We start from the raw sequence: 55,834 nt of genomic DNA on the forward strand, positions 1-55,834 counted from the left end.
AAGGCAACAATCCGGCCGGTTCGGTCAAGGACCGCCCGGCGGTGTCGATGATCGCCCGGGCCGAGGCGCGCGGGCGCATCAAGCCGGGCGATACGCTGATCGAGGCGACCTCGGGCAATACCGGCATCGCGCTGGCCATGGCGGCCGCCATCCGCGGCTACAAGATGGTGCTGATCATGCCCGAGGACCTCAGCCTCGAGCGCCGCCAGAGCATGGCGGCCTACGGCGCCGAGATCGTCCTGACGCCGGTCAAGGGCGGCATGGAATATGCGCGCGACCTGGCCGATTCGATGGAGCGCGACGGCAAGGGCGTGATCCTCGACCAGTTTGCCAACCCGGACAACCCGCAGGCGCACTACGAGGGCACCGGCCCCGAAATCTGGCGCGATACCGACGGCCGCATCACCCATTTCGTTTCGGCGATGGGCACCACTGGCACCATCACTGGCGTGTCGCGCTACCTCAAGGAGCAGAATCCCGCGATCCAGATCGTCGGCGCGCAGCCGGCCGAAGGCTCGCGCATTCCGGGCATCCGCAAGTGGCCGGAAGCGTATCTGCCCAAGATCTACGATCCCAAGTTCATCGACCGCACCGAGCCGGTCAGCCAGGGCGATGCCGAGCACATGGCGCGCCGCATGGCATCGGAAGAGGGCATCTTCTGCGGCATTTCCGCGGCCGGTGCGCTGTGCGTGGCCTTGCGCGTCGCCGAGGAAGTCGAGAACGCCACCATCGTCTTCGTGGTGTGCGACCGCGGCGACCGCTACCTGTCTACCGGCGTGTTCCCGGCCTGAGCCGCAGCGCCGCCGCCAAAACAAGAAAGGCCTCGCTCGCGCGAGGCCTTTTTGACTTTGGTCGTGCCGCCTCAGCCCATCGCCGCCTTGACCGCCTCGCCCAGCTGGTACACCGCCAGCGCATAGAAGAAGCTGCGGTTGTACCGCGTCAGCACATAGAAGTTGCGCAGGCCCAGCAGGTACTCGGTGGGCTGGTCCGGCGTGGGCAGGTCCACCACCAGCACCCCGGTTTGGCCTTCGCGCGCCAGGTTGATGGGTTCGTCCACGCGCAGCCCGGCACGGGTCAGCTGGTCGAGGGTGCGGGTCGGCCACGGCTCGCCATCGGCCGCCGCGGTGGCGATGCCCAGGCTGCCGGCGTCGTTGGCGATGCGCCACACCACCGGGCGGCCCGGCTCCCAGCCGTGCAGCTGCAGGAAGCGCGCCACGCTGCCGATGGCATCGGTGGGGCTGTTGCGCAGGTCGATATGGCCGTTGTTGTCGTAGTCGATGGCGTATTCGCGCAGGCTGGTCGGCATGAACTGCGGAATGCCGATGGCGCCGGCATACGAGCCCAGCACCGAGTAGACGTCGGTGCGGGTGTCGCGGCACCACAGCAGGTAGTCGGCCAGCTGGTTGCGGAACAGCGTGGTGCGGGCTTCGCGGTTGGGCGTGGCGGGATAGTCGAACGCCAGCGTCGACAGCGAATCGAGCACGCGGAACGAGCCCATGTCGCGGCCGTAGATGGTTTCGACGCCGATGATGCCGACGATGACCGAGGCCGGCACGCCGAATTCGGCCTCGGCGCGGCGCAGCGTGTCGCGGTTGTCCTGCCAGAAGCGCACGCCGGCATCGATGCGGATCGGCTCGATAAAGCGCGAGCGGTAGGTGCGCCAGCTTTTGCGCCCGGTGGTGGCGGGCGGCATGATCAGCCGTACCACGGTGGCCGAGTAGACCGCCTGCCCGAACCATTCCTGCAGCATGCCGCGGTCAAAGCCGTGGCGCGCCACCATCTCGTCGATAAAGGCACGTGCTTGCGGGTTGTCGCGGTAGCGGCCGGGTTCGATTTCTTCCTCGCGCACGCTGACGCGGCGTTTGCCGGCGGCGAGCAGGCTGGAGGAGAGGCCGCAGAGTCCGAGTGCGGCAGCGGAAAGCGCGGCGCCCAGCAGGGGGCGTCGCAGTGAGCGCTGGGTGTCGGTCATGGTGTCCTTTGCAAGTCGCACCGAGTATAGCGGATGCCACCGCGGCAGCCGCGGCGGGGCGGGTGCGGCTTGGCGCGCCGGCGCTGCTGGGTGGCCAGGCGTGGCGTGTGCTAACGTAACGTTTGGAGACAACATGGCGACGCACTGCAACCCATTGCGACGATAAGAGATGCCGACAGGCTATTACACGCACCCCGAGTTCCAGCGGCACGAGATGGGGCACTTCCATCCCGAGTGTCCGGAGCGCCTGCAGGCGATCGAGGATCACCTGATTTCGCATGGCCTGGACGGGCTGCTGGAGCGCCGCGAGGCGCCCCCCGCCACGCGCGAGCAGCTCGAGCGCGTGCACCGGCCCGAGCACGTCGACGCGCTCGAAAGCGCCAGCCCGTCGAGCGGCTACCACGCGATCGACCCGGACACCTCGATGAACGCCCACACGCTCGCCGCCGCGACGCTGGCCGCGGGCGCGGCGGTGGCGGCCACCGATGCGGTGATCGCCGGCGAGTTCGAGAACGCGTTCTGCTGCGTGCGCCCGCCCGGCCACCACGCCGAACCCGGCCGCGCCATGGGCTTCTGCTTCTACAACAACGTAGCCATCGCCGCGCGCCACGCGCTGCAGGCGCACGGGCTGGAGCGCGTCGCGATCATCGACTTCGACGTCCATCATGGCAACGGCACCGAGGCGGCGTTCCGCGGCGACGAGCGCGTGATGATGTGCAGCATCTTCCAGCACCCGTTCTATCCCTACAGCGGCACCGAGCACCTGGCGCCGAATATGGTCAACATCCCGCTGCCGGCGTACAGCAACGGCATGGCGGTGCGCGAGGTGGTCGAGACCATCTGGCTGCCGCGCCTCAATGAATTCCGTCCGCAGATGCTGTTCATTTCGGCCGGCTTCGACGCGCACCGCGAGGACGACCTGGGCCAGATGGGCCTAGTGGAGCAGGACTACGCCTGGATCACGGGCCAGCTGGTCGACGTCGCGCGCACCCATGCGCAGGGCCGCATCGTCAGCTGCCTCGAGGGCGGCTACAACCTCAGCGCGCTGGGCCGCAGCGTGCTGGCCCACCTGAAGGTGCTGCTGGAGCATTAGGAGACCGCCGCCATGGCCGAGAACGATGCGCGCGTCGACGCGCCGCTGCTGACCGAATCGCGCGACGCCGCCGGCGTGGCGCGCCTGACCATGAACCGGCCGCAGGCCTTCAACGCCTTGTCCGAAGGGCTGCTCGATGCGCTCACCGATGCGCTGCGCCGGCTCGCCGCCGACCCCAGCGTGCGCGTGGTGGTGCTGGCGGGCGCCGGCAAGGCCTTCTGCGCCGGCCACGACCTGCGCGAGATGCGCGCGGCGCCGTCGCATGATTACTACCGGCGTTTGTTCGACCGCTGCACGCGCATGATGATGGCGATCCAGCAGATGCCGCAGCCGGTGATCGCCCGGGTCCAGGGCATTGCCACCGCGGCCGGCTGCCAGCTGGTGGCGATGTGCGACCTGGCGGTGGCCGCGGACGATGCGCGCTTTGCCGTGTCGGGCGTCAACCTGGGCCTGTTCTGCTCGACCCCGGGCGTGGCGCTGTCACGCAACCTGCACCGCAAGCAGGCCATGGAAATGCTGCTGACCGGCGACATGATTGACGCCGCCGGTGCGCGCGAACGCGGGCTGGTCAACCGGGTGGTGCCGGCCGGCGACCTGGACGCCGAAGTGGCGCGGCTGGCCGCCAGCATCTGCGCCAAGCCCGCCGCCGCCGTTGCCGCCGGCAAGGGGCTGTTCTACCGCCAGCTCGAGATGGGCATCGAGGCGGCCTACCAGCTTGCCGGCCAGACCATGGCGTGCAACATGATGGACGAGTCGGCGCTGGAGGGCGTGCAGGCCTTCATCGACAAGCGGCCGCCATCCTGGCGTGCCTCCTGATCGACTTGTCGGGTCTTTATATGCCGGGAACGCATAAAGACATCGGCAAAAAGTCGTTTAAGGTATGAAGCCAATCGCATAAAATACGCGCTTCAGAAAAATAACGAGCGGCAACAGCGCTGGAGATCCCTCGCCTGTTGCCGTTTTCTTTTGGTCACCTTTTCCATGATCGAACTGCAAGGACTGTCGCAGCGCTTCCCGGGCGCGTCTGGCGACGTGCATGCATTGCGGGACGTCAGCCTGTCGATTGCGGCGGGCGAAGTCTTCGGCATCATCGGCCGCAGCGGCGCCGGCAAGAGCACGCTGGTACGCGCCATCAACCTGCTGAACCGGCCCACCAGCGGCCGCGTCGTCGTCGACGGCCAGGACCTGACCGCGCTGGACAAGGGTGCGCTGCGCCTGGCGCGGCGCGAGATCGGCATGATCTTCCAGCACTTCAACCTGCTGTCGTCGCGCACCGTCTATGACAACGTCGCGCTGCCGCTGGAGCTGGCCGGCAAGCCCAAGGCTGAAATCGCCGCAACCGTGCTGCCGCTGCTGGAGCTGGTCGGGCTGTCGGCGCTGAAGGACCGCTACCCGGCGCAGATCAGCGGCGGGCAGAAGCAACGCGTGGGCATTGCGCGCGCGCTGGCGAGCAAGCCCAAGGTGCTGCTGTCCGACGAGGCCACGTCCGCGCTGGATCCGGAAACCACGCGTTCCATCCTGGACCTGCTCAAGCAGATCAACCGCGAGCTGGGCCTGACCATCGTGATGATCACGCACCAGATGGAAGTCATCAAGCAGGTCTGCGACCGCGTGGCTGTGCTCGAGGCCGGCCAGGTGGTGGAGACCGGCCGCGTGATCGACGTATTCCTGCGGCCGCAGCACGAGGTCACGCGCGCCATGATCGGCGACGTCATCTCGCAGGAGCTGCCGGCGAGCGTGCTCAAGCGCGTCGAAAGCCGGCTCGGCAACGGGCGCGACCACGTCTACCGACTGGCCTTCACCGGCGAGGGCGTCGACCAGCCGGTGCTGGCGCAGGCGATCCGCCGCTACGGGCTCGACTTCAATATCCTGCACGGCCATATCGACGAGATCCAGGGGCAGGCTTTCGGCTCGCTGGCGATCATGGCGACCGGCGACCTGGCCGATGTGAAGGCGGCAATGGAATACCTGCAGGCGCAAGGCGTCGTGGTGGAGGAGTTCGAGCATGTGGTCTGAAATGTTTGACCTGTTCCTGACCTCGTTCAACGAGACCCTGCTGATGGTGGCGATCTCGGGCGTGGTCGGCGCGCTGCTGGGCGTGCCGCTGGGCGTGCTGCTGCATCTGACCAACCGTGGCGGCGTGCTGTCGCACCCGCTGTTCAACCGCACCATCGGCGTGGTGGTCAACGCGGTGCGCTCGATCCCGTTCATCATCCTGCTGGTGGTGGTGATCCCGTTCACGCGCTTTATCGTCGGCTCGTCGATCGGCACCACCGCGGCGATCGTGCCGCTGACCATCGCGGCGATCCCGTTTATCGCGCGCCTGGTCGAAAGCGCGCTGCGCGAGGTCGACAAGGGCCTGGTCGAGGCGGCGCAGTCGATGGGCGCCACCACGCGCCAGATCGTGTGGAAGGTGCTGTTGCCCGAGGCCATGCCCGGCATCGTCGCCGGCCTGACCATCACCTTCGTCAGCCTGGTCGGTTATTCGGCCATGGCCGGCGCGATCGGCGGCGGCGGCCTGGGCGACCTCGGCATCCGCTATGGCTACCAGCGCTACATCACCGAGGTGATGGTGGCGGTGGTGGTGATCCTGATCGTGTTCGTGCAGGCGGTGCAGAGCTTCGGCGACTGGCTGGTCCGCCGCATCAGCCATCGCTGAACCCAAGACTTTATCGAGATAGGAACGCACATCATGCAACGTCGCAACCTGCTGCATTGGATTCTCGGCGCCGCCCTCGGCGCCTCGCTGGCTACCGGCGCGCTCGCCCAGGACAAGCCGATCAAGATCGGCGTCACCGGCGGCCCGCACGCCCAGATCATGGAACAGGTGAAGAAGGTCGCCGCCAAGGACGGCCTCAATATCCAGGTGGTCGAGTTCAGTGACTACATCCAGCCCAATGCCGCGCTGGCCGCCGGCGACCTGGATGCCAACAGCTACCAGCACCTGCCGTACCTGGAAGCCCAGATCAAGGACCGCGGCTACAAGTTCACGCATATCGCCTACACGGTGACGTTCCCGATGGGCGTGTACTCGAAGAAGATCAAGTCGCTCGACCAGCTCAAGCAGGGCGCGCGCGTGGGCGTGCCCAACGACCCCACCAACGGCGGCCGCGGCCTGTTGCTGCTGCAGAGCAAGGGTGTGATCAAGCTCAAGCCCAACGCGGGCCTGAAGGCGACGCCGCTGGACATCGCGGAGAACCCGAAGAAGATCCGCATCGTCGAACTCGACGCCGCGCAGCTGCCGCGCTCGCTGGATGACCTGGATGCCGCCGCCATCAACGGCAACTATGCCGAGTCCGCGGGCCTGTCGCCGACCAAGGACGCGATCGCCATGGAAGGCCCGAAGGGGCCGTACGCCAACCTGATCGCGATCCGCGACGCCGACAAGAGCAAGCCCTGGGTGGCCAAGCTGGTGAAGGCCTACCATTCGCCGGAAATCAAGCAATACGTCACATCGACCTTCAAGGAATCGGTCATCACGGCCTGGTAATTTCCTGGTAAGCCGGCGTCACTCGAGGCTTTCATCCAATCGGACGAGGCCTGCCGGCGCGGCTTTGCGGCACAATCGCCTGACCGGTAAAAAAGGTGCCGGGCCTATGCCCGGCATCATTTTGCCGATAAAATAGTACGATCGTTCGAAAAATAGGAGAGCCGCCAACCCGGTGGTTATAATGACGAGCGAACAAAATTTCTGACTATCAGCTATCAGTGGAGTGAGCGCATGAAAGTACTCGTCGCAGTCAAGCGGGTGGTGGATTACAACGTCAAGGTCCGCGTCAAGGCGGACGGTTCGGGCGTCGATCTGGCCAACGTCAAGATGAGCATGAACCCCTTCGACGAAATCGCCGTGGAAGAGGCCGTGCGCCTGAAGGAAGCCGGCGTTGCCACCGAAGTGGTCGCCGTGTCGTGCGGTGTCACGCAGTGCCAGGAAACCCTGCGCACCGCGATGGCCATCGGTGCCGACCGCGGCATCCTGGTGGAATCGAACGAAGACCTGCAACCGCTGGCCGTGGCCAAGCTGCTGAAGGCGCTGATCGACAAGGAACAGCCGCAACTGGTGATCCTGGGCAAGCAGGCCATCGACGACGACTCCAACCAGACCGGCCAGATGGTCGCCGCGCTGGCCAACCTGCCGCAAGCCACGTTCGCCTCGAAGGTGGTGGTGGCCGATGGCAAGGCCTCGGTCACGCGTGAAGTCGACGGCGGCCTGGAAACGCTGTCGCTGAGCCTGCCGGCGGTGGTGACCACCGACCTGCGCCTGAACGAGCCGCGCTACGTGACGCTGCCGAACATCATGAAGGCGAAGAAGAAGCCGCTCGACACCGTCAAGCCGGAAGACCTCGGCGTCGACGTCAAGCCGCGCCTGTCGACCCTGAAAGTGGTCGAGCCGCCCAAGCGCAGCGCGGGTGTGATGGTGCCGGACGTCGCGACGCTGGTGCAGAAGCTGAAGAACGAAGCCAAGGTTATCTGAGCGCGGGGGAGATAGAACATGACTGCACTCGTCATTGCTGAACACGACAATCAATCGATCAAGGGCGCCACGCTCAACACCGTGACCGCCGCAGCCCAGTGCGGCGGCGACGTGCACGTGCTGGTGGCCGGCGCCAACGCCAAGGCCGCGGCCGATGCCGCCGCCAAGATCGCTGGCGTGACCAAGGTCCTGCTGGCCGATGCCGCCTACTTCGGCGACGGCCTGGCCGAGAACGTGGCCGAGCAGGCGCTGGCCATCGCCAACGACTACTCGCACATCCTGGCCCCGGCCACCCCGTACGGCAAGAACATCCTGCCGCGCGTGGCCGCCAAGCTGGACGTGGCCCAGATCTCGGAAATCTCCAAGGTCGACGCCCCGGACACCTTCGAGCGCCCGATCTACGCCGGCAACGCCATTGCCACGGTCAAGTCGGAAGACAAGATCAAGGTCATCACCGTGCGCGGCACGGCCTTCGACGCCGCCGCTGGCGAAGGTGGCTCGGCCGCCGTCGAGACCCTGCCGGCCGTGGCCGATGCGGGCGTTTCGCAATTCGTTTCGCGCGAAGTGGCCAAGAGCGACCGTCCGGAACTGACCGCCGCCAAGATCATCGTCTCGGGTGGCCGTGGCGTGGGCTCGGGCGAGAACTACACCAAGGTGCTGACGCCGCTCGCCGACAAGCTCAACGCCGCGCTGGGCGCCTCGCGCGCCGCGGTCGACGCCGGCTTCGTGCCGAACGACTACCAGGTCGGCCAGACCGGCAAGATCGTCGCGCCGCAGCTGTATATCGCCGTCGGCATCTCGGGCGCGATCCAGCACCTGGCCGGCATGAAGGACTCCAAGGTGATCGTCGCGATCAACAAGGATGCCGAGGCCCCGATCTTCTCCGTGGCCGACTACGGCCTGGTGGGCGACCTGAACACGGTGGTGCCGGAGCTGGTGGCAGCACTGGGCTGATGCAGCGCCGGCCGCACTGCGGCCGGTACGGATAGCAGCAGGCAAGTAACGAGCCGTTCCGGGGGCGACCCGCGAACGGCTTTTTCATACATGTTGGGAGACATCGATGACCTACCGTGCGCCGATCAAGGACATGCTGTTCGTCATGAACGAGCTGGCCGGCCTTGAGGCCGTCAGCCAGCTGCCCGGCTTCGAGGAAGCCACCCGCGAGACCGCCGAGGCCGTGCTCGACGAGGCCGCCAAGTTCAACGAGCAGGTGGTGGCGCCGCTGAACCGCGCCGGCGACCTGGATCCGAGCAGCTGGAAGGACGGCGTGGTCACCACCACGCCCGGCTTCAGGGAAGCCTTCCGCCAGTTCGGCGAGGGCGGCTGGCAAGGCGTGCTGCATCCGCAGGAATTCGGCGGCCAGGGCCTGCCCAAGCTGATCGCCACGGCGTGCAACGAGATGCTGAACACCGCGAACCTGTCGTTCGCGCTGTGCCCGCTGCTGACCGACGGCGCCATCGAGGCGCTGCTGACGGCAGGTTCCGACGCGCAGAAGGCCACCTTCCTGCCCAAGCTGATCTCGGGCGAGTGGACCGGCACCATGAACCTGACCGAGCCGCAGGCGGGCTCGGACCTGGCTGCGGTGCGCACCCGCGCCGAGCCGCAGGGCGACGGCACCTACAAGGTGTTCGGCACCAAGATCTTCATCACCTACGGCGAGCACGACATGGCGCAGAACATCGTGCATCTCGTGCTGGCCCGCACGCCCGACGCGCCCGAAGGCGTCAAGGGCATCTCGCTGTTCATCGTGCCCAAGTTCCTGGTCAATGCCGATGGCAGCAACGGGGCGCGCAACGATGTGCATTGCGTCTCGATCGAACACAAGCTGGGCATCAAGGCCAGCCCCACCGCGGTGCTGCAGTTCGGCGACCATGGCGGCGCGATCGGCACGCTGGTCGGCGAAGAGAACCGCGGCCTCGAGTACATGTTCATCATGATGAACTCGGCGCGCTTCTCGGTCGGCATGCAGGGCATCGCGGTGTCCGAGCGCGCCTACCAGCAGGCGGTGGCGTATGCGCGCGAGCGCGTGCAGAGCCGCCCGGTCGATGGCTCGGCGCGCGAGGCGGTTACCATCATCCACCATCCCGACGTCAAGCGCATGCTGATGACCATGCGCGCGCTGACCGAAGGCGCGCGCGCGGTGGCGTATGTGGCCGCGGCCGCCAGCGACACGGCGCACCAGCATCCCGACGAAGCCGTGCGCAAGCAGAGCCAGGCGTTCTACGAGTTCATGGTGCCGGTGGTGAAGGGCTGGAGCACGGAGCTGTCGATCGATGTCACCAGCCTGGGCGTACAGGTGCACGGCGGCATGGGCTTTATCGAGGAAACCGGCGCGGCACAGCACTACCGCGACGCACGCATCCTGCCGATCTACGAGGGCACCACGGCAATCCAGGCCAACGACCTGGTCGGCCGCAAGACCGTGCGCGACGGCGGCGCCGTGGCCCGCGCGATCTGCGCGCAGATTGCCGAAACCGAGGCCGCGCTCGGCCGGCACGGCGGCTCCGCCTTCACCGCGGTGCAGGCGCAGCTGGCCAAGGGCCGCGCCGCACTGGAAGCCGTGGTCGAGTTCGTCGTCGCCAACGCCAAGTCGGACCCGAATGCGGTGTTCGCCGGCAGCGTGCCTTACCTGAAGCTGTGTGGCATCGTGTTCTCCGGCTGGCAGTTCGGCCGCGCCATGCTCGCTGCTGACGCGAAGCGCGCCGACGATCCGGCTTTCCACGAAGCCAAGATCGCGACCGCGCATTTCTTTGCCGAGCACATCCTGTCGCAGGCATCGGCGTTGCGCGATGCCGTGGTTGGAGGCGGGGCGCCGGTCAATGCGCTGAGCGCGGAGCAGTTCTGAGCGTTGCGCGCGGCGCGCGGATAAAAAAAGGGCGACCTGCAAGGTCGCCCTTTTTTGCTTTGGGGAAGCCCGCCTTGTATCAGGCGGCTGCCGGACGGGGCGCCAGGTGATGGCGCGCCGGCTTCAGGTAGCGGCCGACCGACAGGTCGTCGGCACGGATCGCCGGCGACTTGCCCGAGACCAGGTCCGACAACAGCTTGCCCGAGCCGCAGGCCATGGTCCAGCCGAGCGTGCCGTGGCCGGTGTTCAGCCACAGGCCGCGTACCTGGGTCGGGCCGACGATGGGGGTGCCGTCCGGCGTCATCGGGCGCAGGCCGGTCCAGAAGGTGGCCTGGCTGACATCGCCGGCGCCCGGGAACAGGTCCGTCACCACATGCTCGAGCGTGCGGCGCTTGGCCGGGTCGAGGCTGCGGTCATAGCCGACGATCTGCGCCATGCCGCCGACACGGATGCGGTCGTCGAAGCGGGTCAGGGCCACCTTGTAGGTCTCGTCGAGCACCGTCGAGACCGGCGCGCGCGAGGCATCGCTGAGCGGCACGGTGATCGAGAAGCCCTTGAGCGGATACACCGGCAGGTTGGACATGCCGCGCAGGAAGGGTTTGACCAGCTGCGTCGACCAGCTGCCCAGCGCCACCACCACCAGGTCCGCCGCCATCGGCTCGCCGTCGACCACGGCGCCGGTGACGGCGTCGCCCTGGCTCATCAGGCCGTCGATCGAGCGGTTGTACAGGAAGCGGACGCCCAGCGTGCCGGCCATGTTGGCCAGGCGCTGGGTGAACAGCGCGCAGTCGCCGGTTTCGTCATTGGGAAGGCGCAGGCCGCCGGCCAGCTTGTGGCGGACGGCGGCCAGCGCCGGTTCGCTCGCGGCGAGTTCTTCGCGCGAAAGCAACTGGTAAGGAACCCCGGCCTGTTCCAGCACCGCGATGTCCTTGGCCGCGCCGTGCAGCTGCTCGTCGGTGCGGAACACCTGCAGCGTGCCTTGCTGGCGGCCTTCGTAGGCAATGCCGGTTTCCGCGCGCAGCGCGCGGATGCAGTCGCGGCTGTACTCGGCCAGCCGCACCATGCGTTCCTTGTTGACGGCATAGCGTCCGGCGCTGCAGTTCAGCAGCATCTGCCACATCCATTGCAGCTGGAACAGCGTGCCGTCCGGGCGGATGCTGAGCGGCGCGTGTTCCTGGAACATCCACTTGATCGCCTTCAGCGGCACGCCGGGCGCGGCCCACGGCGACGCGTAGCCGGGCGAGATCTGGCCCGCATTGGCAAAGCTGGTGCCGAGCGCGGGGCCGGCCTCGCGGTCGACCACGGTCACTTCATGACCGGCCTTGGCCAGGTACCACGCACTGGTGACGCCAATCACGCCACTGCCAAGTACGAGAACGCGCATTTCGGAGGCTCCAACTGCGATGACTACGGTATAGAGGATTTGTCTCTATACTATTGAATGCATTCCAGTCATAGTTACCGAATTTCTCAGGAAAACAGGAAAAACTCATGAGAACGAGTCGCCAGCCCCAGCGTACGCTCGACCGGCTCGACCGCAAGATCCTGACCGCGCTGCAGAGCGACGGCAGGATGTCGATGAAAGACCTGGCCGAGGCGGTCGGGCTGACCATCACGCCGTGCATCGAGCGCGTCAAGCGCCTGGAGCGCGATGGTGTCATCATGGGCTACTACGCACGGCTCAATCCGGCACTGCTGGGCAGCGCGCTGCTGGTATTCGTCGAGATCTCGCTGGGCAACAAGTCGGGCAATATGTTCGAGCAGTTCCGCCGCGAGGTGCTGCGGATTCCGGAAGTGCTGGAATGCCACCTGGTGTCGGGCGATTTCGACTACCTGATCAAGGCGCGCATCCGCGAGATCGGCGAATACCGCCGGCTGCTGGGCGACATCCTGCTGCAGCTTCCGGGCGCGGCACAGTCGAAGAGCTATGTGGTGATGGAAGAGATCAAGGAGACACTGGCCATCTCGGTAGAGGAGAAGAGCCAGGCCGCGTAACGAAGGCCAGCATGGAGCGCCCCCCGCCTAAACCCAAATCGCCCGCCCGGCCGCCCGCCAGATCCCTCGCCGGCGCGACGCGGCGCGAGGCCGATGCCGACGCGCAGGCGCCGCAGGCCGGCGCGCGTTCGCCCGTGGCGCGCAAGGGCCGCGGCGCCGTCAGCAACCTGCAGGGGCGTTTCGAGCGCGACCAGCGCGAGGCGTTCGACGATGGCTGGGGCCCGGTGCCGGAAGACACCGCTGCGGGGCCGGCCGTCATTGCGGGCACCGACGACGCGCCGCTGCCGCCATTGCGCACCGAAGTCCATTTCGAGCGCGCCCGCTCCGTGCTGACGCGCAATGCCTCGCCGGATGTCCCGTTCGACGTTTCACTCAATCCCTACCGCGGTTGCGAGCACGGCTGCATCTATTGCTTTGCCCGGCCGACGCACGCCTACCTGGACCTGTCGCCGGGGCTGGACTTCGAAACCCAGCTCTATGCCAAGACCAATGCCGCCGAGCGCCTGCGCGAAACGCTGGCGCGGCCGTCGTACCGCTGCGAGACCATCGCGCTGGGCGTCAACACCGACGCGTACCAGCCGATCGAGCGTGAACAGCGCATCACGCGCAGCCTGCTGGAAGTGCTGCACGAATGCGACCACCCGGTGGCGCTGATCACCAAGTCATCGCTGATCGAGCGCGATATCGACCTGCTCGCGCCGATGGCGGCCAAGCGGCTGGCGGTGGCGGCACTGACCATCACCACGCTCGACGCCGGCATCGCACGCACGCTCGAGCCGCGCGCAGCGACGCCGTCGCGGCGGCTGCGCACCATCCGCACGCTGACCGACGCCGGCATCCCGGTCGGGGTCAGCATCGCCCCGGTGATCCCCTTCATCACCGAGCCTGACCTGGAGCGCGTGCTGGAAGCGGCGCGCGAGGCGGGCGCCGTCTATGCAAACTACATCGTGCTGCGATTGCCGTGGGAAGTTCGGCCGCTGTTCGAGGAATGGCTGCAGGCACACTTCCCCGACCGGGCCGAACGGGTCATGAACCGCGTGCGAGACATGCGCGAAGGCAAAGCCTACGATGCGAACTTTGCCACGCGCATGCGCGGGACCGGCGTGTGGGCGGACTTGCTGCGCCAGCGCTTCTACAAGGCCGCCGAACGGCTCGGCTTCCGCTACAACCGGTTTGAACTGGATACTTCGCGTTTTCGCCCGCCGGCGGCGGGACCTAGCGGCAAGGACGACCCGCAGGGTTCGCTGTTCTGAGCTTTCAGAGCGGCTGCCGTGGCCAGCTGGTCGCCGATCATGCTGCTGGCGAGCTCCAGCGCGGCCTTGGCGCTCGATGGCGGCAGTCCCGAGGACAGCGCCAGCCGGACGGCGATCGCCGCCAGGCGTCCTTCCTCATAGCTTGGCATGTCGATTCTTGCTCCTTTGCGCTGCCGGGGCATGGCCTCGCCGCGCGTCGTCGCGCCGCCAGGATCGGACGGCTCTACCAGTATGGGCGAATTGGCAGAAAGGGAAACCGGCGATTGCGGCCGCATTGACCACGCACAAGAGGTGAGCGGGGGAGACGATGCGCAGGGAGCCTACTGCGACAGTTCGCGCGCGGCCTCGACCTGCGACTCGAAGAAGGTCTGGAAGCTGATCGCCAGCCCCGCCATCAGCAGGCCGGTACCGATCAGCAGCGACAGGATCACCAGGATCACTACCGGCCAGCCCGAGCGCGTGGGTTTGCCGTGCGGGTTGAAGCGGGCGTCCCATTTGTCGTCCGGGCGCAGCCCGTAGACGATCGCCGCCAGGAAGGCGCTGATGACGGAAATGCCGCCGGCCACGGCAAAGGTCCAGTTCAGGGCCGGGCTGCCCGCGCCGGTGGCCATCGAGGCCACGCCGATGGCGCCGGCCAGCAGCGCCAGCAGGTGCGCCCAGCCATACAGGTCGCGCAGTCCGCCCAGGTAGAAGCGATGCGCGCCCAGGCTGCCGAACAGGAACGCCAGCGCCACGGTCAGCAGCTTCGATTTGCCGCGCGCGGACGGCGGGGCGAGCGGAGAGGTGTGGCGGGCTGGCGTGGCTGCGGGCATGGTCGGAACGAGAGTTTCAGGCCTGGGATGCAGGCCGGCGTTGCGCCGGCACGGAAGTGGCGGCACAAGGGTACCGGCCGGCCCACATTGTACGCCGGCAGTCAGCGCAAGGAAGGGAAGTGCGTCAAAAGGCGCCAGCGGCGCTAATGCCAGCCGCCGGCGATCAGGCCGCGGATAAAGGCCGAGGCGTGTTCGCTGATATGGGTTTCGCTGTAGAGAACCAGGGTCAGGATGCCCATGAACAGGATCGACAGCGATAGCTGGCCCGCGTGTTCGGCCAGGTCGCTAAGCAGGGGTGACATGACAAACCTCACAGAATTATTGTCATTCTGGAGGCTGCGCCCGGGCCGTCTTGGTCGGGTCCCGGCAGGAGGTGTCGGGCAGAGGCAGGTCAGTTCGATTGCCGTCCGCACATGACGGCACGCTGTGAGCCCCGGACAGCGCCGGGCGGCAGCCTGTGCGCGCGCCCGGAATCGGGGCACACACTTAAGTAGAGACAGGCCGGGCGGGGGCGGAGTTCCGCAGCGAGGGGCGGGGCGCGGCGTTCAGCCGCCAGGGAAGCGGCGTCGGCTGCTATCAGCGGCTGTTGTCGCGGCCGTTGTCACGGCCGCGCGCCTGCCAGCCGGGGCCGATCTGGCCCTGGCGCGGTTCGTTGCGGGCGTCATTGGGGGGATTGCGTTCCTGGCCGCGGCCACGGTTGTCGTCGCGGGCGCCGGCGAGCGCGGCGCGGCGGCCGCTGAGGCGGTCGTCGGCGCGGGCACGCGCCTCCATCCGGTCGATCTGCGCCTGCACGTGTTCACGGCTTTCGGCGCGCACGCTGGCCATCTGCCAGCCATCGCCGGACTGGATCCGGGCGGGCCGGCCATCGGAACGGATTTGTTGCCAGAACGCGACCTGGGCATGGCTGGCGCCTACCGCGCCGACCAGGCCCGAGGCCACCAGGATGCCAGCCACCAGGTCGCGCAGGAGAGAGCGGGTGAGCATGCGGATTCCCAGGGTCCTGTCGCGCTGTGTTGCTGTTGGAAGATGGGTTCATGGTACGCATGGGGCATCGGGGCGCCTATGCCAATCCCGTTACCGGTGTAACGGATTGTTTCGCCCGCACAAAGCCGCGCCGGGCGGGGCTTTCAGCCGGATTCACGGCTGGTAGCGGATGCGGTAAATCGTCCCTGCGTGGTCGTCGCTGACCAGCAGCGAACCGTCCGGCGCGACCAGGACATCGACGGGCCGGCCCCAGGCCCTGCCGCCGCGCAGCCAGCCCTGCGCGAACACCTCCTGGCGCACGGCCTTGCCGGCGCTATCCAGCACCACGCGCACCACGCGGTAGCCGGAAGGCTCGCTGCGGTCCCAGCTGCCATGCTCGGCGATCAGGACGTTGTTGCGGTAGTCCGGCGGAAACTGCGTGCCGGTGTAGAAGCGCATGCCCAGCGCGGCGACATGCGCGCCCAGGCGCGCCACCGGCGGCACGAATTCGGAGCACGGGCGCTTGCCGCCGTATTCCGGGTCGGCGACGTTGCCGGCGTGGCAGTAGGGGTAGCCGAAATGCTGGCCGGGCGCGGTGACGCGGTTCAGTTCGTCGTCGGGCACGTCGTCGCCCATGCGGTCGCGGCCGTTGTCGGTGAACCACAGTTCGCGCGTGGCGGGGTGCCAGTCGAAGCCGACGGTGTTGCGCACGCCGCGCGCGACCACCTGCAGGCCGCTGCCGTCGGGCTTCATCCGGACGATGTTGGCATAGCGGGTTTCGTCTGGCTCGCACACATTGCACGGGGCGCCGGTGGCGACGTACAGGTAGCCGTCGGGGCCGAAGCCGATGAATTTGCCGCCGTGGTGGCCGTCAGACGGGAAGCGGTCGCTCACCACCCGGGGCGCGGGCGGCTGGTCCAGGCGGGACTCGATCTGGTCGAGCCGCACGATCCGGGAGACCGAGGACGCATACAGGCTGCCGTCATGGAAGGCCACGCCCAGCGGATTGCGCAAGCCGGTGGCGACGGTGCGCACCCGCGGGCGCGTGCCGAGCGCATCGCTGACCGCATAGAGCTTGCCTTCGCTGCGCGATCCCACGAACAGCGTGCCGGACGGCGACATCGCCATGGCGCGCGCGCCTGGCACGTCGTCGGTCAGCACCTCGATGCGGAAGCCGGGCGGCAGGCGCAGCTGGTCGAGCGGCAGCGCGGCCAGCGCGGACTGGCTCGTTGCCAGTACCATCAGCGCCAGCAGCGTACGCGGTACCATGCCAACCATGAAGTGCAGAGCGGGGCGCATGTATGGCCTCCTGTCGCGGTTTTTGCCACGATGCCTGCGCCGCGTTCACGCGTCAACCACCTAAGTGTTTGTTTGGCCTCGGGAATTGGGCTATACTCTTGCGTTTCGTGTTCGAACGCCCTTGAACACCCCGTTTTCTGAGGAATCATTCCATGGTCGTTATCCGTCTGGCTCGCGGCGGCAGCAAGAAGCGCCCGTTCTTCAACATCGTCGCCACCGACTCGCGCAACCGTCGCGATGGTCGTTTCATTGAGCGCGTTGGTTTCTACAACCCGCTGGCAGCCGAAGGTGAAGAAGGCCTGCGCCTGTCGCAAGACCGCCTGGCCTACTGGCAAGGCGTCGGCGCGCAGCTGTCGCCGACCGTTGCCCGCCTGGTCAAGCAAGGCACCAAGGCGGCTGCCTGATTGTCTTCTTGCAACGCGCCCTGCCGTAACCGGCGGGGCGCGTTTGCATTGGAACACGCGCACACGTGACTGAGCGAAAGCAGGGCGCCCAGCGGCCGTCGAAACCGCCGCTGAACCGGCCGCAGGCCGAGCCCGCCAAGGCGCTCAGGCTGCCCGCCGCGCTGCAGTATGCCGATTCGCTGCCCGAAGACCTGGTGGAAGTCGGCTATGTCAGCGCTGCCTATGGCATCCGTGGCTGGATCAAGGTCCAGCCGCATGCCGACGATGCGTCGGCGCTGCTGCATGCCCGCCGCTGGTGGCTGCTGAGCCCGCCGCAGGCGGGGCTGGTGGCGGCCAAGGCGGCCGAGGCAGCGCGGGCGGAGCCCGTCTGCGTGAAGATCGCGCAGTCGCGCGAGCACAGCGGCACGGTGGTGGCGCAGGCTGCCGGCGTGGCCGACCGCAATCTTGCGGAAGCGCTGCGTGGCCGTCGCGTGTGGATCCGGCGCGCGGATTTTCCGGCGCCGGAAGAAGATGAATTCTACTGGGTCGACCTGATCGGCTGCAGCGTCAGCAACGAGCAAGGCGAGTTGCTGGGCGAGGTGTCCGGGCTGATCGACAACGGTGCCCACCAGATCCTGCAGGTTGCCTTCGTGCAGCCCGACGGCAAGGCCGGCGAACGGCTGATTCCATTTGTCGACGCGTTCCTGCGTACGGTGGATACCGCGGGCAAGCGCATCGTGGTGGACTGGGGGCTCGATTACTGAGCAGTGGCTGCGCGGGTGCGAATCCATGAAGGGAGAGAGCGGATGCAGTTCGACGTGATCACGCTGTTTCCCGAAATGTTTCGCGCGCTGACCGACTGGGGCATTACCAGCCGGGCAGCCAAGCAGCAGCGGTATGCGTTGCGCAGCTGGAATCCGCGCGATTTCACTGTCGACAACTACCGCACCATCGATGACCGGCCCTATGGCGGCGGTCCCGGCATGGTGATGCTGGCCAAGCCGCTGGACGACGCGATCGATGCCGCGGTGGCGGCGCAGGCGCAAGCCGGCGTGGCGAAGCCGCATGTGGTGCTGATGTCGCCGCAGGGCCAGACGCTGACCCATGCCAAGGTCATGGAGCTGGCGCAGCGGCCGGGCCTGGTGTTGCTGTGCGGCAGGTACGAGGCGATCGACCAGCGGCTGATCGACCGCCGCGTGGACGAGGAAATCAGCCTCGGCGATTTCGTGCTGTCGGGCGGCGAACTGCCGGCGATGGCGCTGATCGACGCGGTGGTGCGCCACCTGCCCGGCGTGCTGGGCGATGCGCAGTCGGCGGTGCAGGACAGCTTTGTCAATGGCCTGCTGGATTGCCCGCACTACACCCGGCCGGAAGAATACGAAGGCGTGCGGGTCCCCGACATCCTGCTCGGGGGCCATCATGCCGAGATCGAAAAATGGCGGCGCCAGCAGGCGCTGGCCAATACCGCGCGCAAGCGCCCCGATCTGATCGAGGCGGCGCGCGAACAAGGTTTGCTGACCCGTGCCGACGAGAAGTTCCTGTCGGAATGGGCGGCGAAGGAAGGGCGGGGGGAAACTCCCGCCAGGTAAAACCCCATCCTCTGCCGGGGCCCGGGAAATCCTGGGGCATACAACGCCGGCACGATGGTTACGGAGAAGAAACGATGAACCTCATCGAACAGATCGAGAAGGAAGAGATCGCGCGCCTGACCGCGAACAAGACCATCCCCGCATTCGCGCCCGGCGACACCGTCGTCGTCAGCGTCAACGTGGTCGAAGGTAACCGCAAGCGCGTGCAGGCCTACGAAGGCGTCGTGATTGCCAAGCGCAACCGCGGCCTGAACTCGTCCTTCATCGTGCGCAAGATCTCGTCGGGTGAAGGCGTGGAGCGTACGTTCCAGCTGTACTCGCCGCTGATCGCCGGCATCGAAGTGAAGCGCCGCGGCGACGTGCGTCGCGCCAAGCTGTACTACCTGCGCCAGCGTTCGGGCAAGTCCGCACGTATCAAGGAAAAGCTGGTGTCGAAGGCTGCCGCCGCTGCCAAGGCCGCGGAGTAAGCCGGACATGCCGGCCGGGGCGACCCGGCCAGCGTTTCCTCAGGAAGGGCACCCCAGGGTGCCCTTTTTGCATGGCCGCTCGGGTCCAGGGGCCACGCTTTGCTGCGGCGCCAGATGGCGCGCTTCTGTCATACTTGCGATGTTATGCGTCCCGCCTTCGATCCCGAATCCCTTCCCGTCATCGATACCGACCTGCGCAACGGTGCGCTGAGCGCGCCGCGCCTGCAGGTCGACTTTATCCGGCACCGCTTCCAGGCACCGCCGGCATGGGCGCCCGAGCTGACCGACGAATCGCGGGTCTACGATCGCAGCCGCGGGCTGCGCGATGCCGCGGTGCTGGTGCCGCTGGTCGAGCGCAGCGATGGCCTGACGGTGCTGCTGACGCAGCGCAATGCCAATCTCAGCGCGCATGCCGGGCAGATCAGCTTTCCGGGCGGGCGGCAGGAGTCGTGGGACATCAATCGCATCGACACCGCGCTGCGCGAGACCGAAGAAGAAGTGGGACTGGCGCGCGACTATGTCGAGGTGCTGGGAGCGCTGCCGGATTACATCACCGGCACCGGCTTCCACGTCAGCCCGGTGGTGGGGCTGGTGCGCGATGGCTTCACGCTGCGCCCCGATGCCTCGGAAGTGGCCGACGTGTTCGAAGTGCCGCTGGCCTTCCTGATGGACCCGTCGCACCACGAGCGGCGCCTGTTCCGCTGGGTCGACGGCGAACGCATGTTCTACGCCATGCCCTATCCGCGCGAGAACGGCGGCCAGCGCTTTATCTGGGGCGCCACCGCCGGCATGCTGCGCAACCTCTACCACCTGCTGGCGGCCTGAGCCGCGCGGGCTGAAAGCCCTCAGGCGGCGGCCCGGTCCTTGCCGCCGATGCAGTGCGGGCAGCTCTTGCCGACCACATAATGCGGGCTTTGCTGCTGCTCGGGCGTGACCACGGCGCGGCAGGCAAAGCACTGCTTGGGCCCGGCCGGTTCCAGGCTGGGGTTCAGCGCGGTGCGGTAGTCGAAGACGAAGCAGTCGCCGCGATAGTGGCTGCCGCCGACCTCCTCGAAGTACTTCAGGATGCCACCCTCAAGCTGGTAGACGCGCTCGATGCCGACTTCCTGCATATGGATCGCGGCCTTCTCGCAGCGGATGCCGCCGGTGCAGAACGAGACCACGGTCTTGCCTTCCAACTCGGCCTTGTGCGCGGCGACGGCGTCGGGAAATTCGCTGAACTTGGCGATGTCGTACTCGACCGCGTTGTCGAAGGTGCCGACCGCCACTTCGAAGTCATTGCGCGTATCGAGCATCACCACCGGACGGCCTTCGTCGTCGTGCCCCTGGTCCAGCCAGCGCTTCAGGTCCACCGGCCGCACCGACGGCGCGCGGCCCGCCTCGGGGCGGATCAGCGGCATCTTCATGGTGATGATTTCCTTCTTGGCGCGCACCAGCATGCGCTTGAAGGGCTGGTGGTCCGACAGGCTTTCCTTGGGTGCAATATCGGCAAAGCGCGCATCGGCATGCAGCCACGCCATGAAGCCGTCGATCGCTTCGCGCGGGCCGGCCAGGAACATGTTGATGCCTTCCGGCGCGAGCAGGATCGTGCCCTTCAGGCCCGCCGCCTCGCAGCGCTCGCGCATAGCCGGGCGCAGGGTCTCGATGTCGTCCAGCGAGACAAACTTGTAAGCGGAAATATTGACGATCTGCATGGGATCCTGCGCCGCCGCGGCGGCGTCCCGAAGGGCGCCGACAGCCTGCGATAACTGCCTGATTGGAAAGGCGAAATTATAGCGTGCGCGGACCCTGCGCGTGGCGCATTCCCAAGCACGCCACTCCGCTATGCGCCCGCGCGCGCCGGCTCCGGTGGCGCGCAACATTGGCGGCATGCGGGCGGGCCGAGCCGGTACAATGTCGCCCATGTCCGCACCCCGCTTCGTACACCTCCGCCTGCATTCCGAATACTCCATCGTCGACGGCATTGTCCGCCTCGATGATGCCGTCAAGGCCGCCGCCGCCGATGGCATGGGCGCGCTCGCCCTGACGGACCTTGCCAACGCCTTCGGCCTGATCCGCTACTACAAGGAAGCGCGCGGCAAGGGCGTGAAGCCGGTGGTCGGCGCCGACGTGTGGCTGACCAACGCCGAGGACCGCGACAAGCCCGCGCGCCTGCTGCTGCTGGTGCAGGACCGGCGCGGCTACCTGAACCTGTGCATGCTGCTGTCGCGCGCGTGGCTGGGCAACCAGCATCGCGGCCGCGCCGAGATCGATCCGTCGTGGTTCCTGGAGCCTGGCGAGGACGACATGCCGTTGGCCACGGGCCTGATCGCGCTGTCGGGCGCGATGGGCGGCGATATCGGCATGGCGCTCGCCAACGGCAATGCCGACGGCGCGCGCCGCGCCGCGCAGCACTGGGCCGCGGTGTTCCCGCAGCGCTTCTATATCGAGCTGCAGCGCGCCGGCCACGCCGGCACCGACGCCTACGTGCAGCAGGCGGTGCAGCTGGCGGCGGCGCTGCAGCTGCCGGTGGTGGCGACGCATCCGGTGCAGTTCATGACGCCGGACGACTACACCGCGCACGAGGCGCGAGTGTGCATCGCCGAGGGAGAGCTGCTGGCCAACCCGCGCCGCACGCGGCGCTTCACCACCGACCAGTACTTCAAGACCCAGGACGAGATGTGCGCGCTGTTCGCCGACATCCCGTCGGCGCTGGAGAACGCGGTCGAGATCGCGCGCCGCTGCAACCTGACGCTGGAACTGGGCAAGCCGCGCCTGCCGCTGTTCCCGACGCCGGACGGCATGTCGCTCGACGACTACCTCGTGTTCATGGCCAAGGAAGGCCTGGAGAAGCGCCTGGCGGTGCTGTTCCCCGACGAGGCGGTGCGCGAGGCCAAGCGCCCGGAATACTACGCGCGGCTGGAGTTCGAGACCGGCACCATCATCAAGATGGGCTTCCCCGGCTACTTCCTGATCGTGGCGGACTTTATCAACTGGGCCAAGAACAACGGCGTGCCGGTGGGCCCGGGCCGCGGCTCGGGTGCCGGTTCGCTGGTAGCGTATGCGCTCGGCATTACCGACCTCGACCCGCTCAAGTACGCGCTGCTGTTCGAGCGTTTCCTGAACCCGGAACGGGTCTCGATGCCCGACTTCGACATCGACTTCTGCCAGCACGGCCGCGATCGCGTGATCACCTACGTGAAGGAGAAGTACGGCAAGGACGCGGTGTCGCAGATCGCCACCTTCGGCACCATGGCGGCCAAGGCCGCGGTGCGCGACGTGGGCCGCGTGCTCGACCTCGGCTACGGCTTTGTCGACGGCATCGCCAAGCTGATCCCGTTCAAGCCGGGCAAGCTGGTCACCATCGAAGAGGCCAAGAAGGAAGAGCCGCTGCTGACCGAGCGCGAGCGCAACGAGGAAGAAGTGCGCCAGCTGCTGGAGCTGGCGCAGCGCGTCGAGGGCATGACCCGCAACGTCGGCATGCACGCCGGCGGCGTGCTGATCGCGCCCGGCAAGCTCACCGACTTCTGCCCGCTGTACACGCAGGGCGCGCAGAACGACGGCATGAGCGGCGTGGTCAGCCAGTACGACAAGGACGACGTCGAGGCCGCCGGCCTGGTCAAGTTCGACTTCCTGGGCCTGACCACGCTGACCATCCTGGACTGGGCCGAGCGCTATATCCGCCGCCTGGATCCGAGCAAGGCCGACTGGAACTGCAGCCATATCCCGCTCAACGACGGCCCCGCCTTCGACATCCTCAAGACCGCCAACACGGTCGCCGTGTTCCAGCTGGAAAGCCGCGGCATGCAGGGCATGCTGAAGGATGCCAAGCCTGACCGCTTCGAGGACATCATCGCGCTGGTGGCGCTGTACCGTCCCGGCCCGATGGACCTGATCCCCAGCTTCTGCGCGCGCAAGCACGGCCGCGAGAAGGTCGAGTATCCCGATCCGCGCGTCGAACCCGTCCTGAAAGAGACCTACGGCATCATGGTCTACCAGGAGCAGGTGATGCAGATGGCGCAGATCATCGGCGGCTATTCGCTCGGCGGCGCCGACCTGCTGCGCCGGGCCATGGGCAAGAAGAAGCCCGAGGAAATGGCGCAGCACCGCGTCATGTTCCGCGAGGGCGCCGACAAGAACGGGCTGTCGGCGCAGCAGGCCGACGACATCTTCGACCTGATGGAGAAGTTCGCGGGCTACGGCTTCAACAAGTCGCACGCGGCCGCGTATGCGCTGCTGGCGTACTACACCGCGTGGCTCAAGGCCCACCACCCGGCCGAATTCATGGCAGCCAACATGTCGCTGGCCATGGACGACACCGACAAGGTCAAGATCCTCTACGAGGACTGCAAGCTCAACAAGATCGCGGTGCTGCCGCCTGACGTCAACGCCAGCGAATACCGCTTCGCGCCGACCGACCCCAGGACCATCCGCTACGGCTTGGGCGGCATCAAGGGCAGCGGACAGGGCGCGATCGAAGACATCCTGCGCGCGCGCGAGGAGCGTCCCTTCACCGACCTGTTCGATTTCTGCGAGCGCGTCGACCGCCGCCAGGTCAACCGCCGCACCATCGAGGCGCTGATCCGCGCCGGCGCCTTCGACAGCCTCAACGACAACCGCGCGCAGCTGCTCGCGTCGGTGCCGATCGCGATGGAAGCCGCCGAGCAGAAGGCCGAATCGGCCAACCAGGTGTCGCTGTTCGACCTGATGGGCGACGCCGGCGAGGCGCACCGCCCGGAACTGCTCGACGAGCCGCGCTGGAGTCCCAAGCGCACGCTGCAGGAAGAAAAGCAGGCGCTCGGCTACTACTTCTCGGGCCACCTGTTCGACGCCTACCGCGACGAGGTGCGCCGCTTCAACAAGGGCACGCTGGCCGGGCTGGAAAAGGAAGTGCAGGGCAACGGCGGCGGCTTCGGCCGCGACGTGCGCGGCAAGACCATTGCCGGCGTGATCAGCGGCATGCGCACGCAGATGACCCAGCGCGGCAAGATGCTGATCGTGACGCTCGACGACGGCACCGGCCTGGTCGAGATGACCGTGTTCAACGAGGTCTTCGACGCCAACCGGCAGATGTTCCGCGAGGACGAACTGCTGATCGCCACCGGCAATGCGCGCCACGATACCTTCACCGGCGGCGTTCGCTTTACCGCGGAATCGGTGATGGACCTGGTTGCCGCGCGGGTGCGCTTTGCCAGCGCGGTGCGGCTGTCGATGAACGGCAATTCCTCGACCGGCATGCTGCGCGAGCTGCTGATGCCCCACCTCGCGCGCGCCAGCGGCGCGCAGGGCCTGCCGGTGCGGATCCGCTACGAGGCGAAGTCCGCCAGCTGCGAAGCGATGCTCGGGCCCGACTGGCAGGTGGTGCCTTCCGACGAGGCGCTGACCGCGCTGCGGCAGGTGCTGTCGGCCGATGCCGTCAGCACCGTGTACGAATAAGCGCGCCTGATCTCCCGGCCGACGCCGCTTCAGGCGGCGCGCCGGGCGGCGCGTGCGTCGGCGGCCAGCCGCAGCAGGGTGTCGACATGGACCTCGATGCCCGGGTCGTAGTCGAGCAGCGCCAGCGGGTTCGCCAGCCGTGCCTGGCCGCTGCGCACCGACGCCACCGCGGCGCGGATGGCATGGTCCAGGGTCTCGCTGCGCTCGCGCGAGAACGCATGCACCGCCTGCGGCCGGATCACTTCCAGGCAGGCGATATTGTCGGCAAACACCAGCGGCGTGCCGCACAGCACCGATTCCACCCCCACCAGCCCGAACGGCTCATAGCCCGACGCCAGGGTGGTGAAGTCGGCGGCGCGGTAGAGCGCGTCGATGCGGTTGCTGTAGCCCAGTTCGCGCACGCGCGGGATGGTGCGCCCGACCGGGCGGCCGGCTACCGCCAGCGTGATCGGCAGGTCCGAGCGCGAGAAATAACCGGCGAGCAGGTCGAAGCCCTTGCGCGCATGGCCCGATGACGGGAACAGGAACACGATCTCATCGTCGCCAAAGCCGAATTCGCGTCGCAGCGCGGCGCGCGCACCGTCATCGACCGGCGTGAAGCGCTGCGTGTCGACCGGCGGGTAGACCAGCTCGACGCGCTGGGGCGCGATCCCGTACAGCTCGATCACTTCGCGCCGCATCAGCGCGGAATGCGCCACCACGCGGTGCGCGCCGGCATATTGCGCGCTTTCGAGATCGATCTGCCACTGGTCCGAGCGCCGCGCCGGCGTGCCGCGCGCGGCGAGATAGCCACGATGGGTGCCGCCGCAGATGGCGATATCGGAACCGCGCACGCGGTTGCAGCCGATCAGCACTTCGCCGGCATCGCGCAGCCCCTGCAGCCGCCACGAGAAAAAGCGGTCGCGCAGCTTGCCCGGCAGCCACGACACCACGATCCGATGCGCCGCAACCCCAGCGGACGCCGCCACGCCGGCGTCGAAGCGGCGCGCGTAGACCGAGACCTCGGTATCGGCGCGCTTCGCCATGGCGCGGCTGATGTCGAGCGCGTAGCGCTCCAGGCCGCCGCCGGCGCCGAAGCGATTGCAGGAGATGCCAACTTTCATCGATCGAGAAGATAAGGGTGAAGCGGCGCGCGGCCGCGTCGGGCGCTTCAGCCGGCAGCCTTGTTGTCGGCCGCGGCGTGCAGCTGCGCCAGCTTGGCGTACTTGTAGTAGCTGGCCTGCGCATTCATCAGCGCGACGCCGAAGCCGGCGCTGCCGTCGAGGAAGCCGCGCTTGAGCAGGTAGGTGCGCACGAACGCCCACAGGCCGTGGCCCGCCGCCGACGCGACCGAGCTGCGCTTGCCACGCGCGTAGGCCTGCTGCGCGCCGGCGCTGGAATAGCTGTCGATCTTGCGCAGCACGTCGGACAGCGAGCGGTAGCTGTAGTGGATCAGCGGCTCGCGCAGCCGCGTGACCGGATCGTCCACCTTCAGGTGTTCGTGCACGAGATCGTCGGTGAAGCGGCCGCGGCCCTTGCGGAATACCCGGGTGACATAGTCCGGATACCAGCCGGCATGGCGCACGAAGGTGCCGCAGAACGCGGACAGGCGCGGCAGCGCCAGTGCCTGGGCGTCTGCCTGCTGCAAGTGCTTCAGGATTTCATCGCGCAGCGCCGGGGGCACGCGTTCATCGGCGTCCAGGCTGAGGATCCAGTCGCCGCTCGCAGCCTGGACCGCGCGGTTTTTCTGCGGGCCGAAGCCGGGCCAGTCGTCGGTCTGGATCACGGTGGCGCCGGCGGCACGCGCGATCGCCACCGTGTCGTCCGTGCTGGCCCAATCCACTATAATCGCCTCTTCGCACCAGGACACGCTTTCAAGGCATGGCCCGATATTGTGAGCTTCATTCCTGGTAATGATGACGGCGGAGACTTTCATGGAACGTAGGGGCGCGCCCCGTCCGGGCCAGGCCGGCCAGCCGCCGGCGTCGCCGCCAGCCGGGCGCTGATGGAAGAGCGCGTATTCTACCGCACCGGCGCAGTGGCCCCGCAGCCGCCTGCCTTCGATTTGCCGGTGCGCGCCGCGCGCGCCGAAGCCCAGATCTCAGTTGCCAACTTGATGACACGAGCACATTGGTCCCGATTCACAGGGATGGAAACGGTTTTATCCCTGGTGGCATGTGCCGCTTCGATCTCCGCCGCATCGAGTTATCTTCGACGCCGGACCGGCCAGCACGCACGGACGGTGGCGGCATGATCGGCGCCTATGTGATCAATCTCGAAAGCGCCGGGGAACGTCGCCAGCGCATTGCCGGTCAGCTGACGCGCCTGGGCGTGCCGTTCCAGGTGTTTGCCGCCGTGAACGGACGCGCGCTGGCCGAGGACGAGGTCGCGCGCCGCTACGACGCGCAGGGCGCCAGCACCAGCTACCGTCCCATGAGCCGCGGCGAGATCGGCTGCGCGCTGAGCCATCTGGGGGTCTACCGCAAGATGCTCGAGGACGGCGCCAGCCTGGCGCTGGTGCTGGAAGACGATGCACTGCTGGGCGATGACGTGCCGGCGGTGCTCGAGGCGCTGGCGTCCCAGATGGACCCGGCCCGCCCGGAGGTCGTGCTGCTGTCGCATGTCGACAAGTTCACCCGCTGGGGCACCAGGCCGCTGGGCCCGCAACGCAAGCTGGTGCGACGCTATGGCGAATGGTGGCGCGCGCATGGCTATGTCGTCACCCGTGCCGCCGCCGAGCGGCTGGTGGCGGGGCTGCAGCCGACCTGGTGCGCGGCCGACTACTGGTCCGCGTTCGAGCGGCGCGGGCTGGTCTCGGTCCGTGCCGTGGTTCCGTATTGCATCGGCCTGACCGAACTGGCCGAGGCCTCGTCGCTGGAAACGCATCGCGCCGACCTCGACGCCACCGACAAGGCGCGCCGCAGTGTCGGCTATTATCTGCGCCGCTATGTCTACCAGCGCTTCCTGTTCCAGGTCTTCGTCAGGCCCTTCCTGCGCGTCGCGCGCCAGAAGCGGCCGGGCTAGCGCCGCGCCCTGGTGCCGCAACGCTGCCATCACCCAGAAGAAAACCCAGTGACCACATCCAAACCGCCCATCTCGCCAGGTGCCGCCGTGCCGTCCAGCATGGCCAGCCGGCTCTGGTCTTACCTGCGCCCCGAGCTGCGCATCTTTATCGGCGCCATCCTCGCCATGGCGGTGGTGGCCGCCAGCGAAGGGGTGATCCCCAAGGTCGTCAACGACCTGCTCGACAAGGGCTTCGGCGGCGACTACGCCGGCACGCTGTGGCATGTGCCGGCGATCCTGACCGGCGTGGCGCTGATCCGCGGCGTGGCGCAGTTTGCCTCGGGCTACCTGCTCAACCTGATCTCGAACCGCGTGCTGCTGAAGATGCGGCTGCAGATGTTCGAGCGCCTGCTGCAGGCGCCGGCGTCGTTCTACCACCGCAATACCGCGGCGTCGCTGATCAACGCGGTGATCTTCGAGGTCAACCAGGTGCTGCAGATCCTGACCAGCGTGTTCATCACGCTGGTGCGCGATTCGCTGACCGTGGTCGCGCTGCTGATCTACCTGTTCTATACCAACTGGCGCCTGACGCTGATCGTCGCGGTGATCCTGCCGGTGATCGGCTACCTGATGTCGAAGATCAACCGCCGGCTGCGCAAGCTCAACCGCGATCACCAGACCTATACCAACAATGCCGCCTATGTGGTCGAAGAGGCGGTGGGCGGCTACAAGGTGGTCAAGCTGCACGGCGGCGAGGCCTATGAACTGCGGCGCTTCCGCACCGTGGCCGAGCGGCTCAAGAACTACTCGATGCGCATGGCGGTGGCGGGCGGGCTGAACCAGCCGGTCACGGCCTTCCTGGCGGCGCTGGCGCTGTCGGTGATCATCACCATCGCCATGGTGCAGGCGCAGGCCAACCAGACCACGGTGGGCGGCTTTACCGGCTTCGTGATGGCGATGCTGCTGCTGATCTCGCCGCTCAAGCACCTGACCGACATCAACCAGCCGCTGACGCGCGGCATCACCGCCGCCGAGATGATCTTCCGGCTGATCGACGAACCGGTCGAGCCGCAGGACGGCGGCAAGCCGCTCGCCCGCGCCCGCGGCGAACTGGCCTTCGAACAGGTCGGCTTCCGCTATGGCGAGGCGCCGCGCGCCGCGCTGGAGGGCATCGACCTGCGCGTCAGCCCGGGCGAGGTGGTGGCGCTGGTAGGACCTTCGGGCAGCGGCAAGACCACGCTGGTCAACCTGGTGCCGCGCTTCTTCGATCCGACTTCGGGCCGCATCCTGCTCGACGGCGTGCCGCTGACCGAGCTGGCGCTGAAGGACCTGCGCAACCAGATCGCCTTCGTCAGCCAGGACGTGGTGCTGTTCAACGACACGGTCGCCGCCAATGTGGCCTATGGCGCGCAGCCCGGCAGCGAGATCGACATGGACCGCGTCGAGCGCGCGCTGGCGGCGGCCTACCTGACCGAAACGGTCAAGGGCCTGCCCGAGGGCGTGCAGACCAATATCGGCGACAACGGCATGAAGCTGTCCGGCGGCCAGCGCCAGCGCCTGGCGATCGCGCGCGCGCTGTACAAGGATGCGCCGATCCTGATCCTGGACGAGGCCACCTCGGCGCTGGACTCGGAATCGGAGCGGCAGGTGCAGGCGGCGCTGGAGGAACTGATGAAGGGCCGCACCACGCTGGTGATCGCGCACCGGCTGTCGACCATCGAGAATGCCGACCGCATCGCCGTGCTCGACCACGGCCGCGTCGCCGAAACCGGCACCCACGCGCAGCTGCTGGCGGCCAATGGCCTGTACGCCGGGCTGCACCGGATCCAGTTCGCCAGCCAGTAAGCGGCGGGTCGCATCAAGCAAAAGGGCCGGCGCAGTTGCGCCGGCCCTTTTTTGTTTCCGTGCCGGGGTGATCAGTTGGTGGAAACGACCCGCGGCATCACTTCGTCGATGGCTGCCAGCACCTCGGCGCGTTGCGGCACCACGCCGCCGCCGCCCAGCGACACCGCGCGGCCCGGCGCGTCGACGCCGTACAGGTGGCGCGAGGTGGTGGTGAACAGGATCACCGTGGGCCGGCGCAGCGCGTCGGCAATATGCACGAAGCCGGTGTCCATGCCGACCACCAGCGACGCCTTGCCGACCATCTGCGCCACGCCGGTGATGCTCAGGCGCGGCATCACCTCGGCGCCGGGCACGCTGGCGGCGATGGTCTCGGCTTCCAGGCGCTCGGCGTCATTGCCCCACGGCACCAGCACGCGCAGGCCGCGCGCCGAGATGGCGCTGCCGACGCTGATCCAGTCGGCCACCGGCCACTTCTTTTCCTCGCTGGAAGTGGCGTGGAACAGCATTGCGTACGGGCCCCTGGCGGCGGCAGCGGGCGTGTCGGCCGGCATTTTCAGGCCGTACTCCATCTCGCGGGTCAGTTCGTAGCCGAGTGCGCGGCTGACGGCGCGGCGCATGCGGTTGCGCGCGCAATCCTCTTCCACGAAGGGCTGGAACACATGGTTGTAGGCGAAGCGCGCGCCGCTCTCGCCCAGTTCCTGGGCCGGCAGGCCATAACGATGGCGCGTGCGGGCGAGGAAGGTGACGATGGCGCTCTTGTAGACGCCGTGGACGTCCAGCACTGCATCGTATTTTTCGCGGCGCAAGGCGCGCAGGGCAGCGAAGATCTCGCGCAGGCCGGCCCAGCTGCGCGCCTTCTTGAAGCCGCGCAGCGGCGCGGCGATCACGCGATCGATATTCGGGTTCCAGCGCGGCACATCGGCGCAGTAGGAGTCGGCGATCCAGTCGATCTTGACGCCGGGAAAGGCGCGCTGCAGGTCAGCCACCAGCGGCTGGGTGAACACCATGTCGCCGAGCGAGGTCAGCTTGACGATGAGAATACGTTTCATCGGGAACAGTAGCGCGGTCAGGGGCCCGCCTGGTTCGGAAGGTGCGTAGTATGCCTGATCCGGCCGGCATCTGTCCGTGCGATGCATGGGCGACATGCGGTCCGCCGGCTTGCGCGCGATCCGGTAGTATTGGGAGCAGAAGCCTCACGACGATGACGCCAATCCCAACCGGAGACCACCATGTCTGACACGGCATTCCCGATCAGCCGCTACGCCATTCCGCCGCAGGCCGAGCTCCCCGACGATATCCGCGCGCGCATCCTGGAAGTCCAGGAAAAAGCCGGCTTCGTTCCCAACGTGTTCCTGGCGTTGGCGCACCGTCCCGACGAGTTCCGCGCCTTCTTTGCCTATCACGATGCACTGATGCTCAAGGACGGCGGCCTGACCAAGGGCGAGCGCGAAATGATCGTGGTGGCCACGTCCGCCGCCAACCAGTGCCTGTACTGCGTGGTGGCGCATGGCGCGATCCTGCGCATCTACGAGAAGAAGCCGTTGGTCGCGGACCAGGTCGCGGTGAACTACCTGAAGGCCGACATCCCGCCGCGCCAGCGCGCCATGCTGGACTTCGCCATGAAGGTCTGCACCGCTTCGCATGAAGTCGGCGAGGCCGATTTCGACGCGCTGCGCGCACATGGATTTTCCGACGAGGATGCCTGGGATATTGCCGCGATCACGGCGTTCTTCGGCCTGTCCAACCGCATGGCCAATACCATCGGCATGCGTCCGAACGACGAGTTCTACCTGATGGGCCGGGTGCCGAAGGAGAAGTAGCGGCGCCGACCGGCGCCGCGCCGCCGGAAGGCTCAGCGCACTTCGGCGCAGGCACCGCTCTTGGGATCGAACAGCACCGGCCACGCCTGCTCGTAGATGCCGGGCGTGCAGTACTTTTCGCAGCGGTTATGCGCCAGCGTGACGCGGCGAGGATCCTGCCAGACCAGCAGCTTGCACTGGCTGCCGTCGATCGCCTGCAGCTCGATATGCGGGGTCGCGCGGACCTGGCGGAACTGCACCAGGTTGAATTCGCAACTGCCGCGCCGCGATACCCACAGCTTCCATTTCAGCGCGCGCACCTCGTTGGCCTGGACGTCCATCAACGCGTCTTCGCGAAAGCCGTCTTCCTCGGTGCGCTTGCAAGCCGCGGCCAGGTTGATGACCTTGGGCGCGATCGGCGTGGCGCGCTCCTTGGGCGCCTCGGGGACTTCGACCCTGGCTTGGGGCGGCGGCGCCGGCGCGCGCCTGGCGATCGGCAATGGCGCGCACGCGACCGACAACAGGAGGGCCAGCACACAGGCCCCATGGTTCGTGGCGTTCATGCCGGACTCCTCGCTTGCCGACCGGCCGTGCCGCACCGGAACAGCTCGCGCGGACAGCCGGGCGCGGCCTCCGTGCGAAGGCCGCTGACTACCTTCGTTTAGTTATAGCGGATGGCAAACGGAAATGGGCTAGGGCCATTACCGAGTCCGGAATCCTGCGTGCGCCAGCCAGCGGACAAGCGTTGTCGATGCGTCGCGCTTACGTTCGCGCTTAGGTTCGCAGTTACGTTCGCGGTTACGTAATTAAACAGCTTGAAACACTGCAATGCGCGCGCGCGTGCTAGCCTCGCCCCAACCTGTTCTTGCCCGTTCCGACATGAAGCCCCGTCTCCTGGTATCCCTCGTGGTCCTGCCCGTGCTCCTCGGCACCTTCTGTGCCACCGCCCATGCCGATGACGACTGGGACGACGATGACCGTTACTATGGGCGGCACCATGGCCGCTATTACAAGGGCGACGACTACAAGGAAGAATTCTGGGTCGGCAACTGCAAGATCAAGCGCAAGTGGAAGGACAACGGCGAGTACAAGGAAGAGCGCAAGTGCAAGGACCGCCCGGTCGTGTACCAGGCGCCGCCGCCCCCGCCGGTGTATTACCAGCCCGAACCGGCGCTGGTGATCAGCCCGCACGTGGTGATCCGGCCGTAAAGCAAGACAGCCCGCCAGTTGGCGGGCTGTCTTGCCTTATGGTGGCGGAAAACGCGGCGAAAAAAAGCGCGCCGGACGCTTCACATCAGGATGATGTCGTACTGCTCCTGATGGAAGGTCGATTCCACCTGCAGCGAAATCGGCTTGCCGATGAAGTCGCCCAGCATCGCCAGGTGCTGGCTTTCCTCTTCCAGGAACAGGTCGATCACTTCCTGCGAGGCCAGGATGCGGAACTCGCGCGGGTTGAACTGGCGCGATTCGCGCATGATCTCGCGCAGGATGTCGTAGCAGACCGTACGCGGGGTCTTGACCTGTCCCTTGCCCTGGCACACCGGGCATTGTTCGCACAGCACATGCGCCAGCGACTCGCGCGTACGCTTGCGCGTCATCTCGACCAGGCCCAGCTGCGAGAAGCTGTTGACGGTGATGCGGGTGCGGTCGCGCGACAGTGCGCGCTTGAGCTCGGATAGCACCGCGTCGCGGTGCTCGGCGTTCTCCATGTCGATGAAGTCGATGATGATGATGCCGCCGAGGTTGCGCAGCCGCAGCTGGCGCGCGATGGTGTGGGCCGCCTCCAGGTTGGTCTTGAAGATGGTGTCGTCGAAGTTGCGCGCGCCCACGTAGCCGCCGGTGTTGACGTCGATGGTCGTCATCGCCTCGGTCTGGTCGATCATCAGGTAACCGCCCGACTTCAGGTCGACCCGCCGCGACAGCGCCTTCTCGATCTCGGCGTCGATATTGAACAGGTCGAAGATCGGCCGCTCGCCGGTGTAGTGCGACAGCCGCGGCAGCACCGCCGGCGTGTATTCCTTGGCGAACTCCAGCAGCATCTGGTAGTTCTCGCGCGAGTCGATCTGGATCACGCCGGTGGCGTCGTTGATGAAGTCGCGCAGCACGCGCTGGGCCAGGTTCAGGTCCTGGTAGAGCAGGCTGGGCGCGGGCAGGGTAGTGGCGTTCTGGCGGATCGCGCCCCAGATCTTGCGCAGGTAGGCGATATCGTTGCCGAGTTCCTCGTCGGTCGCTTCCTCGGCGATGGTGCGCACGATAAAGCCGCCGCGCTCGTCGGCGGGCACCAGCCCCTGCACGCGGCTGCGCAGCGCCTCGCGGTCGACCTCGCCTTCGATGCGCTGTGAGATGCCGATATGCGGGTCCTGCGGCAGGTACACCAGCGTGCGCCCGGCGATGCTGACCTGGGTCGACAGCCGCGCCCCCTTGGTGCCGATCGGGTCCTTGATCACCTGCACCATCAGCGCCTGGCCCTCGAACAGGGTCTTCTCGATGGCGAGCTGTGGGGTGGTGTTGTTGCGGTCCGGGTCGCGCGGGTGCCAGATATCGGCGACGTGCAGGAAGGCGGCGCGCTCCAGGCCGATGTCGATAAAGGCCGACTGCATGCCGGGCAGCACGCGCACCACCTTGCCCAGGTAGATGTTGCCGACCAGCCCGCGGGTGAGCGTGCGCTCGACATGCAGTTCCTGGACCGCGGCCTGCTGCACGATGGCGACGCGGGTCTCTTGGGGCGTGATGTTGACGAGTATGTCTTCAGTCATAGCGGGTGAAACGCGTCGCCGGCTGGCCCGGCGGTAGAGGGTGGCCCGGCGATGGGGCCGGGTCTTGTCTGAGCACGAAAGCCGCCGCTCAGAAGCGCAGGCGGGCCTCGCGAAGTAACGCGGCCGTCTCAAACAAGGGCAAGCCCATGATACCTGAATAGCTGCCTGCAATCCGCGCCACGAACTCGGCCGCGCGGCCCTGGATGCCGTAGGCGCCGGCCTTGCCGAGCGGCTCGCCGCTGGCGACGTAGCGCTCGATCTCGGCCGGCAGCAGCGGGCGGAAGGTGACTTCGGAAACCGACAGCGCATGGCGCATGCCGGTGGTCGACACCACCGTCACCGCGGTCAGCACGCGGTGGGTGGTGCCCGCCAGCGCGCCCAGCATGGCGGCGGCGTCGGCGCCGTCGGCGGGCTTGCCGAGGATGCGGCCGCCGAGGCAGACCGTGGTGTCCGAGGTCAGCACCGGCGCATCGGGCAGCGCGCGGCGCTCGCGCCGGCGCAGCGCGGCTTCTGCCTTGAGCGCGCACACGCGCTGGACATAGTCGTCGGGAGTCTCGGCGGGCAGCACCGCTTCGAGCGCTTCGGCGTCTTCGTCGTCGTCGGCCAGCAGCAGTTCGTAGCGCACGCCGAGCTGGGTCAGCAGCTCGCGCCGGCGCGGGCTTTGCGAGGCGAGGTAGAGGTAGTCGTGCAGGGTGTCGGGCATCGCGGCGGGGGCCTTCCGGCGACGGCCGGAGATCAGTCGTCGAATCAGGCCCGATGGTAGGGGTGGTTCTGCGTGACGGACCACGCGCGGTACAGCTGCTCGGCCAGCAGCACGCGCACCATGCCGTGCGGCAGGGTCAGGCTGGAGAGCCGGATCAGCGTGCTGGCGCGGGCCTTGAGCGCGGGATCGAGCCCGTCGGCGCCGCCGATCAGGAAAGCCACGTCGCCGCCCTCGCGCTGCCAGTCGGTCAGCTGCGCGGCCAGTTGCACCGTGGTGAAGTCGCGCCCGCGCTCGTCCAGCGCGACGATGCGGCACTGCTTCGACAGGCTGCCCAGCACCGACTCGATGCGCGCGGCTTCGCGCTGCATCACGGTGGCGGCGTTGTTGCTGGACGAGCGGGTCTCGGGCTTGACCTCGCGCAGCTCGATGCGCAGCTCGGGCGGCATGCGCTTGGCGTATTCGCTGAAGCCGGTTTCGATCCAGCCGGGCATCTTGTGGCCGACGGCCACGATCACCAGTTGCATGGGTCAGGCGATGGGGTGGGGCGGCACGGCCGCGGGACGGGTGCCCGACGGCCGCGCACCGGGCTCAGGCCGAGCGGGTGGCGCGCTTGCGCGCGGCCGGCTTGGCCGCGGCGGTCTTGGCGGGTGCCTTCCTGGCGGGCGCCTTCGTTGCCGCGGTCTTGGTGGCCGCGGTCTTGGTGGCCGTCTTGGTCGCGGTCTTGCGTGCGGTGGTGCCCGCGGCGGTCTTGCGCGGCGCGGCGGCGCGGGTGCCGGCGGTCTTGCTCGCCGTCGTCTTGGTGGCGGTCTTGCGGGCCGGCTTGCGGATGGTGGCGATGGCGTCCGCGTCGGTGTCCTCGTGGCCCATCGGCGGCGACGGCTCCTTCATGCCTTCGGGCAGGCGCGCCAGTGCCGGGCGCAGGTTGCTGGCGCGGCGCACGGTGCGCACCGGGGCCTCGTCCTCGTCCTGGTCCTCGTCGATCGGCTCGCTGGCCTTGGCCAGGCCGCGGGCGCCGCTGGCGAGCTTCATGCGCACCGGCTTGTCGCCCCAGATCTCTTCCAGGTTGTAGTACAGGCGCAGTTGCGGCTGCAGGATGTGGACCACGGCATCGCCGCAGTCGACCAGCACCCATTCGCCGGTTTCCAGGCCCTCGACCGCAACGATATGGCCGCCCGCTTCCTTCACCGTATCCCGCACCGACGCTGCCAGCGCCTTGGTTTGCCGGTTGGATGTCCCGCTGGCAATCACCACCCGGTCGAACAGTTCCGTCAGGTGGCTGGTGTCGTACACCTTGATGTCCTGCGCTTTGACATCCTCGAGGCCGTCGACGATGGCGCGTTGCAGTTTACGAATATCCATGGGTGTCTTCTTGTTCAGCTGAGATCGGTTTGGGGGTGGGCGCCGGGGTCGGTGCAACCCTGGTCATGCCCGGGCCGGGGCGTTGCGGTACAGCCCGTGGCTGGCAATGTAGTGTGCCACGCCAGGCGGCAATTGGTCATCTGCCGGCTCGCCGGCTGCCAGCCGCTGGCGCAGATGGGTGGAAGAGAGGTCGACGGCGAGCGTCTGGTCGATCCACATCCGGCCGGAGGGCGTGCATTGTATCAGGTGCGTGTCGGCCTGGCGCTCGGCCAGCGCGGCCAGCACCGGGCCCTCCAGCGCCTCCAGTGCAAAGCGCGGCCGTGTCGCGGTGCACAAGTGCACGTGCGCGAACAGTTCCTGCCAGCCATGCCAGGTGTGCAGGCGCAGCAGCTGGTCGGCGCCCATCAGCCAGCACAGCGAGGCCTCGGGACCGTATTCGTCGCGCAGCTGGCGCACCGTGTCGATGGTGTAGCTGGGGCCGGCGCGATCCACTTCCATGCGGCTGACGCGGACCCTGGCGCCGCTGTCGCCGAGCGCCGCCGCGGCCAGCTCGGTCATCGCCAAGCGATCGGCGGCCGGGGTCACGTCGGCGCCCTTCTGCCAGGACTGGCCGGTGGGAATCCACACCAGCTCGTCCAGGCCGAGGTGGTCGATGCACAGCCGCGCCAGTGCCAGGTGGCCGACGTGGGGCGGATCGAAGGTGCCGCCCAGGATACCGAGGCGGTAGGGGCGGGCGGCGCCGGGCTGTGGCGAGGCGCCCGCGTCGGCGGCGGGCTTGCGGGGATGCGCGGGATGGTCCATGGCTCAGCCGTCAGGCCCAGTCGCGCGCCGGCAGGAAATCGGTATACAGCGCCGCTTCGGGGCTGCCCGGCTCCGGTTGCCAGTCATAGCGCCAGGCCGCCAGCGGCGGCATCGACATCAGGATGGATTCGGCGCGGCCGCCCGATTGCAGGCCGAACAGCGTGCCGCGGTCGAACACCAGGTTGAACTCGACGTAGCGCCCGCGCCGGTAGGCCTGGAAGGCGCGCTCGCGCTCGCCGTAGGGCGTGTCCTTGCGCGACTGCAGGATCGGCAGGTAGGCCTCCAGGAAGGCGTCGCCGACCGCCTGCATCATGGCGAAGCTGCGCTCGAAGCCGAGCGCCGAGAAGTCGTCGAAGAAGATGCCGCCGATGCCGCGCGCCTCGTTGCGGTGCTTCAGGAAGAAATATTCGTCGCACCACTGCTTGAAGCGCGGATACAGTTCGTCGCCGAACGGCGCCAGCGCCTGCTGGCAGGTGCGGTGGAAGTGGGAGCAGTCGCCGGCGTTGCCGTAGTACGGCGTCAGGTCCATGCCGCCGCCGAACCACCAGACCGGTTCCGCCCCCGGCTTGAGCGCCAGGAAGCAGCGCACGTTCATATGCACCGTCGGCACATGGGGATTGCGCGGATGGAACACCAGCGACACGCCCATGGCTTCGAAGCTGCGCCCCGCCAGTTCCGGCCGGTTGGCCGTGGCCGACGGCGGCAGGGTGTCGCCGCTGACATGCGAGAAGCCCACGCCCGCGCGCTCCATCACTGCGCCGCCTTCGAGGATGCGGGTGCGGCCGCTGCCGCGCAGGCGTTCGGTGGGCGGTTTCTCCCAGGCGTCGGTCAGGAACGGCTGGCCGTCGATGGCACCGATGGCATCGGTGATGCGGTCTTGCAGACCGAGCAGATAGGCACGGACTGCCTGGGAATCGATCATGGTGGGCTGAATCGGATAAACCGACGAATGGACCGGCCGGATGGCACGCCGGCAGCCAGTCGGCTGCCGGTTGCGTCACAGCATTGTCACGATTGTACCGGCTGGGCGGCCTTCTGGTCGCCACGGCCGCCGCGGGCGGCGCGTCAGCGCTTGATGGCGCGGTAGCCGATGTCGGTGCGGTACTGCATGCCGTCGAAGCGGATCTGCTCGACCGCGGCATAGGCGGCGCGCTGCGCGGCCTTGACGGTGTCGGCCAGGCCGACCACGCACAGCACGCGCCCGCCCGAGGTCAGCAGGGTGCCGTCCTTGAGCGTGGTGCCGGCGTGGAAGGTCACGCTGTCGTCGGTTTCGGCGGGGATGCCGGTGATGGCATCGCCCTTGCGCGGGTCGTCCGGATAGCCGTGGGCGGCCATCACCACGCCCAGCGCGGTGCGCCGGTCCCAGTCCAGCTCGATGCTGTCGAGCTTGCCCGAGACGGCGGCTTCCATCACGTCGACCAGGTCGGTCTTCAGGCGCGCCAGGATCGGCTGGGTTTCCGGATCGCCCATGCGGCAGTTGAATTCCAGCGTCTTGGGGTTGCCGTCCTGGTCGATCATCAGGCCGGCGTAGAGGAAGCCGGTGTACGGGATGCCGTCCTTTTCCATGCCGCGCACCGTCGGCAGGATGATCTCGCGCAGCGCGCGCGCATGCAGCGCCGGCGTGACCACCGGCGCCGGCGAGTACGCGCCCATGCCGCCGGTGTTGGGACCGGCGTCGGCGTCGAGCAGGCGCTTGTGGTCCTGGCTGGTGGCCAGCGCCAGCACGTTCTTGCCGTCGACCAGCACGATGAAGCTGGCTTCCTCGCCCTCGAGGAACTCTTCGATCACCACGCGCGCGCCGGCGTCGCCCAGCTTGTTGCCGTCGAGCATCATGTCGACCGCCTGGTGCGCTTCCTCCAGCGTCATCGCCACCACCACGCCCTTGCCCGCGGCCAGGCCGTCGGCCTTGATCACGATCGGCGCGCCCTGCGCGTCGATGTAGGCATGCGCCTGGGCGGCGTCGGCGAAGGTCTGGTAGGCGGCGGTGGGGATGCCGTGGCGCTGCATGAAGGCCTTGGCGAAATCCTTGGACGATTCCAGCTGCGCGGCGGCCTGGGTCGGGCCGAAGATGCGCAGCCCCTTGGCGCGGAAGATGTCGACGATGCCGGCGGCCAGCGGGGCCTCGGGGCCGACCACGGTGAAGGCCACGCCCTCGCGCTCGGCAAACGCCGCGATGACCTCGGGATCGGTCAGCGGAACATTCTGCAGGCGCTTGTCGAGCGCGGTTCCGCCGTTGCCCGGCGCGACGTACACCACCTGCACCTTGGGCGACTGGGCCAATTTCCAGGCCAGCGCGTGTTCACGTCCACCCGAGCCGACAACCAATACTTTCATGATCCACTGCCAGAAAAGAAACGCATGCAAAAAGGCGGCAGCTGGGTCCTGAAAGCCGGGCTGCCGCCGTTGGGGAGCTTGTTACCGTTTTAGTCTTCGATCACCGCGTTGGTGAAGACTTCCTGCACGTCGTCCAGGTTTTCCAGGGCGTCGAGCAGTTTCTGCATCCTGGCCGCGTCGTCGCCGCTGAAGCTGACTTCGTTCTGCGGCTTCATCACCACGTCGGCAACTTCGGCCTTGAAGCCGGCGGCTTCCAGCGCGGCCTTGACCGCCGAAAAATCGTTGGGCGGGCAGGTGACTTCGATCGAGCCGTCGTCGTTGGTGACGATATCGTCGGCGCCGGCTTCCAGCGCGGCTTCCATCAGCTTGTCTTCCGGCGTGCCGGGGGCGAACAGGAACTGGCCGCAATGGGTGAACATGAACGCCACCGAACCCTCGGTGCCCATGTTGCCGCCGTGCTTGGAGAACGCATGGCGCACTTCGGCCACGGTGCGGGTGCGGTTGTCGGTGAGGCAGTCGACGATGATCGCGGCGCCGCTCAGGCCATAGCCTTCGTAGCGGATTTCCTCGTAGTTCACGCCTTCCAGGCCACCCACGCCGCGCTGGATCGCGCGCTGGATGTTGTCCTTGGGCATGTTGGCGTCCATCGCCTTGTCCATCGACAGGCGCAGGCGCGGGTTGGAGTCGGGATCACCGCCGCCGAGCTTGGCGGCCACGGTGATTTCCTTGATCAGGCGGGTCCAGATCTTGCCGCGCTTGGCGTCGGCGGCGGCTTTCTTGTGTTTGATATTGGCCCATTTCGAGTGACCGGCCATGATTCTCTCCGAAGCGGAATGCGGTGATCTGCGGTGATGTTGTGCGGGGTCGCCAGGCGCGCCGCGGCTGCATCGGCAAGGCGGGCGGGCGGCGCGCGCCAGGTGACGGATATGCCTGGCGGCTGGCTATAATCAGCCCAGGATTTTATCACGCGGACCTGCCCGCGCCGCCCGGACGCACTCGAGTCCCAATCGACCCTCACGGAACCCAGGAACATCATGGCTGACCCCATCCTCATCGCCAAGAATGCCGAACATGAACTGGTGCTGCTGCCGCAGATGGGCAACCGGCACGGGCTGATCACCGGCGCCACCGGCACCGGCAAGACCGTCACGCTGCAGACGCTGGCGCAGGGGTTCTCGCGCCTGGGGGTGCCGGTGTTCATGGCCGATGTCAAAGGTGACCTGACCGGCATTTCGCAGCCCGGCCAGCCGTCGGACAAGCTCAAGCAGCGGCTTGCCGACCTGAACCTGCCCGAGCCGGTCTGGGGCGGCTGCCCCACCGCGCTGTGGGACGTGTTCGGCGAGAAGGGCCACCCGGTGCGCGCCACGGTCTCGCACATGGGGCCGCTGCTGCTGTCGCGCATGCTGGAGCTGAACGATACGCAGCAGGGTGTGCTGAACCTGGTGTTCCGCATTGCCGACGCCAACGGCCTGCTGCTGCTCGACGCCAAGGACCTGCGCGCGATGCTGCAGTACGTCGGCGACAACGCCAGCCAGTTCACCACCGAATACGGCAATATCTCGGCCGCCTCGGTCGGCGCGATCCAGCGCGGGCTGATCGCGCTGGAGTCGCAGGGCGGCGACGTCTTCTTCGGCGAGCCCATGCTGAACCTGGAAGACTTCATCCAGACCGACAAGGGCCAGGGCGTGGTCAATATCCTGGCCGCCGACAAGCTGATGAACTCGCCGCGGCTGTACGCGACCTTCCTGCTGTGGATGCTGTCCGAACTGTTCGAGAAGCTGCCCGAGGCCGGCGACCTGGACAAGCCCAAGCTGGTGTTCTTCTTCGACGAGGCCCACCTGCTGTTCAACGACGCGCCCAAGGCGCTGCTCGACAAGATCGAGCAGGTGGTGCGCCTGGTGCGCTCCAAGGGCGTGGGCGTGTACTTCGTCACGCAGAACCCGGTCGATATCCCGGATACGGTGCTGGGGCAGCTGGGCAACCGCGTGCAGCACGCGCTGCGCGCCTTCACGCCGCGCGACCAGAAGGCGGTCAAGGTGGCGGCCACCACCATGCGCGCCAACCCGAAGCTGGACCTGGAAACCGCGATCGGCGAGCTGGGCGTGGGCGAGGCGCTGGTGTCCTTCCTCGACGACAAGGGCACGCCGTGCGTGACCGAGCGCGCCTGGGTGCTGGCGCCTGGCAGCCGCATCGGCCCGGCGACGGAGGAGGAGCGCAAGCAGCTGATCGCCAACTCGCTGGTGGCGGGCACCTATGAGAAGACCGTCGACCGCGAATCCGCCTATGAAAAGCTGCGCGGCAGCGTGCCGACGGTGGCGAATGGCGGCAAGGGCGGCGCGCCGGGCGGGCAGCCCGCGGGCGAACAAGACAGCGGCTGGCTCGGCACCGCCGGCGAAATCTTCGGCACGCTGACCAAGGGCACCGGCAAGAGCGGTCGCGGCGATTCGATCCTGGAATCGATGGCCAAGTCGGCGGCGCGCACGGTGGGCTCGCAGGTCGGGCGCGAGCTGATCCGGGGGGTGCTGGGGAGTTTGCTGGGGAAGAAGAAGTAAAGGCAGTTCAAGCTTGCCCGCGGTTTGCTCCTCTCTCCCGCAAGCGGGAGAGAGGGCAAGGGCGCCGGTCATTTGGCCGTCAACGCCGCTGCGCCGCGTCTCTGGCTTTCGCCGCTTCAGCGTCCTCGCGCATCTTGCGCGCGAACATGCGGGCGAAGAACCAGCCCATGCCGATGATGAAGACGATCACGCCCAGGCTCATCAGCCCGGTGCTGGTACTGAACAGGATCTTGAAGGCTTCCATGCGTGGCTCCCTTGGTGTGGATGGTGGCGCGCGGCGTGGTTGCGCCGGCGCTTGCCGCCAGTGTAGGGAGCCGCTCCAGGCGGGCTATTGAGGCCGGTCAAGCGCCGGCCAGCCCGCGTCCGTGCCGTCAGTTCTTGGTGCCGAACAGCCGGTCGCCCGCATCGCCCAGCCCGGGGACGATATAGGCATCGGCATCCAGGTGGCTGTCGAGCGAGGCGACGAACAGCTTCACCCCCGGGTGCGCCTTCTGGAACACTTCCACGCCCTCGGGGGCGGCCACCAGCGCGACGAAGGTGATGGCCTCGTCCTTGACGCCGCGGCGCTTGAGCACTTCCACCGCGTGCGCGGCCGAATAGCCGGTGGCGACCATCGGATCGCACAGGATGAAGCTGCGGTCTTCCAGCGCCGGCAGGCGCACCAGGTATTCCACCGGGCGATGCTGCTCGTCGCGGTAGACGCCGATATGGCCGATGCGCGCCGACGGGATCAGCTCGACCAGGCCATCGCTCATGCCCACGCCCGCGCGCAGCACCGGCACGATGGTCAGCTTCTTGCCGGCGATCACCGGCGCGTCCAGCTCGACCAGCGGGGTCTCGATGCGGCGCGTGGTCAGCGGCAGGTTGCGGGTGATCTCGTAGCCCATCAGCAGCGTGATCTCGCGCAGTAGCTCGCGGAACGTGCGCGTCGACGTTTCCTTGTCGCGCATGTGCGAGAGCTTGTGCTGGATCAGCGGGTGGTCGAGGATGAAGAGGTTGGGAAAGCGCGGGTCTTGTTTCATGGCTGGCGGCGAGGGCTCGGCGGGATGGCGAGTGAAGCGGGCGCGCGAGGCCGGTTGGGGCTCGCGCGCCGCGCCGTTGCAGCCGGATTGTAATGGAAGCGGGCCGCCCGGCCCGGCAGCGGTCCCGCTGTTGCCGCGTAGCGCCTTCGGCTAGTCGAGCGCGCGGTCCTTCGACTCGATATCGACCAGGAAGATGGCCAGCGCCGCCACGGCCAGGAACGAGGACAGCAGCGCCAGCGCCAGCGTGAACTGGCTGGTCATGATCGGCGCGACGATCGACGGTGCGAACAGGCCGCCGAAGCGCGCCATCGCGCCTGCGGTGCCCATGCCGCTGGCGCGCAGGTCGGTCGGGTACACCTCGGGCGTGAAGGCGTACAGCGCGCCCCAGGTGCCGAGCAGCGAGAAGCTCATCAGCAGGGTCGAGCCGATCACCAGCGCCGCGGACTGGCCCAGGCTGTACAGCATGCAGCCCGCGGCGCTCAGCAGCAGGAAGCCGATCAGGGTCGGCTTGCGGCCCCAGCGCTCGACGCCGTGCGCGGCCAGCGCGAAGCCCGGCAGCTGCACCAGCGCCAGCACGATCAGGAACACCTGGCCGCGCATGAAGCCGAAGCCCTGGCCCGCCAGCTTGACCGGCAGGTAGACGAAGACCCCGTAATAGGCGATCGAGATCAGCATCCACGCCGCCAGCAGGCAGATGGTGCGGCGCCGGCACCCGGCCGCGAACAGCGCGAACACCGATTTGCGCTCCATCTTCTGCGGCTGCAGCGCGCCGATCTCCACCGGCACGCGATTGGCCGCCGCCACCCGCTGCAGCACCGCGCGGGCTTCGTCCGAGCGTCCCGATTTGTTCAGGTAGAGCGGCGACTCGGGCACGAAGAAGCGGAACACCACGCCGACCAGCGCCGGGATACCGGTGACCAGGAAGATCAGCCGCCACGCATCATTGCCGCGCGACACCGCGATCAGCGCCAGGATCGCCAGCAGGATGGTGCCGACCGCCCAGAACGACTCCAGCAGCACCAGCCAGCGGCCGCGCCGGTCCGACGGCAGGAACTCGGCCATCATGGTGTAGTCGACCGGCAGGGTGCCGCCGACGCCGATGCCGGTCAGGAAGCGCAGCAGCAGCAGCCACTGGAAGTCCGGCGCGAAGGCCGAGGCGACGCCGCAGATCGCATCGATGACCACCGCCATCATCAGCACCGGGCGGCGGCCGATGCGGTCGGCCAGCCGGCCGAACACGAACGCGCCGATCAGCATGCCGACGAAGAACATGGTGCCGGTCTGCAGCGCGGTCGGCACCGGGATGCCGAAGGTCGCCGCGATCGACGGCGCGGTGAAGCCGATCGACAGCACCTGCATCGCGTCGGCAAGCCACACCAGGCCGAAGATGACGAACAGCCGGTACTGGAAGCGGCCAACACCGGCGGCGCGGATGCCTTGCTCGATCGTGATGGGTTGCGACGACGCTGCGCGCGCACTGGGCTGCGGGGCCGAGCCTAGCGTGGCGTCCGGGATGGTCGTGGTGGCCATGGATGAAATGGATGACGACATGTTTGTCTACCTGTCTCGTTATAGGCTGGTTCTGGAACTCGGAAGCGCGCGCGGGGCGAAGCAGGTTGGCACGTGATGCCAGCTGCTGCGGAATGCGCCGGGGGCGATGGCTTCCACCTGGCGAGGCTGGAACTAGCCCGGTAGCACGCCTGCAACAGCTTCCTGGGTCTGATACGACATAGTCACTCCTGGTTGTCTACCCTTGGTTTGGTCAGGCCCGCCCGGTGTCCCGGCGCGCCAGTGGTCTGGCGGAACCATGCAAGCCCCGCGCCAGCGCGTCCGGTGATGTATCGGGCCGGTTTTATGTTTTTGTATTCTTGTCCGCCGCTTGCGGCGCGCCGTCCTTGTGCGGGGAGGCACCGCTGCGTGCCCGCTGGCACTCATGTAGTGCGCACTACATGATCGTTCAGCGTAAGCTACATGAAACTGGCGGGCAAGGCCGAATTGCGTTTCTCTCCTCGGGGTTTTCCCGCGCGCCGGCCGGCTGGCGCAGGCTCGGTACGCCCACGCGCCCGGCGCCGATGCGCGAGGCCCGCCAGCGTGGTGCACGGTGCTCCGGCGGTTCAGTGGGCAGGCGCCGCGCGCAGCCGCGCGACGGTGTTCTCCAGGTCCTGCCATGCGGGTTTGTCGGGCGCAAAGCGCGCGCGCAGGTACTGCGCCAGTTGCGCGATCTGCTGGTCGTCGAGCGTGTCGGCATAGCCCGGCATCGCGCCCAGTTCGCTGTTGGGCGGTGCCGGCATGCCGCGCAGCAGCACCTGGATCACGTTGTCCGGCAGCTTGCTGTGCAGGTTGGTATTGAGCGCCAGCGACGGCTTCACGCCGAACTGCGCGATGCCCTGGTCGGACTGGTGGCAGACCGCGCAGGCGCTCTGGTACAGGCGTTCGGCGGGCCCGCCGAGCGTGCGCGCGGCTTGCTGGCTGCGTTGTTCGACCTGCGCCGCCTGTGCGGCAAGCACCGACGGTGCCGGCGCGGGCGCGCCAAACGAGGCCACGTAATGCGCGATCGCGCGCACGTCGTCCTCGGGCAGCTGCGCAAGCTCTTCCACCACCGGCGCCATTGGTCCCGCCGCGGCACCGTGGTGCGGCGCGTAGCCGCCGCGCAGGTAAGTGAACAGCGCGGCTTCGGTCCACGGCACCGGGGCTTGCGACAGCGCGGTCAGCGCCGGCGCTTCCCAGCCTTCGGCGCTGCCGCCGGTCAGGTAGCGGCGCCCGCCTTGCTCGGCGCCGAGCGCGTTGCGCGGCGAATGGCAGGCACTGCAGTGGCCCAGCCCCTCGGCCAGGTACGCGCCGCGATTCCACTGCGCCGAGCGCGACGGGTCCGGCGTAAAGCGTTCGTTGCGATGGAACAGTAGATTCCAGCCGGCCAGCAGCGGGCGCAGGTTGAACGGGAAGGCCAGCTGCGTCTGCGGCACCGCGGAGGTCACCGGCGCTGCCGACATCAGGTAGCCGTACAGCGCCTGCATGTCGCCATCGCTGATCTTGGCGAAGGCGGTGTACGGGAAGGCAGGATACAGGCGCCGCCCGTCGCGGTGGATGCCTTCGCGCATGGCGCGCTCGAAGGCGGCGAACGACCAGTTGCCGATGCCGGTCTGCACATCCGGCGTGATGTTGGTGCTGTAGACCGTGCCGAACGGTGTTTCCAGAGGCAGGCCGCCGGCGTTCTTCGCGCCGCCCGGCGCGGTGTGGCAGACCGCGCAGTCGCCGGCGGCGGCCACCAGCCGGCCGCGCTCGAGCGTGGCGGCGGAATAGAAGCCGGGCTCGGGCGGTGCCACCGGCGCGATCGGTGCGCGCCACGGCAACAGCGTGGCGCACACGCCGGCCGCGGCAGCGGCCGCCGCTGCGATCCAGCCGCGCTTCTTGCGTTGGTTGCCGGGACTGGCCTCGGCCAGTGCCAGGCGGATGCGTTCGGCGCTGAACGGGGGTTTGCGCAGGCGTACGCCGGTGGCGTCGAAGATGGCATTGGCCACCGCGGCGGCGGCCGGCAGCGAATCGGCGGGACCGGCCGCGAGCGCGTCGTGCGTGGCCAGCGTGCCGGCCAGCCGCACTTCCGGCAGGGCCTGTGCCGGCATGGCCGGCAAGTGTTCGCCGGCAACACGCGCCTCCGCCGGCCAGGTGTCGAACGCCGGCGCGGCGGCGGTCAGCTGCAGCGCGGCGGTTGCGACGTCCTGATCGATCGAGCGCGGCATCGAGCGCGTCGCCGCCGCGGCTTGCGGTGGCGGCAGCGATTCGCTGTCGTGGCCGACCGTGACGCGCGTGACCGCCAGCTCGCCGGTGGTGCCGTCGACCTCGACTTCCGCGACCCACGCCGACCAGCTCTGGCCGGCGTCGTGGTCGATGGTGTGGGCGTAGGCAAAGCCGCGGCCGCGCCGCACATTGCCCGCGGCGGAGTGGGCGCGTGGTGTTGCTGGGTTCCAGCCGGCGCGCTCGGCCACCTGTCGCACCAGCGCGGAGCCGCGCGAGTCGGCCAGGTGCGCGAGACGCAGCGCCACCGGGTCGGCGTCGCTGGCGGCGGCAAGCTCGTCAAGATGGGATTCGCGCGCGAACACCTGCGCGCGGGCTGCCGTCAGTGGCGCGGCGGCGAATGTCGCCGGGTCGCCGGACACGGCGAGTTCGACATGCGGGATGCGATACGGCGGCAGCTCAGCTTCGCCGCCATGGCCCGCATCGATGCTGTCCGTCACCGGCGCCGGCGTATGCGTCAGCCACAGCGCCAGCGGTGAAGCGGGGGGCGTGGCGCCGGACAGCGTGGCGGCGTAGGCGTCGACGGTGGCGCCGGTGCGTGCGCTATCGACGCGGATATCGAACTCGGCATCGGCCAGGCCGACGTCGGCGGCACGCAGCCGGCGCACCACCGGTTGCCCGCTGGCGTGCGCCAGCAGCGCCGCGTCGGCGGCAGCGTGCGGTGCCAGCAGCGCGGGATCGGCGCGGTCGTCCGGGTCTTGCCAGCAGACCATCTGCACTTGCGTTGGCGCGATGCCCAGCAGTGCCGCGAGCTCGGCGCGCAGTGCGCCGGGGCGCGTGGCGGGCAGCCATACGGTCAGCGTGCCGTCGCGCCAGTCGGCGACAACGGTGCAGCAGGCATCGTCGCGGGTGCCGGCCAGCGGCCACTGGTAATGCTGCGTGTGCCGTGCGCGGGCGTGTTCGAGCGCATTGGCGACATCGCCGCGTTGCGCCAGTGTGTGGCGCGCCGCAGGGATGGCGTCGGCGCGCGGCGGACCAGACCAACGCACCCGCAGGACCCGCGCCGCGTCGGCGGCCTGGGTGGCCGAGACCGCGGCCACGCCGGCAAAGTTGTTGCGGACCACCACCGCGCGGATGCCAGGCAGCGCCAGCGCGGCGTCGCGCTCGGCGTGCAGCAGGCGCGCCGCGAGCGGCTCGCTGCCGACCCAGCGCAGGCCCGGCGGTGTCAGTACATGGGCCACCAGGCAATCGGCGGCGCCCGGCGGCACGCCGGCGGCCAGTGCCGTGGCCGGCGTGGTCGCTTGCACGATGCCGGCGCTCACGACGCCACCCCTTGCGCGGCCTGCCGCTGCAGCACCGCGGCCCGCATGACCGCGCGCACGATTTCCACATGCGTGCCACAACGGCACAGGTTGAAACGCAAGGCTTCGCGGATCTGGGCTTCGTCGGGATCGGGATTCTGCGCCAGCAGCGCCTTCGCGGTCATGATCATGCCGTTCAGGCAGTAGCCGCATTGCGCGGCCTGTTCTTCGATAAAGGCCTGCTGCACCGGGTCGGGATGCTGTGCCGTGCCCAGGCCTTCGAGCGTGGTCACCGCGTGGCCCACCACGGCCTTGACCGGCAGCACGCACGAACGCGCCGGCAGGCCGTCCACCAGCACCGTGCAGGCGCCGCACTGGCCCAGGCCGCAACCGTACTTGGGCCCGTTGCAGCACAGGTCGTTGCGCAGGATGTAGAGCAGCGGCGTGTCAGGCGCCACCTCGAGCGTGTGCTCGGCGTGGTTGACCTGCAGGGTCAGGGGGCGGGGCGTGTTCATCGGGGGCTGGGGGCGGTTTGAACATCACGCATCGCGGCGCCGCGCCCCTTCCTTGGCGAGGGGCGGCGGCGGGCAGGGCGGTCAGGCGGTCAGGCGGCTTCGGACAGCGGCTTGCTCCCGGCCGACACCAGCGGCACGTTGAACACATCGTAGCCGAAACACCAGTCCGGATTCTCGTTGCTGCGCAGCCAGGTGTTGTTGTGCGAAACCAGCTGGACCTTGCCGGCGCGCTCGGCGCGGTTGGCCTCGTACAGCGCGAAGGCGGCGGCGTAGTCGTCGGTGCCGGCTTCGGTGAAGCAGCGCGTCAGCATGGCGGCATCCTCGATCGCCATCGCGGCGCCTTGGGCCATGTGCGGCTTCATCGGGTGGCAGGCATCGCCCAGCAGCACCAGGCGGCCCCGGCTCCACAGCGGCAGCGGGTCGCGCTCAAGCAGCGGCCACTTGGTCACTTCGACCGTGCCTTCGATCAGCGATTGCACGCCTTCGTGCCAGCCGTCGAAGGCCGCGCGCATTTCTTCGATGCTGCTCGGCACCCAGCTCTTGCTCATGTCCCACTCGGGCTCGGGCACGCCGGTGACGTAGTAGATCTCGTCGAGCTTGCTGGTGTCGAAGTAGACCATCATGTGGCGGTCATCGGTCCACCACTTGGTGCAGCGCTCGTGCGTGAAGCCCTTGACGCGCGAGATCGGGAACACCGCGCGGTGCGCGACGTAGCCGGTGTACTTGGGCGGCTCGGCGCCCAGCAGGGTCTCGCGGATGCGCGAGTTGACGCCGTCGGCGCCGATCACGATATCGGCCTCTTCGACCGTGCCGTCGGTGAAGCGCAGCTGCACCACATCGCCCTGGTCGGTGACGCTTTCCAGCTTCTTGTTGAAGAACAGCGTGCCCGGGGCGACGGCGTCGGTCAGCAGCTTGTGGAAGTCGCCGCGGTGCACGGTCAGGTAGCTGGCGCCGTAGTGGCGCACCGCATAGTCGCCCAGCGGGATCTGCGCGATCACTTCGCCGGTGAGGCCGTCGCGGCTGTACCAGTAGTCGGGGTGGCAGCCCATGTCGTTGAGCGCGTCCTCGATGCCGATGCGCCGCATGATCTTCATCACGTTGGGCCCGACATGGATGCCCGCGCCCAGGCGCGAGAACGCCGGTGCCTGCTCATACAGCCTGACTTGGAAGCCGGCTCGCTGCAGCAGGGCGGCCGCGGCCGTCCCTCCGAGTCCGGCGCCGACAACTGCGATTCGCGGTTTGCCTTGCACGTTATTTCTCCTGGCAATGACACAAGGTCGATGGGGGCAGGGGCGGCCATGCGGCCGACCGTTGAAAACGAGTGTACACACTCAAAATATCGAGGTAAAGGCGAAATAACCGGAACCTATGGAAAACCCTGATGATGATGTGATGGATTTGCAATGATGCGCTGCAATGGCGAAATAATGCGCAAAAACAGGGATTCATGGATTCAGTGTGCACTGAACGAGTGAATCGTGGTCGGTGCAGAATCTGTTTGCCTATATAAAGTGTGTACACTACAATCGTTCGCAGCATGCAGGCCCCTGGGCCTGCTGCAGGCAGACCGAACGAGAGCGCGACCAAAGCGCAACCAAGGGCAGACAAACAGATGACGGAGTCGACAGTGCAGAAAGTTTTCCGAATCGGCCAGATCGTGCCGAGCTCCAACACCACCATGGAAACCGAGATCCCGGCGATGCTGGCCGCGCGCCAGCTGGTGCGCCCGGAGCGCTTCACCTTCCATTCGAGCCGGATGCGGATGAAGAAGGTGGTCAAGGAAGAACTGGCCGCGATGGATGCAGAATCCGACCGCTGTGCGGTGGAACTGAGCGACGCCCGCGTCGACGTGCTGGGCTACGCCTGCCTGGTGGCGATCATGGCGATGGGCCACGGCTACCACCGCGTCTCCGAGCAGCGGCTGCAGGCGCATACCGCCGAGAACGGCGGCGACGCGCCGGTGATCACCAGCGCCGGCGCGCTGGTCGACGCGCTCAAGGTGATGGGCGCGAAGCGCATCGCGGTGGTGGCGCCGTACATGAAGCCGCTGACCGAGCTGGTGGTGGACTACATCCGCAACGAAGGCTACGAGGTGGTCGACTACCGCGCGCTGGAGATCCCCGACAACCTCGACGTCGGCCGCCATGACCCGGCCAGGCTGCCGGAGATCGTCGCGCAGATGAACACTGCCGATGCCGACGTGATCGTGCTGTCGGCCTGCGTGCAGATGCCGTCGCTGCCTGCGATTGCGAAGGTCGAGGCCATGACCGGCAAGCCGGTCGTCACCGCCGCCGTCGCCACCACCTATGCGCTGCTCAAGCGCCTGGGGCTGGAGCCGGTGGTGCCGGGCGCCGGCGCACTGCTGTCGGGCGCGTACTGAAGGAGCGGGCCATGGCAGACAGCACCTTTCTCTACGGCGCCCACGTCCACGCCAACGGCATCCGCCAGCACTACCTGCGCTATGGCGGGCAGGCTGGCGCGCGCGCGCAGCGCGATGCCGTCATCATCGTGCCGGGCATCACCAGCCCCGCGGTGACCTGGGGCTTTGTCGGCGAGCGCTTCGGCCGGCAGTTCGATACCTATGTGCTCGACGTGCGCGGCCGCGGCCTGTCGCAGTCCGGCCCCGAGCTCGACTACAGCCTCGATGCGCAGGCCGCCGACGTGGTCGCCTTTGCCGAGGCGCAGGGACTGCAGCGCTATGCCGTGGTCGGCCATTCGATGGGCGCGCGCATCGGCATCCGCGCCGCGCGCGCCAAGCCCGCGGGCCTGACGCGGCTGGTGCTGGTCGATCCGCCGGTGTCGGGTCCGGGGCGCCGCGCCTACCCGTCGCAACTGCCGTGGTACATCGATTCGATCCGGCTGGCGCAGCACGGCATCGACGCCGAAGGCATGCGCGCCTTCTGCCCGACCTGGACCGAGGACCAGCTGCGCCTGCGCGCGCAATGGCTGCATACCTGCGACGAGCGCGCGATCCTGGCCAGCTTCAACGGCTTCCACGAGGACGATATCCACGCCGACCTGCCGCAGCTCGCCGTGCCGGCGCTGCTGATGACCGCCGGCCGCGGCGACGTGATCCGCGCGGAAGACGTGCAGGAGATGCGCACGCTGCTGCCGGGCTTGCTGGTCGCGCACGTCCCCAACGCCGGCCACATGATCCCGTGGGACGACGAGGCCGGCTTCTACCGCGCCTTCGGCGATTTCCTCGGCGCGTCGCTGAATTGAACGCTGAATTGATGGATAGGGAGCGAACATGCCCGTAAGCGATTACGACCTGACGGCAGCGTGGAAGCAGGTGCTGACGCTGTCGAAGCTGCAGCGCGGACAGACCGTCACCGTGCTCACCGGCGCCGCGACGCATCCGCAGACGCTGCGCACGGCAATGGTGGCGGCGCAGTCGATGGGCGCCATCGTCAACCGGCTCGACCTGCCGCCCGTCAACGGCGAGAAGGCGCTGAGCCGCGATGCGCTGGCCTACCTGGGCACCACGCCGCTGACCGGCAATCCGGCGGCGATCGCCGCGCTGAAGGCGAGCGACCTGGTGCTGGACCTGATGACGCTGCTGTTCTCGCCCGAGCAGCACGAGATCCTGTCCGGCGGCACCAAGATCCTGCTGGCGGTGGAGCCGCCAGAGGTGCTGGCGCGGCTGGTGCCGACCGAGGCCGACCGCGCCCGCGTCAAGGCCGCCACGCAGCGGCTGGGCAAGGCGCGCGAGATGCATATCGTGTCCGACGCCGGCATGGACCTGCGCTGCCGCCTGGGCGAATTTCCCGCGATCAGCGAGTACGGCTTTGTCGACGAGCCCGGGCGCTGGGACCACTGGCCGAGCGGCTTCGTGCTGACCTGGCCCGACGAGGGCGGCACCGAGGGCACCATCGTGCTGGACCGCGGCGACATCCTGCTGCCGATGAAGTCGTATCTGCAGGCGCCGATCCGCATCACGGTCGAGTCCGGCTACGTGCGCCGCATCGAAGGCGGCGTCGATGCCGAGCTGCTGGCCGACTACATGGCCTCGTTCAACGATCCGGAAGCGTATGCCATGTCGCATATCGGCTGGGGCCTGCAGCCGCGCGCGAGCTGGTCGGCGCTGGCGATGTACGACCGCGAGGCCACCATCGGCATGGATGCACGCGCCTACGAGGGCAACTTCCTGTGCTCGTTCGGACCCAACAACGAAGCCGGCGGCAGCCGCACCACCGCCTGCCATATCGATATCCCCGTGCGTCACTGCACCGTCAGCCTCGACGGCGAGCCGGTGGTGGTGCGCGGCAAGGTGATGGACGGGCACCATGCCCCGGCCGCCTCGCTCTATCAGGCAGACAAGGACTCGCGCCATGGATGACGCAGTGCAGACTTACCAGCGCCAGGGCTTCGGCGCGGCGATGGAACTGAAGGCGCCGTACGGGCTGCTGATCATCGACTTCGTCAACGGCTTTGCCGATCCGGCGGTGTTCGGCGGCGGCAATATTCCCGAGGCCATCCGCAACACCCAGCCGCTGCTGCGCGCCGCGCGCGAGCACGGCTGGCCGGTGGCGCACAGCCGCATCGTGTTCGCCGACGACGACAGCGACCACAATATCTTCACGCTGAAGGTGCCGGGCATGCTGACGCTGAAGGAAGACGGCCACAACAGCCAGATCGTGCCCGAGCTGGCGCCCGCGGCGGGCGAGCTGGTGGTGCGCAAGACGGTGCCGTCGGCGTTCTTCGGCACCTCGCTGGCGGCATGGCTGACGCAGCGCGGCGTGCAGACGCTGCTGGTGGCAGGCTGTGTCACCAGCGGCTGCGTGCGCGCCAGCGTGGTCGATGCCATGTCGCTGGGGTTCCGCCCGCTAGTGGTGTCGGATTGCGTGGGCGACCGCGCGCTCGGGCCGCATGATGCGAACCTGTTCGACATGGCGCAGAAGTACGCCACGGTGCTGACGCGGGATGAGGCGCTGGCGCAGGTGGCAGGCGTGCGCGCCGCCGCCTGAATCTGGCCGATGGCGTCCGAGCCAGCCTTAGCCAGCCGCCGTGCGCTTGCCGCGTGCCGCCTTGCGCGGCGCGGCGGCGGGTGGCACATGCGCCTCCGGCATGGCGCCGGGCACGGCCACCGTGCGCAGCACGGTCTGCTGGATCACATCGCGCCAGTGCGCCAGCGCCGGCGGGCTCATCATGGGCTCGCCCAGGAAGGCGCTGAGCGTATGATGGTTGGAGTTATAGAAGTAGCCGAGCGAAGCGATCACCATGTAGACGTCGCGCGCGCCGGCGTCCGCGCGGAACAGCCCGGCGGCCTTGCCGCGCGCAAGGATGCCGTCGAGCACCGACAGCGCGTAGCTGGAGATTTCGCGCAGCCGCACCGACTTCTTTGCGTGCTTGCCCTGGCTCATGTTCTCGCTGGTCAGGATGGCGACGAACTCGGGATGGTCCAGGTAGTACTGCCAGACGAAATCGATCAGCTGCGACAGCGCGCGCACGGGGTCGGCGGCGTCGAGCTCATGCTCGAGCTGCTGCTCGGCCTGGTTGAGCTGCAGGTAGATGGTCTCCAGCACTTCGACGAACAGCTTCTCCTTGCTGCCGAAGTAGTAGTAGATCATCCGGTCGTAGGTCTTGGCCAGCGACGAGATGCGTTCGATGCGGCCGCCGTCGTAGCCGCGCTGGGCGAAGACCTTGATGGCAGCCCTCAGGATGCGCTCGCGGCTGTCCTGCGCCTGCCGGGCCCGGGTGCCGGCTGCCGCCCGACGGGTGGCGGGCGCGGCCGCAGTCTTGGTGGTCATGGTGGATGTGCTTGCCGTATGCCTGTTGGCTGGCAGTATAACGTTGACATGCACGGCGGCCCGGCGCGGCGGCCGATGATGAAGAGAGTAGAACGATGACGGCAACCCAGCTGCAACCCCCGGCCCAGGCCGATGCCGCCACGCCGCGCGCACTGCGGCTGGCGCTGCTGCAGGCCACCGGCGTGCTGCTGGTGACGCGCGCCCCGCAGGCGGCCGCGCGCCCGGCGCCGGGCCAGCCCGGCGCGGCGTCGGACTATGTGCCGGCGCTGCCGGACCTGTTTATCGCCGTGCGCGACAACGGCGAGGTGCTGGCCTTCAACGGGCACGTCGACCTCGGCACAGGCATCCGCACCGCGCTGGCGCAGATCGTCGCCGAGGAACTCGATGCACCCCTCGATAGCGTGCGCATGGTGCTGGGCCATACCGAGGCCACGCCCAACCAGGGCCCGACCATCGCCAGCGCCTCGATCCAAATCTCCGCATTGCCGCTGCGCCGCGCCGCCGCGCAGGCGCGCGCGTGGCTGCAGGCGCGGGCCGCGCTGCAGCTCGGCGTCGACGTCTCCGCGCTGGAAGCGGAGAACGGCGAGTTCCGCGTGCGCGGCACGCAGGCCAGCATCCGTTATGCCGCGCTGGTGGCCGGCGAGCACGTGGAGCTGCCGCTGGCCGAAGACGTGCCGGTCAAGCCGGTCGAGTCCTACCGCATCGTCGGCCGCGCGGCGCCGCGCGTCGATATCCCTGGCAAGGCGCGCGGCGCACTGACCTTCGTCCACGACGTGCGCGTGCCCGGCATGCTGCACGGCCGCGTGGTGCGCCCGCCGTATGCGGGGCGCGACAGCGGCGCCTTCGTCGGCAACAGCCTGCTGGCCATCGACCGCGATTCGGTGCGCGACGTGCCCGGCCTGGTCGAGGTGGTGGTGCAGGGCGATTTCGTCGGCGTGGTGGCCGAGCGCGAGGAATATGCGGTGCAGGCCGCGCGCCGGCTGCGCGTGCAGTGGAAGCCGGTGCCGCCGTTGCCCGCGCTGGATGATCCGGAGCCGGCGCTGCGCGCCAACCCGGCCACGCGGCGCGAACTGCTGACAGAGGGCGAGCTGCCCGCCGGCGGCGCCGGCACGGTACTGCAGCGACGCTACGTGTGGCCGTACCAGATGCACGGCTCCATCGGCCCGTCGTGCGCCGTCGCCGACTGGCACGAAGACGGCCTGACGGTGTGGTCTGGTACGCAGAACCCGCACATGCTGCGCATCGACCTGTCCCGGCTGTGCGGGCTGGGCGAGGACCGCATCGAGATCGTGCGCATGGAGGCCGCCGGCTGCTACGGCCGCAATTGCGCCGACGACGTCTGCGCCGACGCTGCGCTGCTGTCGCGCGCGGTGGGACGGCCGGTGCGGGTGCAGCTGTCGCGCGAGCAGGAGCACTTGTGGGAGCCCAAGGGCGCGGCCCAGCTGATGGATGTCTGCGCCACGCTCGGCGCCGACGGCGCGCTGCTCGGCTATGACTTCACCAGCCGCTATCCGTCCAACGACGCGCCCACGCTGGCGCTGGTGCTGACCGGTGCCGTGTCCAACGCGCCGCGCACGCTGGAGATGGGTGACCGTACCGCCGTGCCGCCCTATGCCTATGCGGCGCGCCGCATCGGCTGCGACGATACGCCGGCGATCGTGCGCGCGTCGTGGCTGCGCGGCGTGTCGGCGCTGCCCAATGCGTTCGCGCACGAGTGCGTGATCGACGAGCTGGCGCTGGCGGCGGGCGTCGACCCTGTCGATTTCCGCCTGCGGCACCTGCCGGACGAACGCGCCGCGGATTTGCTGCGGGCCGTCGCCGACGCGGCC

At 68.1% G+C, this 55,834-nt stretch carries 53 protein-coding genes (2 of these 53 only partly in view); 27 read left to right on the forward strand and 26 right to left on the reverse strand.

Features of this window, described 5'->3' with window-relative positions; all coding sequences use genetic code 11:
* Positions 1-791, forward strand: partial view of a cysteine synthase CysM gene (gene cysM, locus C7416_RS10725; protein ID WP_111518922.1) — the 3' portion only. It extends 112 nt beyond the left edge of the window; only the last 791 of its 903 coding nucleotides appear in the window; its start codon lies beyond the left edge, outside the window; its stop codon occupies positions 789-791.
* A 71-nt stretch (positions 792-862) separates the two neighbouring features.
* Here the strand turns inward: cysM and mltB are convergent, their stop codons facing one another.
* Positions 863-1,969 (reverse strand): lytic murein transglycosylase B, encoded by a 1,107-nt coding sequence (mltB, locus tag C7416_RS10730; protein WP_111518924.1) that lies wholly within the window; start codon positions 1,967-1,969, stop codon positions 863-865.
* A 169-nt stretch (positions 1,970-2,138) separates the two neighbouring features.
* Between mltB and C7416_RS10735 the strand changes: the two genes are divergently transcribed.
* From C7416_RS10735 to C7416_RS10770, 8 genes are all read left to right on the forward strand, one after another.
* Positions 2,139-3,062, forward strand: coding sequence for a histone deacetylase family protein (locus C7416_RS10735; RefSeq protein ID WP_111518926.1), 924 nt, complete (start codon positions 2,139-2,141; stop codon positions 3,060-3,062).
* Between the two features lie 12 nt (positions 3,063-3,074).
* Complete coding sequence (locus C7416_RS10740) at positions 3,075-3,878, forward strand: enoyl-CoA hydratase (protein WP_111518935.1); 804 nt, start codon at positions 3,075-3,077, stop codon at positions 3,876-3,878.
* 165 nt (positions 3,879-4,043) lie between these two features.
* Complete coding sequence (locus C7416_RS10745) at positions 4,044-5,078, forward strand: methionine ABC transporter ATP-binding protein (RefSeq protein WP_111519061.1); 1,035 nt, start codon at positions 4,044-4,046, stop codon at positions 5,076-5,078.
* Complete coding sequence (locus C7416_RS10750; protein WP_092308203.1) at positions 5,068-5,721, forward strand: methionine ABC transporter permease; 654 nt, start codon at positions 5,068-5,070, stop codon at positions 5,719-5,721. The genes C7416_RS10745 and C7416_RS10750 overlap by 11 nt, the downstream gene beginning before the upstream one ends.
* A gap of 33 nt (positions 5,722-5,754) precedes the next feature.
* A complete protein-coding gene (locus C7416_RS10755) occupies positions 5,755-6,552 on the forward strand; it encodes a MetQ/NlpA family ABC transporter substrate-binding protein (protein WP_111518937.1) in 798 nt (265 codons plus the stop codon).
* A 231-nt stretch (positions 6,553-6,783) separates the two neighbouring features.
* On the forward strand, positions 6,784-7,533 hold the full coding sequence (locus tag C7416_RS10760) for an electron transfer flavoprotein subunit beta/FixA family protein (RefSeq protein ID WP_062797375.1): 750 nt from the start codon (positions 6,784-6,786) through the stop codon (positions 7,531-7,533).
* An 18-nt stretch (positions 7,534-7,551) separates the two neighbouring features.
* On the forward strand, positions 7,552-8,487 hold the full coding sequence (locus C7416_RS10765) for an electron transfer flavoprotein subunit alpha/FixB family protein (protein WP_111518939.1): 936 nt from the start codon (positions 7,552-7,554) through the stop codon (positions 8,485-8,487).
* A gap of 106 nt (positions 8,488-8,593) precedes the next feature.
* Positions 8,594-10,378, forward strand: coding sequence for an acyl-CoA dehydrogenase (locus C7416_RS10770; protein ID WP_111518941.1), 1,785 nt, complete (start codon positions 8,594-8,596; stop codon positions 10,376-10,378).
* Positions 10,379-10,457: 79 nt separating this feature from the next.
* Here the strand turns inward: C7416_RS10770 and C7416_RS10775 are convergent, their stop codons facing one another.
* Positions 10,458-11,762 (reverse strand): D-amino acid dehydrogenase, encoded by a 1,305-nt coding sequence (locus tag C7416_RS10775; RefSeq protein WP_111518943.1) that lies wholly within the window; start codon positions 11,760-11,762, stop codon positions 10,458-10,460.
* Positions 11,763-11,869: 107 nt separating this feature from the next.
* On the opposite strand from C7416_RS10775, the gene C7416_RS10780 reads away from it, so the two are divergent.
* Both C7416_RS10780 and C7416_RS10785 read left to right on the forward strand, forming a co-directional pair.
* On the forward strand, positions 11,870-12,373 hold the full coding sequence (locus C7416_RS10780; protein WP_012352108.1) for an Lrp/AsnC ligand binding domain-containing protein: 504 nt from the start codon (positions 11,870-11,872) through the stop codon (positions 12,371-12,373).
* 11 nt (positions 12,374-12,384) lie between these two features.
* Positions 12,385-13,626, forward strand: coding sequence for a PA0069 family radical SAM protein (locus tag C7416_RS10785; RefSeq protein WP_258401091.1), 1,242 nt, complete (start codon positions 12,385-12,387; stop codon positions 13,624-13,626).
* A gap of 320 nt (positions 13,627-13,946) precedes the next feature.
* Here C7416_RS10785 and C7416_RS10795 read toward each other — a convergent pair whose 3' ends face one another.
* The 4 genes from C7416_RS10795 to C7416_RS10805 form a co-directional block, all read right to left on the reverse strand.
* On the reverse strand, positions 13,947-14,438 hold the full coding sequence (locus tag C7416_RS10795; protein ID WP_111518947.1) for an NINE protein: 492 nt from the start codon (positions 14,436-14,438) through the stop codon (positions 13,947-13,949).
* A gap of 143 nt (positions 14,439-14,581) precedes the next feature.
* On the reverse strand, positions 14,582-14,740 hold the full coding sequence (locus C7416_RS29115) for a hypothetical protein (RefSeq protein WP_165835196.1): 159 nt from the start codon (positions 14,738-14,740) through the stop codon (positions 14,582-14,584).
* Positions 14,741-15,014: 274 nt separating this feature from the next.
* Entirely contained in the window at positions 15,015-15,422 is a 408-nt protein-coding gene (locus C7416_RS10800; protein WP_111518949.1) for a hypothetical protein, read from the reverse strand.
* Positions 15,423-15,575: 153 nt separating this feature from the next.
* A complete protein-coding gene (locus C7416_RS10805; RefSeq protein ID WP_111518951.1) occupies positions 15,576-16,700 on the reverse strand; it encodes a PQQ-dependent sugar dehydrogenase in 1,125 nt (374 codons plus the stop codon).
* 152 nt (positions 16,701-16,852) lie between these two features.
* On the opposite strand from C7416_RS10805, the gene rpsP reads away from it, so the two are divergent.
* The 5 genes from rpsP (at position 16,853) to C7416_RS10830 (ending at position 19,964) form a co-directional block, all read left to right on the forward strand.
* A complete protein-coding gene (gene rpsP, locus C7416_RS10810; protein WP_111518953.1) occupies positions 16,853-17,104 on the forward strand; it encodes a 30S ribosomal protein S16 in 252 nt (83 codons plus the stop codon).
* 110 nt (positions 17,105-17,214) lie between these two features.
* A complete protein-coding gene (rimM, locus tag C7416_RS10815) occupies positions 17,215-17,847 on the forward strand; it encodes a ribosome maturation factor RimM (protein ID WP_240988202.1) in 633 nt (210 codons plus the stop codon).
* Between the two features lie 42 nt (positions 17,848-17,889).
* Entirely contained in the window at positions 17,890-18,672 is a 783-nt protein-coding gene (gene trmD, locus C7416_RS10820) for a tRNA (guanosine(37)-N1)-methyltransferase TrmD (protein ID WP_111518957.1), read from the forward strand.
* 74 nt (positions 18,673-18,746) lie between these two features.
* Positions 18,747-19,139, forward strand: coding sequence for a 50S ribosomal protein L19 (rplS, locus tag C7416_RS10825; RefSeq protein WP_012352117.1), 393 nt, complete (start codon positions 18,747-18,749; stop codon positions 19,137-19,139).
* Positions 19,140-19,283: 144 nt separating this feature from the next.
* Positions 19,284-19,964, forward strand: coding sequence for a CoA pyrophosphatase (locus tag C7416_RS10830; RefSeq protein ID WP_111518959.1), 681 nt, complete (start codon positions 19,284-19,286; stop codon positions 19,962-19,964).
* A 20-nt stretch (positions 19,965-19,984) separates the two neighbouring features.
* Here the strand turns inward: C7416_RS10830 and C7416_RS10835 are convergent, their stop codons facing one another.
* Positions 19,985-20,833, reverse strand: a complete 849-nt coding sequence (locus C7416_RS10835; RefSeq protein WP_111518961.1) for a sulfurtransferase — start codon at positions 20,831-20,833, stop codon at positions 19,985-19,987.
* A 208-nt stretch (positions 20,834-21,041) separates the two neighbouring features.
* Between C7416_RS10835 and dnaE the strand changes: the two genes are divergently transcribed.
* Positions 21,042-24,554, forward strand: a complete 3,513-nt coding sequence (gene dnaE / locus C7416_RS10840; protein WP_111519063.1) for a DNA polymerase III subunit alpha — start codon at positions 21,042-21,044, stop codon at positions 24,552-24,554.
* A 29-nt stretch (positions 24,555-24,583) separates the two neighbouring features.
* On the opposite strand, the gene C7416_RS10845 is transcribed toward dnaE, so the two are convergent.
* Together C7416_RS10845 and C7416_RS10850 are read right to left on the reverse strand one after the other, a co-directional pair.
* Positions 24,584-25,657: a glycosyltransferase family 4 protein gene (locus C7416_RS10845; RefSeq protein WP_111518963.1), complete on the reverse strand. Its 1,074-nt coding sequence runs from the start codon at positions 25,655-25,657 to the stop codon at positions 24,584-24,586.
* A gap of 47 nt (positions 25,658-25,704) precedes the next feature.
* Positions 25,705-26,469: a glycosyltransferase family 2 protein gene (locus C7416_RS10850; protein WP_111518965.1), complete on the reverse strand. Its 765-nt coding sequence runs from the start codon at positions 26,467-26,469 to the stop codon at positions 25,705-25,707.
* A gap of 314 nt (positions 26,470-26,783) precedes the next feature.
* Here C7416_RS10850 and C7416_RS10855 point away from each other — a divergent pair, with 314 nt between their 5' ends.
* Complete coding sequence (locus C7416_RS10855) at positions 26,784-27,557, forward strand: glycosyltransferase family 25 protein (RefSeq protein WP_111518967.1); 774 nt, start codon at positions 26,784-26,786, stop codon at positions 27,555-27,557.
* A gap of 99 nt (positions 27,558-27,656) precedes the next feature.
* Positions 27,657-29,381: a lipid A export permease/ATP-binding protein MsbA gene (gene msbA / locus C7416_RS10860; RefSeq protein ID WP_181461215.1), complete on the forward strand. Its 1,725-nt coding sequence runs from the start codon at positions 27,657-27,659 to the stop codon at positions 29,379-29,381.
* A gap of 71 nt (positions 29,382-29,452) precedes the next feature.
* Here the strand turns inward: msbA and waaC are convergent, their stop codons facing one another.
* Positions 29,453-30,430 (reverse strand): lipopolysaccharide heptosyltransferase I, encoded by a 978-nt coding sequence (gene waaC, locus C7416_RS10865; protein WP_111518969.1) that lies wholly within the window; start codon positions 30,428-30,430, stop codon positions 29,453-29,455.
* Between the two features lie 180 nt (positions 30,431-30,610).
* Here waaC and C7416_RS10870 point away from each other — a divergent pair, with 180 nt between their 5' ends.
* Entirely contained in the window at positions 30,611-31,201 is a 591-nt protein-coding gene (locus C7416_RS10870) for a peroxidase-related enzyme (protein WP_111518970.1), read from the forward strand.
* A 32-nt stretch (positions 31,202-31,233) separates the two neighbouring features.
* Here C7416_RS10870 and C7416_RS10875 read toward each other — a convergent pair whose 3' ends face one another.
* The gene (locus C7416_RS10875; RefSeq protein ID WP_111518971.1) at positions 31,234-31,743 is read right to left on the reverse strand and encodes a hypothetical protein; all 510 of its coding nucleotides are present in this window, start codon (positions 31,741-31,743) and stop codon (positions 31,234-31,236) included.
* Positions 31,744-32,059: 316 nt separating this feature from the next.
* Between C7416_RS10875 and C7416_RS10880 the strand changes: the two genes are divergently transcribed.
* Positions 32,060-32,389 (forward strand): hypothetical protein, encoded by a 330-nt coding sequence (locus C7416_RS10880; protein WP_111518972.1) that lies wholly within the window; start codon positions 32,060-32,062, stop codon positions 32,387-32,389.
* Between the two features lie 80 nt (positions 32,390-32,469).
* Here C7416_RS10880 and rng read toward each other — a convergent pair whose 3' ends face one another.
* From rng to C7416_RS10920, 8 genes are all read right to left on the reverse strand, one after another.
* Positions 32,470-33,936, reverse strand: coding sequence for a ribonuclease G (gene rng, locus C7416_RS10885; protein WP_111518973.1), 1,467 nt, complete (start codon positions 33,934-33,936; stop codon positions 32,470-32,472).
* A gap of 88 nt (positions 33,937-34,024) precedes the next feature.
* Complete coding sequence (locus C7416_RS10890) at positions 34,025-34,639, reverse strand: Maf family protein (protein ID WP_111518974.1); 615 nt, start codon at positions 34,637-34,639, stop codon at positions 34,025-34,027.
* Between the two features lie 44 nt (positions 34,640-34,683).
* Entirely contained in the window at positions 34,684-35,163 is a 480-nt protein-coding gene (gene rlmH, locus C7416_RS10895; RefSeq protein WP_092308244.1) for a 23S rRNA (pseudouridine(1915)-N(3))-methyltransferase RlmH, read from the reverse strand.
* A 64-nt stretch (positions 35,164-35,227) separates the two neighbouring features.
* A complete protein-coding gene (gene rsfS / locus C7416_RS10900; protein ID WP_111518975.1) occupies positions 35,228-35,998 on the reverse strand; it encodes a ribosome silencing factor in 771 nt (256 codons plus the stop codon).
* 63 nt (positions 35,999-36,061) lie between these two features.
* The gene (locus C7416_RS10905; protein WP_111518976.1) at positions 36,062-36,799 is read right to left on the reverse strand and encodes a nicotinate-nucleotide adenylyltransferase; all 738 of its coding nucleotides are present in this window, start codon (positions 36,797-36,799) and stop codon (positions 36,062-36,064) included.
* A 10-nt stretch (positions 36,800-36,809) separates the two neighbouring features.
* Complete coding sequence (gene hemF / locus C7416_RS10910; RefSeq protein WP_111518977.1) at positions 36,810-37,721, reverse strand: oxygen-dependent coproporphyrinogen oxidase; 912 nt, start codon at positions 37,719-37,721, stop codon at positions 36,810-36,812.
* Between the two features lie 143 nt (positions 37,722-37,864).
* Complete coding sequence (gene purD / locus C7416_RS10915) at positions 37,865-39,133, reverse strand: phosphoribosylamine--glycine ligase (RefSeq protein WP_092308252.1); 1,269 nt, start codon at positions 39,131-39,133, stop codon at positions 37,865-37,867.
* An 89-nt stretch (positions 39,134-39,222) separates the two neighbouring features.
* Positions 39,223-39,948, reverse strand: coding sequence for a YebC/PmpR family DNA-binding transcriptional regulator (locus tag C7416_RS10920; protein WP_111518978.1), 726 nt, complete (start codon positions 39,946-39,948; stop codon positions 39,223-39,225).
* A gap of 219 nt (positions 39,949-40,167) precedes the next feature.
* Between C7416_RS10920 and C7416_RS10925 the strand changes: the two genes are divergently transcribed.
* Positions 40,168-41,685, forward strand: coding sequence for a helicase HerA-like C-terminal domain-containing protein (locus tag C7416_RS10925; protein ID WP_111518979.1), 1,518 nt, complete (start codon positions 40,168-40,170; stop codon positions 41,683-41,685).
* Between the two features lie 79 nt (positions 41,686-41,764).
* Here the strand turns inward: C7416_RS10925 and C7416_RS10930 are convergent, their stop codons facing one another.
* From C7416_RS10930 to C7416_RS10955, 6 genes are all read right to left on the reverse strand, one after another.
* Complete coding sequence (locus C7416_RS10930; protein WP_082818852.1) at positions 41,765-41,929, reverse strand: DUF3149 domain-containing protein; 165 nt, start codon at positions 41,927-41,929, stop codon at positions 41,765-41,767.
* 127 nt (positions 41,930-42,056) lie between these two features.
* A complete protein-coding gene (upp, locus tag C7416_RS10935; protein WP_012352165.1) occupies positions 42,057-42,707 on the reverse strand; it encodes a uracil phosphoribosyltransferase in 651 nt (216 codons plus the stop codon).
* A 150-nt stretch (positions 42,708-42,857) separates the two neighbouring features.
* Positions 42,858-44,258 (reverse strand): MFS transporter, encoded by a 1,401-nt coding sequence (locus C7416_RS10940; RefSeq protein WP_240988148.1) that lies wholly within the window; start codon positions 44,256-44,258, stop codon positions 42,858-42,860.
* A gap of 563 nt (positions 44,259-44,821) precedes the next feature.
* Positions 44,822-47,761 (reverse strand): c-type cytochrome, encoded by a 2,940-nt coding sequence (locus C7416_RS10945; protein WP_111518980.1) that lies wholly within the window; start codon positions 47,759-47,761, stop codon positions 44,822-44,824.
* Complete coding sequence (locus tag C7416_RS10950; protein ID WP_111518981.1) at positions 47,758-48,255, reverse strand: (2Fe-2S)-binding protein; 498 nt, start codon at positions 48,253-48,255, stop codon at positions 47,758-47,760. The genes C7416_RS10945 and C7416_RS10950 overlap by 4 nt, the downstream gene beginning before the upstream one ends.
* An 89-nt stretch (positions 48,256-48,344) precedes the next feature.
* Positions 48,345-49,505 (reverse strand): FAD-dependent monooxygenase, encoded by a 1,161-nt coding sequence (locus C7416_RS10955; RefSeq protein ID WP_111518982.1) that lies wholly within the window; start codon positions 49,503-49,505, stop codon positions 48,345-48,347.
* 377 nt (positions 49,506-49,882) lie between these two features.
* Between C7416_RS10955 and C7416_RS10960 the strand changes: the two genes are divergently transcribed.
* Genes C7416_RS10960 through C7416_RS10975 form a run of 4 tightly spaced genes read left to right on the forward strand, consistent with a single transcriptional unit; the run spans position 49,883 to position 53,222 of the window.
* Positions 49,883-50,635 (forward strand): maleate cis-trans isomerase family protein, encoded by a 753-nt coding sequence (locus C7416_RS10960; protein WP_062797424.1) that lies wholly within the window; start codon positions 49,883-49,885, stop codon positions 50,633-50,635.
* An 11-nt stretch (positions 50,636-50,646) separates the two neighbouring features.
* Complete coding sequence (locus C7416_RS10965) at positions 50,647-51,477, forward strand: alpha/beta fold hydrolase (RefSeq protein WP_111518983.1); 831 nt, start codon at positions 50,647-50,649, stop codon at positions 51,475-51,477.
* Between the two features lie 28 nt (positions 51,478-51,505).
* Positions 51,506-52,594: a 2,5-dihydroxypyridine 5,6-dioxygenase NicX family protein gene (locus tag C7416_RS10970; RefSeq protein ID WP_111518984.1), complete on the forward strand. Its 1,089-nt coding sequence runs from the start codon at positions 51,506-51,508 to the stop codon at positions 52,592-52,594.
* Complete coding sequence (locus tag C7416_RS10975) at positions 52,587-53,222, forward strand: N-carbamoylsarcosine amidohydrolase (RefSeq protein WP_111518985.1); 636 nt, start codon at positions 52,587-52,589, stop codon at positions 53,220-53,222. The genes C7416_RS10970 and C7416_RS10975 overlap by 8 nt, the downstream gene beginning before the upstream one ends.
* 27 nt (positions 53,223-53,249) lie before the next feature.
* On the opposite strand, the gene C7416_RS10980 is transcribed toward C7416_RS10975, so the two are convergent.
* A complete protein-coding gene (locus tag C7416_RS10980) occupies positions 53,250-54,005 on the reverse strand; it encodes a TetR/AcrR family transcriptional regulator (RefSeq protein ID WP_111518986.1) in 756 nt (251 codons plus the stop codon).
* Positions 54,006-54,100: 95 nt separating this feature from the next.
* Between C7416_RS10980 and C7416_RS10985 the strand changes: the two genes are divergently transcribed.
* Positions 54,101-55,834, forward strand: the 5' portion of a protein-coding gene (locus tag C7416_RS10985; protein WP_111518987.1) for a xanthine dehydrogenase family protein molybdopterin-binding subunit. Its footprint extends 573 nt past the window's final position; only the first 1,734 of its 2,307 coding nucleotides appear in the window; its start codon is at positions 54,101-54,103; its stop codon lies off the right edge, out of view.

This window comes from Cupriavidus phytorum (genome assembly GCF_003254285.1).
Taxonomy (GTDB): Bacteria; Pseudomonadota; Gammaproteobacteria; order Burkholderiales; family Burkholderiaceae; genus Cupriavidus; species Cupriavidus phytorum.

Excerpts from the sequence above, each read along its gene's own strand:
- mltB (WP_111518924.1), bottom strand. The coding sequence starts at position 1,969 with ATGACCGACACCCAGCGCTCACTGCGACGCCCCCTGCTGGGCGCCGCG.
- C7416_RS10735 (WP_111518926.1), top strand. The coding sequence starts at position 2,139 with ATGCCGACAGGCTATTACACGCACCCCGAGTTCCAGCGGCACGAGATG.
- C7416_RS10740 (WP_111518935.1), top strand. The coding sequence starts at position 3,075 with ATGGCCGAGAACGATGCGCGCGTCGACGCGCCGCTGCTGACCGAATCG.
- C7416_RS10745 (WP_111519061.1), top strand. The coding sequence starts at position 4,044 with ATGATCGAACTGCAAGGACTGTCGCAGCGCTTCCCGGGCGCGTCTGGC.
- C7416_RS10750 (WP_092308203.1), top strand. The coding sequence starts at position 5,068 with ATGTGGTCTGAAATGTTTGACCTGTTCCTGACCTCGTTCAACGAGACC.
- C7416_RS10755 (WP_111518937.1), top strand. The coding sequence starts at position 5,755 with ATGCAACGTCGCAACCTGCTGCATTGGATTCTCGGCGCCGCCCTCGGC.
- C7416_RS10760 (WP_062797375.1), top strand. The coding sequence starts at position 6,784 with ATGAAAGTACTCGTCGCAGTCAAGCGGGTGGTGGATTACAACGTCAAG.
- C7416_RS10765 (WP_111518939.1), top strand. The coding sequence starts at position 7,552 with ATGACTGCACTCGTCATTGCTGAACACGACAATCAATCGATCAAGGGC.
- C7416_RS10770 (WP_111518941.1), top strand. The coding sequence starts at position 8,594 with ATGACCTACCGTGCGCCGATCAAGGACATGCTGTTCGTCATGAACGAG.
- C7416_RS10775 (WP_111518943.1), bottom strand. The coding sequence starts at position 11,762 with ATGCGCGTTCTCGTACTTGGCAGTGGCGTGATTGGCGTCACCAGTGCG.
- C7416_RS10780 (WP_012352108.1), top strand. The coding sequence starts at position 11,870 with ATGAGAACGAGTCGCCAGCCCCAGCGTACGCTCGACCGGCTCGACCGC.
- C7416_RS10785 (WP_258401091.1), top strand. The coding sequence starts at position 12,385 with ATGGAGCGCCCCCCGCCTAAACCCAAATCGCCCGCCCGGCCGCCCGCC.
- C7416_RS10795 (WP_111518947.1), bottom strand. The coding sequence starts at position 14,438 with ATGCCCGCAGCCACGCCAGCCCGCCACACCTCTCCGCTCGCCCCGCCG.
- C7416_RS29115 (WP_165835196.1), bottom strand. The coding sequence starts at position 14,740 with ATGTCACCCCTGCTTAGCGACCTGGCCGAACACGCGGGCCAGCTATCG.
- C7416_RS10800 (WP_111518949.1), bottom strand. The coding sequence starts at position 15,422 with ATGCTCACCCGCTCTCTCCTGCGCGACCTGGTGGCTGGCATCCTGGTG.
- C7416_RS10805 (WP_111518951.1), bottom strand. The coding sequence starts at position 16,700 with ATGCGCCCCGCTCTGCACTTCATGGTTGGCATGGTACCGCGTACGCTG.
- rpsP (WP_111518953.1), top strand. The coding sequence starts at position 16,853 with ATGGTCGTTATCCGTCTGGCTCGCGGCGGCAGCAAGAAGCGCCCGTTC.
- trmD (WP_111518957.1), top strand. The coding sequence starts at position 17,890 with ATGCAGTTCGACGTGATCACGCTGTTTCCCGAAATGTTTCGCGCGCTG.
- rplS (WP_012352117.1), top strand. The coding sequence starts at position 18,747 with ATGAACCTCATCGAACAGATCGAGAAGGAAGAGATCGCGCGCCTGACC.
- C7416_RS10830 (WP_111518959.1), top strand. The coding sequence starts at position 19,284 with ATGCGTCCCGCCTTCGATCCCGAATCCCTTCCCGTCATCGATACCGAC.
- C7416_RS10835 (WP_111518961.1), bottom strand. The coding sequence starts at position 20,833 with ATGCAGATCGTCAATATTTCCGCTTACAAGTTTGTCTCGCTGGACGAC.
- dnaE (WP_111519063.1), top strand. The coding sequence starts at position 21,042 with ATGTCCGCACCCCGCTTCGTACACCTCCGCCTGCATTCCGAATACTCC.
- C7416_RS10845 (WP_111518963.1), bottom strand. The coding sequence starts at position 25,657 with ATGAAAGTTGGCATCTCCTGCAATCGCTTCGGCGCCGGCGGCGGCCTG.
- C7416_RS10850 (WP_111518965.1), bottom strand. The coding sequence starts at position 26,469 with ATGAAAGTCTCCGCCGTCATCATTACCAGGAATGAAGCTCACAATATC.
- C7416_RS10855 (WP_111518967.1), top strand. The coding sequence starts at position 26,784 with ATGATCGGCGCCTATGTGATCAATCTCGAAAGCGCCGGGGAACGTCGC.
- msbA (WP_181461215.1), top strand. The coding sequence starts at position 27,657 with ATGGCCAGCCGGCTCTGGTCTTACCTGCGCCCCGAGCTGCGCATCTTT.
- waaC (WP_111518969.1), bottom strand. The coding sequence starts at position 30,430 with ATGAAACGTATTCTCATCGTCAAGCTGACCTCGCTCGGCGACATGGTG.
- C7416_RS10870 (WP_111518970.1), top strand. The coding sequence starts at position 30,611 with ATGTCTGACACGGCATTCCCGATCAGCCGCTACGCCATTCCGCCGCAG.
- C7416_RS10875 (WP_111518971.1), bottom strand. The coding sequence starts at position 31,743 with ATGAACGCCACGAACCATGGGGCCTGTGTGCTGGCCCTCCTGTTGTCG.
- C7416_RS10880 (WP_111518972.1), top strand. The coding sequence starts at position 32,060 with ATGAAGCCCCGTCTCCTGGTATCCCTCGTGGTCCTGCCCGTGCTCCTC.
- rng (WP_111518973.1), bottom strand. The coding sequence starts at position 33,936 with ATGACTGAAGACATACTCGTCAACATCACGCCCCAAGAGACCCGCGTC.
- C7416_RS10890 (WP_111518974.1), bottom strand. The coding sequence starts at position 34,639 with ATGCCCGACACCCTGCACGACTACCTCTACCTCGCCTCGCAAAGCCCG.
- rlmH (WP_092308244.1), bottom strand. The coding sequence starts at position 35,163 with ATGCAACTGGTGATCGTGGCCGTCGGCCACAAGATGCCCGGCTGGATC.
- rsfS (WP_111518975.1), bottom strand. The coding sequence starts at position 35,998 with ATGGATATTCGTAAACTGCAACGCGCCATCGTCGACGGCCTCGAGGAT.
- C7416_RS10905 (WP_111518976.1), bottom strand. The coding sequence starts at position 36,799 with ATGGACCATCCCGCGCATCCCCGCAAGCCCGCCGCCGACGCGGGCGCC.
- hemF (WP_111518977.1), bottom strand. The coding sequence starts at position 37,721 with ATGATCGATTCCCAGGCAGTCCGTGCCTATCTGCTCGGTCTGCAAGAC.
- purD (WP_092308252.1), bottom strand. The coding sequence starts at position 39,133 with ATGAAAGTATTGGTTGTCGGCTCGGGTGGACGTGAACACGCGCTGGCC.
- C7416_RS10920 (WP_111518978.1), bottom strand. The coding sequence starts at position 39,948 with ATGGCCGGTCACTCGAAATGGGCCAATATCAAACACAAGAAAGCCGCC.
- C7416_RS10925 (WP_111518979.1), top strand. The coding sequence starts at position 40,168 with ATGGCTGACCCCATCCTCATCGCCAAGAATGCCGAACATGAACTGGTG.
- C7416_RS10930 (WP_082818852.1), bottom strand. The coding sequence starts at position 41,929 with ATGGAAGCCTTCAAGATCCTGTTCAGTACCAGCACCGGGCTGATGAGC.
- upp (WP_012352165.1), bottom strand. The coding sequence starts at position 42,707 with ATGAAACAAGACCCGCGCTTTCCCAACCTCTTCATCCTCGACCACCCG.
- C7416_RS10940 (WP_240988148.1), bottom strand. The coding sequence starts at position 44,258 with ATGTCGTCATCCATTTCATCCATGGCCACCACGACCATCCCGGACGCC.
- C7416_RS10950 (WP_111518981.1), bottom strand. The coding sequence starts at position 48,255 with ATGAACACGCCCCGCCCCCTGACCCTGCAGGTCAACCACGCCGAGCAC.
- C7416_RS10965 (WP_111518983.1), top strand. The coding sequence starts at position 50,647 with ATGGCAGACAGCACCTTTCTCTACGGCGCCCACGTCCACGCCAACGGC.
- C7416_RS10970 (WP_111518984.1), top strand. The coding sequence starts at position 51,506 with ATGCCCGTAAGCGATTACGACCTGACGGCAGCGTGGAAGCAGGTGCTG.
- C7416_RS10975 (WP_111518985.1), top strand. The coding sequence starts at position 52,587 with ATGGATGACGCAGTGCAGACTTACCAGCGCCAGGGCTTCGGCGCGGCG.
- C7416_RS10980 (WP_111518986.1), bottom strand. The coding sequence starts at position 54,005 with ATGACCACCAAGACTGCGGCCGCGCCCGCCACCCGTCGGGCGGCAGCC.